This is a genomic window from Phaeodactylibacter sp. (assembly GCF_022763345.1).
In the GTDB taxonomy this organism is placed as follows: Bacteria; Bacteroidota; Bacteroidia; order Chitinophagales; family Saprospiraceae; genus Phaeodactylibacter.
Map to the genome: position 1 here is coordinate 1 of NZ_JALEGS010000104.1, position 57671 is coordinate 57671.

Here is a 57671-nt window from a genome sequence, read left to right on the forward strand (position 1 = left end):
CCAGCAGGATGTTGCCAATGACTTCCACCGTAACGGAGCCCACAAAGTCATCGCATACGCCATTGCTTGCCGTTAGGGTGTAGGTTGCGGTCTCCGTTGGGCTGACCACTGGTTGAGGATTATTGAAATCACTGAACAGTGGGTCCGTAGACGTCCAGGTGTAGGTCGTATTCTCATCTTCTGCGAAGTTGAGCTGCACGGACTCGCCCAAACAGATAGTGGTATCGTTGGCTAGTTCCACAGTTGGGGCGGGGGAGACCGTCAGGTCAAAAGTTTCCGTTAGGGTGCCACACTCCGCCGCACTAATGTAAATCAGGGTATAGGTACCGGATACGGTGGGCTCGAAAGTGCCACTTTGCCCGGTAGCCAGCTCGTTGCCGTTCGGGTCTAGCCATTCGTACCGGTCTTCAGCAATGGCATTGTCGATATCTACGCTGAAGGTCACTTCTTCGTTAGAGCAAAGGTCAGTAGGCGAAACATTGACTGCATTGATCTCTGCGGCCTGTACCACGCGCACCTGCACCTGATCTTCCACATCCGGGCAGATGCCATCGCCGGCCACAAGGAAGTAAGTGGTGGTGGTGTCCGGCGTTACAGTGAGTGCGCCATCTTCAATTGTGCCAAAGTCCGGGTCTGTAGCGGTCCAGGTGTAGTTGTAGCCCGGATCGGTATTGAAAATGAGTTGGATGCTTTCTCCTTCGCAGATGATGGGCGAAGCTTCCAGTTCGTAGGGTGGTGGCTGCAGCACGTTCACATTCGCACTCACCTCCGTTGGGCAATCGCCCACGGATGCTTCAAGTGTGAAGGTGGTACTTTGTGAGAGGTTACTGCTTGAGGGGTTCAGGCAGTCCGTACAGCTGAGTTGTTCAGTCCCGCCGGTCCACTCAAAGGAAGTGGCGTTATCGCTTATAGTAGCCTGGAAATCGACGCTGTTGCCATTGCAAATTGACGTGTCAGAGGGGGTGATGGTGATTGTCGGTGTTGCGTTTACATTGACTTGCGCAAAAGACGTATCCGTACAAACGCCATTTTGGGTTACTCTGAAATATTCTACGGTATCTACTCCTGTGATGACGAGGTTGTAAAGGGAATCGGGAGATTCCTGACCGGTTTCGGGCCCCCACTCGAAGGTTATTCCTGAGAAATCTGAGGGTTCATACAAGGGCGATTGCAGTACCAGTATTTCGCCTTCGCACACGGTCGTATCCAAAGGCATAATACCCAGGCCAGCAGCTGGCAGACTGTCCACAACCACATAAACAGAGTCTTTGCGGAAGCAGGTGCTGCCTACCGCTACTTCAGCGTAGTAGGTAGTGGCTGTTTGGGGGCTTACGGTTATTGCAGGCGCCACAAGGGTATCAAAACCAGGGGTGGAGGCCGTCCAAACCGGTGTTTCCGAAGTCGGTACGATGTTTGTCATGAATTCCAGCTCAACTTCCCCCCGGCAAATCCTAAGGGTGTCTTCTGCAAGAATATCAATACTAATTGGCGTAATCTCTACATCTGTTGAAGCGGTTTCTTCACAGGCACCACGCACCGCGGTCAGGGTGTAAGTCCCTTCGCTTTGCGGGAAGATAACCGTATTGAGATCAGTGGGGTCTTCAATACTCTCCGGACCTGCCCAGTTGTATACGACACCCGGCTCCGGTGCCAGGGTACTCAAAACCAGGGGGTCACCCTGACAAACAGCGGTGTCGTTGCTCAACAGAATTACCGGTGGAATGGAAACACTGACCGTTACGCTGTCTAGCGAAGGTACCGGGCACTCCTGGTTTTGTGCACTGACGAAATAAGTGGTGGTCGTATCTGGCGTGACTGATGGGTCTGCCTCCGTTGAGGTGAACCCTCCAGGCGTGGCATTCCAGGTATAGTCTACGCCCGGTGTGGCGGCTCCACCTACGGAAACGGTTTCTCCAAGGCAAATGTCCAGGTCAGGTGAAATAGCAATGACCGGAGCCTCCGCATCCAATACCGTAATGGTGACCGCATCTTCCAGGGTGCAATTGTCTGCAAACAAGGTTACAGGAAGGGTGTAGGTCCCGGCGGCCTCTGCTATGATAAACGGGTCGGGGCATTCGGTGCAGCTGAGGCTCAGCCCGGTGGGGGGCACCCACTCATAGGTGGCATTCAGAAAATTACTGCCCGCTACTATTTGAATTTCTTCATTTCGGCAAACGGTTACGTCAGGGCCAGCGTCAAGATCATAAACCTGCACCAGTACACTCACCGTGTCCTGATAGCAAACGGCATCCACCAGGCCCACATATTCTGTTGTCTCGGTAGGCGTGGCCAATGGGTCCGGGCAGTCATCACAGGACAGCGTAGTAGTGTCTTTAAGCCAGGTGATGTTGTTGACGGAGGTTTCCAGGAGTAACTGCACGCTCTCGCCCTGACAGATCGCGGTGTCGGTATTGAGCAGCTCCACAGGGGTTGGGGCAAGCACGTCCGGGTCAGAAGCAGACCAGTCTACTGAAATCGCCCCACTTTGGATATTGTCTCCCCAGTCATTAATGAGTACCGCGTATACTTCACCAGGCTGGCAGTTAATGACAGCAGCGAAGTCATCAACGTTGCCATTAGGGTCTGGCGCACAGTCCAATTCGTCAATTACTTCTATTCCAGTCACAGGGTGGATACTGGCCAGTCCGGTAGGATCGGCACCACCGGCATAGGAAGACCGGATGGGTTGATTGTTCTCTACGAATTCCACAATAGCCTGCGGGTCGCTGCATACTTCATCCTTGTCCAATGGGCCCCAGACCTGAAAGTCAATATCTGAGTCTTCCGCAGGCAAGTTGGCCGCTTCCACCGTGAAGCCAAAGGGACCTGCTGACTGCGCTTCTATCGTAAACCAATAATAATTAGGGTCAGCGGAGCCGGTATTGAACCAGCAACCGTCATTCAGGCCCGGGTTGAAGGCGATGTCTTCAAAACCCTGATTAAAAGTGAAGACAGAGGGGAGGTTATCCGGAGGAATACAGCCGTTGAGCGGATTGCACAATGCATTGAGCAGAGAGGGCTGCAAGTTGCACTCGGCCTCTGTGATGGAGAGGTCAAACTCCGTGCAACCTGTGCCATTGGCTACGATAATGTAGTAAGTGCCGGGCGATTCAAAATTAGTCCCGAAGGCACTGCCACCGCCACCAAGGCCTACGCATTCTGTAGCAGGATCAAGAGGAGGGCCATTCAAAATCAGGACACCGGTACCCGCGTCTGCACCACTGACGATCACATCTGCACAGAAGCCACCATCAGTAGTATAGGAAAACACAACGTCTGGCCCATTGAGGAATGGCGTGGGGCCACAGGGCGTTTCCGCAATAGTACCTGCCTCACCACAGGTCGTGAAGCCACTGCCTTCAAATGGTAAGCCACTGATCACAGTGGGATTGTCAACAGAAGAACCGCTACAGGCCAGGGGGCTACAGTTCCAGGTGAGCTCGAAACCGGGAGCTGTAGCCGATCCATCAGAAGTAAACTCTATAGTCACGGAAGGTTCTGAGGTTTGTATGGTAATGGGGTCCGTATTGCCGCCTGTATAGCTGCCCAGTAGCGTACCACCGGCATTAGGGCCGGCGTAAATATTCAGGAAGTCAAAAGTATTCTCGAGTTGGAAATCCTGTATCTGAATTTCCAGACATTCAAACAGCGTGGAAGGCGTAATCGTGAAAGTAGCGTTCTCGCCATTGCTGTAGTCCGCATCCGGTCCTCCGGAATCATAAAGCGTACCAAAACAGGCGGAGGTGAACGTCTCATCACCGATATTAATGGCGGGGACGTATTCTTCCACACAAAGACGGAAGTCTCCCGCATTCGGCGTACCGGTGGGAGAGTAGTCATTGACCCGTATAAAATAGGTCGTATTCGGGGTTAGCCCGATGATGTCTACCTGTGCTGTTGCTTCTCCATCCGCAGCGGAAGAACAAAAACTCAGGTCAGCTAGGCCATCAAACATACACTCGCCCCTGTAGATGTTGATCTGTGGGTTCAGGATACTGCCGTTTGGGCCATCTGTGGCTCCCTGCAAAGTCACCGTGACATCAATAATATCATCCGTTGTGGTAAAAGAGAACCAGACGTCGCGGTCGACACTGCCCCCATTGAAGCAGGAGGGGATATTTTCTGACCCTATGTTGGAAGGTGTCGCATTAATATTGTCATAAATATCATCATTACAGGCCGGAAGTGCGCCAAGTGCGATTAAACCATCACAGTCATCATTGACGGGTTGGGCAGAGAGGGCAAATTGCAATAACAGTAGTAGAGTGAGTGTGGAAAGTATTCTCATGCTTGCCAAGTTAATGTTTGTTTTTCGAGCCTAAATCAGGCTTGAACTTGGCTAAAAATAATCAAAATTTGAAACTACAGCCCTCCCATTTCTTTATCGGTCGGATGGTCAACATAAATCTGTGGTCAGGGGCGGGCATGAATGAAGTCAGCCACTTCGCGGATCAGGTCAGGATTCTTCATCAGCCGGTAGTGCCCGTAACCATTGGCAATGAGCAGACTGGCGTTGTCCCATGCCTCAAAAACGGAGCGGGCTTCCTCGATAGAAACAATAGCGTCTGTTTCATCATGGACAATCAGAACTTTACCTACGCTTTTGGAAATATTCGCATTGGAAGTGTCCGCATAGTGAAGAGGGAACTTCACTTTTTGCTCAATAAAGCGGATGAATTCCCGGGCAGCAGGGGGTGGGACATTTAGCGTTTCCATAGCGTTGTTCAGTACCTTTTCCATTTTGTCTGGTACGCCTATTAGTACCAGCTTTTCGACCCTGATGGAAGGATCGAGGTTGGAAAGGGCAAAAGCCGTGGAGGCACCTCCGAAGGAATGAGTGATGATGCCGTGTACCCCACCGATCTGATTGATAATGGCCCGTACGGCCCCTCCAAAGTGGGGGAGGTTGGTCCGCTTTCCATCAGAATTACCATGAGCAGGGCCATCGAATGCGACCACACGGTATCCTTTTTCGACCAGTGGAGGTACAAAAGTCCGCAGCGCTGTGCCCCGGGATTCCCAGCCATGTACCAGAAGTATGGTCCGGCCTCCGTAACCCCATTCGTACCCTTTGAGCAGTTGCCTGCCGTACATAAACTCAAACAAGCGGGCGCTTTCGAGCAGGGCATCACTGGTTTTGTGCCGGGCGCGGATCCGGGGCGTGGAGAAAAAACGGTACGCCAGCCTGGCCATGGCTTTGGGGAATATATACCCAAAAAGGCCAAACATAAACCGGATAACCTTTAAAACCGGCGGATAGCGGACCGGCTGTTCCGGCGAAGGGTCCTGATAGTCAGAGGAGAGGTAGCGAATATCTTTTGTGATGGGCATATATTCGAGGATTTAGGGTTGGAGTTGTTCAATCATTTGTAACAGCAACTGGGCTACCGGGTTGAAATACCGATCTTCCTTATGCAGTTGGGCCAGCATGATCCCGCCCTCCAGGGTGGCAATAAACTGGGTGGCGAAGTCTTCGGGAGATATGTCAGGATGGACCTGCTTCTTTTCCTGGCCGTTTTTCAGGGTGGTCACTATTCGGTCGTGCCAAATCCCTACAGCTTTAATGGCATGTTCCCTGAGGAGCAGATTGCCGTCATCTGCCTCAATGGCCGTGTTTTGGATCGGGCAACCGCCTGCAATAGGCGGCTGGGCGGCATGCTCTTTGTAAAAGTAGACAACAGCTTTAAGTTTGTCAATGGGGTGTTCTATGACGCGGGTCCGGGCACGGACTTGCTGGTGCACTTGGTCTACTGCATGCTGAAAAGCAGCCACAGCAATATCCTCCTTACTGGAAAAATTACCGTAAACGCCACCCTTAGACAATCCGGTCGCTTTTATGATGTCGCCCATTGAGGTGCCTGCGAACCCGCGCTGATTAAATAGTGCAGCGGCTTTTTCGATAATTTGCTGGCGTGTACGGTCTGATTTTGACATGAGTTTTAGTATAGTTGCCACAAAAATAAACCGATCGGTCTGTAAATGCAACTTGCGAGGGAGGTAATCCTTGGTATCAGAATAAAACTTTACCTTCGCACCCATATGAAACGGGTCTTTTTACATACCGGCAGCAATCAGGGCGACAGGCTCAGGAACCTCAAACAAGCGGCATCCGCGCTTGAGGAAACCGTGGGACCCCTCCTTCAGTCTTCCCGGATTTTCGAGACAGCCGCCTGGGGTGTCCGGGACCAACCGGATTTTCTCAATCAGGCGCTGGAACTGGAAACGGCCCTTGACCCTATTGGGTTGTTGAATACAGTCCTGGAGATCGAACTTGAAATGGGCCGGGTAAGGATTCAAAAATGGGGGCAACGGCTGATTGATATTGATATTTTGTACTACGATGACATCATTTGGGAGAGTGATCAGCTGACTCTTCCTCACCCACATTTGCAGGAGCGCAACTTCGTACTGGCCCCTCTGCTGGACATTGCCCCTGATCTCGTTCACCCCCGCCTGAAGAAAACAACCCGTGAGCTGAAGGGGCTTTGCAACGACGCTTTGCCAGCTTTGCCTTTCCAGTCGGAAGAATAGCGAACCTTCTGGTAGCTTCTCCGTTTGGTGAATATGAAACCTACCGTCGCTATTGCTGGAGCCACTGGTTTTATTGGTCGCTGGTTTATGGACCGATACCGGCATAAATACCGGTTTATCGCGCTAAGCCGCAAAACCATGTCCCCGGAAAAAGCGGACCCTAACGTAGAATGGCGGCAGGTTGACCTTTACTCCCTTTCTGCCAGCCGCGAAGCGCTCAAAGGTGCAAATTTTGCTTTGTATCTGGTGCATTCTATGCGCCCTTCCACCCGCCTCAACCAAGGCTCCTTCGACAATACGGATTTACTGCTGGCGGACAACTTCGTCCGGGCAGCGGAGCTCAATGCCGTACAGCAGATTGTTTTCCTGAGCGGTATACTGCCGGAGGGGGAATTGCCGGATGCGCGCCCGCTGAGAAGCCGTGCCGAAGTGGAAAGAACCCTGGAAAGTACATCTGTGCCCCTGACTACCCTGAGAGCGGGCATCATCGTGGGGCCGGGAGGGACTTCCTTCAAAATCCTGGACCGCCTTGTTGATCGATTGCCGTTAATGTTGTGCCCCAAGTGGACGTGCTCCCAAACACAGCCCATAGGATTGGACGACACCCTGAGGGTTATTGACGCCGTTTTGGGCAATTCCGACTATTTTAATGCAGAGTATGATATCGTAGGGAAAGGGGTGACCACTTATTATGATATGCTCAAACGGCTGGCGAAACTAAAGGGAAGGAAACGTTGGATTTACGCCCTGCCTTTCAATCTGCCGGGGCTTTCCCGCCTATGGGTGGCTTTATTTTCCGGACTGAGCCCGACCATGGTTTCTCCGCTGATCGCCACGTTGCGCTGGGACCTCAAAGGAAAGCCCAATCAGTTGATGGAAGAGGTGCCGCCCACCCAGCATTTCGAAGAGGCAGCGAGGCAAGCACTTCAACAGCAGAAACAAGTGCCTGCTTTACCCTTAGCAGACGAGCAGCAGCGCAGGGAAGAAAAAAATACGGTAAGAAGTGTTCAGCGCCTGCCCAATCCTGGCGATCATTCAGCCATCTGGGTGGCTAAACGTTATCAGACCTGGCTTCCCCGGCACTTTCGGTATCTTCTGAAAGCCGACCACCGGGGGCAGACTACGGTATTTCGCATTGGAGGGTTTGAGCTGCTGCACTTGAAGTTTATCCCGGACCGCAGCGATGCCAATCGGCAGCTATTTTATATTGTCGGCGGTCAATTGGTGAAGCGCCGGGACCATGGCTGGCTGGAGTTTCGCAGTGTGCTGGGTGGCCGGTACGTTATTGCGGCGATTCATGAGTTTGTGCCGCGCCTGCCCTGGCTGGTTTACAACCTGACGCAGGCACTCGCACATCTCTGGGTGATGTATCACTTTGGGCGTTATCTTAATTCCCAGCCTCTTGAGCGTCCTGACGGTCATAACGTTCCACTCTCCGACGGCTCTTAAGCGGCATGTACCGGTAGGGGCGGTCCTGGAAATCGGTAACCAGTGAATCCGCTTCGCGGGTGAGGTTGGAGAGGTTGCGGTACAAAGCCTCATCCTTCATGAGTTGCCCCAGCGTCCCTTCACCTTCTTTAATACCATCGACCAGGCCGGAAATGCCGGCGATGGCCTGGTTAGCATTCTCAAGCGTTCCTTTCAGCTCCTGAATAGAAGCATTGATCTCGTTGACGGTTTTCTGCAGGTCGGCAGCCACCAACTGGCTGCTCAGGCTATCTGCATTAGCGATGATTGCGGCGATTCTGGCATTGTTCTTTTCGAGGTTCCCGGTGATAGATTCGACATTCTTTAAAGAACTCGAGATATTGCCGGATGACCGCCGCATGAGTTGGTCGAGCTGAGCAGTGGAAGAGTTGAGGTTCGCCATGGTTGCGTCCAGGTTGCGCATGGTATTGGCAATGGGCGATTGGCTTTCTTCGCTGAGCAGGGCGTAGTTGAGCGTATCGATGACTTTTTGAAGGCTTTTTTGAAGGATGGCGGCGTAATCGCCAACGGCTTCTTCTCCGACCATTGAGTCCAGCAGACCTCGAAATTCCCCTTCCAGGGTATCGCCAGGTTCTGCGCAATCATCACCGGAGCAGGGTTTGTCGTACATCAGCTTGACAGCCTTGCCGCCCATAAATCCCGTCGCTACAATTACTGCACGGGTGTCTTTAGGGATCGTCATGCCAGGCTCCAGGTCCAGGACGACCTCCACGGTGCGGTCTACGTCGTTAAGCAGGCCCACTTTGGCTACGCTGCCCACTGGGACACCATTGATAAACACCTGCGTGCCTACCTGCATGCGGTCCACTTTAGGGTAATAGACTTTATAGGTGTTGGATTTAAGCAATACATTTTTGCCCATAATGAATTTGTAGCCCCAGTAAGAGACCGCAATGGCTACAATAGCAAGAAGACCTACCTTTACTTCGTTTGACATGGTCGTGTTAGTTTAAGCGTCGCAAAGGTATAGCCCTTTGGGTTAAAACGGTAATTTTCGGCCGTTTACTTCTTCAGGAGAGCAGGAGCGGTTAGTGTTTGCTCCAGCGGCTCCATCACTTGCCAGCCCTTACAAAGGTTAAGGTGTGCCCAAAGCCTGCCGTACGTCATCCATGGAAATGCGTGCGCCATTGCGGTAAGCCACAATAAATGCACCCGGGAACCCGCGGTTTTCCAGTGATAGTTTGGCCTGAGTGGCGTGGTAAATGGAGGTGAAGTTTTTGGCCTGATATTTAAAAAATTCCCCTTCGCGTACCACCTCGATCAGGTAACCGGTATTGTCCCACTTTGGGTGGGAGGTATCTAATGGGTCTTTAGAGGCGGCCAATTGAACATGCAGGCTAATCCCCAGGTCGTCCAGTGTGACTTCCCGGAGCCCTGTGTGCTTTTCAGTAGTATGTTGTGGCTGAGGGGTCAGAGGTTGTATGGCAGGCTCGGGGCGAACCTCAACGCTTTCCCCCTTCCGTTGATAGGCAGAAGGGGTGGGCTCGGCTGGCGGCGTGTAAGAATTGGGTGCCGCTTCTGGTGAACGAGCAACGAGATAGCGGCCCTTAGACAGGGGCGGCGGGTTGGGGTCAGGCTTTTGATCAGGTTGGAACTGTTCTTCCTGCTGTAAGACACGTGCCGGGACGGCAACCGGCGCGGCTGCCAAAGGCTGAGCTTCCGGGCTGTTTTCTACGTGCCGACGGTAATCTTCAAAGGCGGCGATCATCGCTCCGGCCACCACCGCCTGGCCCTGTGGCGTCATCAGATAAGCTTCCTCAGAACGGTTGCTAAGAAAACCGGTTTCCACCAGCACACTCGGCATCGTAGTTTCCTTAAGGACTACGAAGCCGGCCTGCTTGACACCCCGGCTCTTGCGGTTGGCTTTTGCAAAATGTCCCTCCACCTTTTCTGCAAACAGAATACTTTGCTCGAGGTAGGCACTCTGGAACATATTGAGCATAATATGCCCTTCCGGAGAGTTGGGGTCATAATCGTAGTTGGCCTCATAATTTTCTTCCAGCAGGATCGCAGCGTTCTCCCGCTTGGCCACCTTAAGATTATGCTCTGCGGTATGCAGGCCCATTACGTAAGTCTCGCTCCCGTGGGTAGCCGAGGAGCCGGGCATATAATTGCAATGGATGGAGATGAATAAGTCTGCATCGTTGCGGTTGGCAATCGCAGCGCGCTCATGGAGTGGGATGAAAACATCGGAGTCGCGGGTCAGAATCACATTGAGGTCCGGATAATGGATCCGCATCTCCTGAGCCAGTTTCAGCCCAATGGCCAGTGCCAGGTGTTTCTCCCGGGAGTGCCCGCCCAGGCAGCCGGGGTCGTGCCCGCCATGACCGGGGTCAATGACTACGGTTTTGATCCGATAATCGGGCGGTAAGCCCAGGGCTTTTTGAAAAGCCGGAAAGGGAAGTGGTATCCCTTGTGAGAAATCCTCCGATAATCTGGCAGGTTTTATAACTTTGCCGCGCCTGTGCACCGGGCAACCCGAATGATCGGAGCCCGAATGGCAGGCAGCCTCAGCCATAGCTGGTGCCGGAAAGGATAATGAAAAGTTAAACCCGGTACCGGTAAACGGCAAAGCGAGTAGAAACAGCGTTGGTAGAAAAGTTACCGCTTTCGTCATAAGCACAACTTAGAATTGTATCCTTGAAGACAAAGTTATTAATAATTATTGTATTCCTGCTGTGCAGCCTTCCTTATCTACAGGCGCAGGAGCCTGTAAATGAGCGGGATAAACGGCCGCCATCGGCTCAGATGCAGGTGGACAGCGCAGCCCGTGCCATGCCCGGGGATACCTTGCCGTTCAGTACCGACCGGGTAAGGACCTCTTTAGATACGCTACCAAAGGATACCTTGTTGCCCCGCCAGCGTGAAACCCGCGAAATTTCTTTCTCCAAGGATTCTCTAGATGCTCCGGTACAATACTCAGCTGTCGATTCAATGGTCTATGATATTGCCAATCAGCGGGTGCACTTGTACGGGGAAGCGGAAGTGACTTATACCACCATTAACCTGAAAGCGGACCATATCATTTTTGACTGGAAGACGAACATCGTGACCGCTTCGGGTATGCCCGACAGCCTGGGGCGGCCGGCGGGTTTGCCGGAGTTCTCGGATGCCAGCCAGAGCTTTACGGCAGATAGTATGCGCTACAATTTTTCGACAAAAAAAGGGGTGGTCTACGATGTGGTCACCACGCAGAATGATGTGGTGGTCCGCGGGCAAAAGTCGAAGTTCGTCACGCAGGAAGCACAGGACAGCACAGCGGAGGACCAAAACGTGGTGTACAGCTCCAATGCGATTTTTACCACCTGTACGCATGAGGAGCCTCACTTTGGCATCCGCAGCCGCAAGCAGAAAGTCATTCCCAATAAACTCGTTGTGGTGGGCCCTTCCAATCTGGAAATTATGAACGTGCCTACGCCGGTTTGGCTGCCCTTCGGTTTTTTCCCGATACCGCAGGGGCGGTCAACGGGCTTGCTGTTCCCGCGTGATTACCAGTACTCCCCGCAGTGGGGCTTTGGTTTGGAAGGCATCGGCTGGTACTTCCCCCTGGGCGACCACTTCAATCTGTCCCTCACAGGAAATATTTACCTTAAAGGGACTTGGGGGGTCAATGCGCTTTCCAACTACAACAAGCGCTATAAGTACAACGGTAATTTCAATATCGGCTACGACGTACGAAGAAGCGAGGATTTAGAGGGTAACATTTCCCAGCCCAAGTCCTTCATCTTTCAATGGAGCCATCAGCAGGCACAGTCCGCTCACCCGACGATCAACTTTGGTGGTTCTATCAATATTCAAAGCAACAACTATCAGCAGCGGGTCTTCAACGATCAGCGGGTACTGGAAAACCAGCTTCGGTCCAACCTAAACTTTAGAAAAAACTGGCGGGACAAGCCTATCAACCTGACGGCTTCCTTCAACCACAACCAAAACTCTAATACGGGCGACGTTACAGTCAGCTTCCCCAATGTAAGGTTTCAGACACAGGCTATTAACCCGTTCAAGCGCAAAAACAGGACCGGGCCTGAGAAGTGGTATGAAGCCATTACTTTCCGTTACGATGCAGAGGCCCGCAACCGGTTTCAGGCTAAAGACTCCACGCTTTTTACGCAGGAAACAATTGAAAATGCCCAGTTTGGTGTCCAACAGCGGGCGAACCTCGGTACTTCCTTTAAAGTCCTTAAGTACTTCAACCTCAACCCTTCGGTCAACTACGATGAGGTCTGGTACCTGCGCACCTTGCGCCGGGATTTTGACCCTACGGCTTTGGAGCTGGACACGATTTCAGATAGGGGCATAGATTTTGTAGACACGCTTTCCTACGGTGAAATCACTGAGCGGCAGGTGGGCGGCTTTGAAGCTTACCGGCAGTTTAACGCAAGTGTGAGCCTGAATACACAGATTTTTGGGACCATGCGCTTCGGGCAGGGCTGGCTGCGGGGCATCCGCCATGTGATGAAGCCCAGCATTTCCTTTGGCTACACGCCTGATTACACCAACCCGGACCTGGGCTATTTCCGGGAGGTGAGAGACCCCGATACCCGGGATGAATTCGATACCTACTCTATCTTCCAGGGTGGCATTTTTGGCAGCCCCTCCACTGCCGGGCAGCAGATGAGTATTGGCTACAGCCTCAACAATATTTTTGAAGCGAAGTACTTCTCCAAAAAGGACTCCACGGAGGAGAAACTAAAGCTCTTTGACAACATCATCGTTTCCGGTAACTATAACTTTGCAGCAGACTCTCTCAAGTGGAGCCCGGTCAATATTTCGGGGACCACGCGGATGTTTAAAGGGATGACTACGGTAGGCCTGCGCGCCACTTTCGATCCCTACCGGGTCAACGAGAATGGCCGGCGGGTAGACGACCTGCTTTGGGAAACCGAAAACCGCTTATTGCGTTTCGATCAGGCCACAGCCCGTTTCAATACCAACCTGACCGTTGGGAAGATCAGAGCCTTATTCCAGGGCGAGAAAGAAGAAGAAATTTACGATGCAGAAGCAGAACTGGAAAGGCAGGAAAGAGGTTTGCAGCGGGTAGAGGAAAAGGACTTCCTAAGCCTGTTCGAGAATTTCCGCATCAGCCACAACCTTTCCCTCAACTGGGAGGGGATGCCGGACGGGCGGGATACCTTTTTCATCGCCACAAACACCATCAACTGCAGCGGCAGCATACAGTTGACGCCCAACTGGTTTATCAATATCGGTAACTTTGGGTACGATTTTGTAAGAAAAGGGATTACTTATCCATCGGTAGGCTTCCAGCGTGACCTCCACTGCTGGGAAGCAGGCGCCAACTGGCAGCCGCTCCGGGGCACCTACAGCTTTTACATCCGTGTGAAGCCTGGCTCACTGGACTTCCTGAACATTCCCTACAATCGAACGAACGGGGATGGTCGAGGGCAGTTTTAGACTGTGTTGGGATATCACCTTTTGGGCTGCATTTGCCAAATTTTATCCTGCACTTCGTTGCTCTTCAGTCGCTTAGCTCAGGCTAAGCTCCTTCATCGTGCCCCCGACGATGAATGTCGGGATCAAAGACTTGTTCAGAATAAAATTTGACTACATTCGCTCCAAAAGCGAATTCCCAACACCGTCTTAAAAAAAGCGGGCGGAAGCTGGACCACTTGCCAACTTCCGCCCGCTTAACCGTCGTGCGGTTCTTTGTTTAAGCTACCTGCCGACGTTGCTGCATCCGCACCAACATGCTCATAAACAGCCCAATCATCATCATCGTTGAGCCCAGCCAAAACAGGTTGATGCCCGGGAATTCGATAGCCTCCAGCACAATATAATCGGCACGCAGGGAGTCTGTCGCCACCTCGAATGGGATCGGGTGCTCGCCTCCGGTTTCCGCCTGCCCAATCATAACCTCCACGGTTTCCTCCTGTGGGTTGATACCGGTGAAGCGGAAGTGCAGCCCCAGCTCGGAGATCTCGTCTTTCAGGTTGAGGGGGCGGCTGCCGCGGATGAGGTATAGCGGTTGTGCCATATAGGATTCCCCATCCTGTCCCTGTACACTGATCATTGCGCTTACGGCAATGTCTTCTTCTTGGGGCTCGTAGGCTTCATGTTCCGGATTCTTGTTGAAACCTGCAAACTGAATGGTGTGCCCATTGTACGTAATCTGGTCTCCCTCCTTAAAGGTGAACGGCTGGTACTCCATATTGACCTCCCGGCCAAATACGGCATCAAAAATACCTTCGCTCAGCCGCACCTTGGAGCTAATATCATTGATCTGTACCGGATAGCTATAGAGCATTTGACCCCGCAGGACCAGCACCGGCTGAACAGTGAATACGCTGTCTTCATCCAGGCGCTGAATACGGATGGTGGCCCCGATAGGCAGGTCTCCTTCTTCCTTAGTGTAATCAGGATGGGAAGGGTCGCGGTCAATGCTGACCAGCTCTGCACGGAAGCGCTTCACAAAGAAGGTGTCCTGATCGCGGATGGGCACGGTGTCCTGAAAGGCGATTGTCTCTCCGATCAGCGCTTCGTACACCTTGTAGTTCAGGCTGTCTTCCCGGTTTTTGCGGTATTCCATATCGATTTCCACCCGTGGCAGGGAAGCTATATGGGTGAAAATATCTCGATTCAGATAACGCTTAGTCGACGGATTGGAGGCTGCTACCTTGGTGAAGGATTTATCGTAAAGAATATTTGGATAAAGGTTGAACTCCTCTACCACATCCCCGGAAGCATCCCGCCGCTTGTAGTTCACTTTGAAGGTACGGGAGAACTGGCTTACGGTATCAGAAACATAGGTCACTTCGTAATCGCCCATGATCAAAGGTGAATCCTTGAAGAGTATGACGTTTTTGCGCAGCTGATCTTCGGTAGCCCCTTCGATGAGCCCCTCCATTACAAAGGTATTATTGGAAATCACCTCCTGATTAAGCCCGGAGGCCAGGATACCGATGATCATCAGTCCGAAACCAATGTGAGAAACCGCAGAGCCTGCCATCTTAAGCCGGGCTTTAGCTACAGTAAACAGGTAATCCACATTAGCGACGATGGTAAACCAACCGAAGAACAGCATAACGGTGTACTGCCAGGCATTCATGGCGATCCAAAGTGTCGTCAGGTAAGTCAGCAAGGCAGAAATGCCGATGGCTGCACCCGTATGAATGCTAAATTTCTTAAGCTGCTTGCTAAAGTTAGGCTCCCGGAAGCGCAGGTACTGGCTAATGCCGGAAAGCAAACTGATGAAGACGGCAATCCAGATTTGGTATTTGTTGTAGTGAGGCACCGGATCAGTGATGACTCGGCCGATGTAATCCGGGTTAAAGTACGTCATGATCTTGTTGTACACCGGCAGGGAAGTGGAAGCCGAAATGATGAGGCCTGAGAACAGCAATACCAGCGAACCGATAAACATCCAAAACTCCCGGGAGGCAGTGGCTTCCTCTTTCTGAGGCGCAGGTATGCTGTTATATCGCTTGCCAATCAGTACTGCTGACAGCGCGATGTAAAAACCAATTAGCAAAATCAGCTGGGTTTCCAGCCCCATTTCCGTAAAGGCATGCACCGAGGTATCGCCCAGTACCCCACTCCGGGTCAGGAAGGTGGAGTACAGAATGAAGATAAAGGTCAAGGCATAAAAAATATGCGTACTGCGGATGGAGTGTCCGGTTGCATTGGCAATCAGGTTGGTATGAATGCCGGCAATGAGGAAAAGCCAGGGCACCAGCGACATGTTTTCCACCGGGTCCCAGGCCCAGTATCCACCAAAGCTAAGGGCTTCATAGGCCCATGCACCGCCCATCAGGATGCCGATACCCAGAATGGCACCGCTAAACAAGCTCCAGCGCAGGGCAGGCTTCAGCCAGGCTTTGTGGTCGTTGGTCCAGAGAGCTGCTATGGCGTAGGCAAAGGGGATGGTGGTAGAGGCAAAACCGAGGAACAAAGTCGGCGGGTGGATGGTCATCCAGTAGTTTTGCAGCAGCGGATTGAGCCCGGTGCCGGTAATCTGTGATACGTAGTCGGCACTCTGGAAAATCGGCGCATCGACCATATCCCGGAGCAGCATCATAGGATTGCTGCCCAGCCGCATAGGGTCGTCTCCAAACCCGATGTAAATACCGAGGATCATAGAACCCAAAAAGACCTGTACGGAAGATAACAGTGAGAGGGTAGGGGCTTCCCAGCGCTTACCAGTAGCCATGAGGACACCGCCGAGCACGATGTGCCAGAACATCCAGAGCAGAAAGCTGCCTTCCTGCCCTTCCCAGAAGGCTGAGAAGATGTATTTCATAGGCAGATCTTCAGAGACGTGCGCCTGAACATACTGATACTCATAATACTGATTGACCATCACGTAAAACATGGTGCCAATCAGCGTGAAAACGGCAATGCCATGAATAAGGAAGGAAAACCTCCCGATACGGAGCCAGTTAGCTGCCTCAGCGGGCTGTTCGCGGCGCTGTGTCGCAAAAAAGTAAGCAATGGTGGAGAGCAATGCCGTAGAGAATCCTAGCATGATCGCCATTTGACCAATATGCCCCGGAATAAGATGTTCACCTACGTACTGAATGTCTTGCATGGAGTGTTATCGTTGATCGAAAATTTAGGTGGTGCAGCGCTATGGGCTGCCTGTTTTGTTATCGGCTGAGTGTAGCAAACCCCGAAGACTGCGGGAGGCTTCGGGGTTTACAATTGAAGTGAGGAAAAACAAAAGCTACCCTGCCTCACTCTTGATGTAAACCTCTTCCTCTTTATATTTGGAAGGGCACTTCATGAGCATGTCAGTGGCCACAAACTCGTCGCCTTTCATAGAGCCGGTCAGTACGATCTGCTCAGAAAGCTCAAAGTCCTGTGGTTTCTCCGAAAGTAGGACTACCTTGCGCTCATCTCCTTCCGCATCCTTGATGTAGAAACTGAAATAGTTAGGGTCTGTCTCGGGGTCGTAGTGCATTTCCTTATCTTTGGAAAGCTGCCCGGCAATTTTGACCCGCTCCCCGCTTTGTTCTGCGTCAGCGAAAGTGGCATAAGTGCTCATGTCATCCGCTGCGCTCGTTAGCATAGCGATGGCAACCCCTACCATAATAATCGCGATGATATATATTTTCTTCATGACGTTAGCTGTTTGTCTACAGTTTTAAGCCGAATGCTCCGCTATGGTTACTTTGGCGAAGCTGTAATGAATACAAACATACGTTTAGTTTGTTCCTCATGTGGGCTTCGGCATGGTCAAATCGTTGTCAATTCTGCAAAGGTAGGCAAGGGGTGGCTTTTGGGGGATGATTTTTGTCAGAAAATGCGGGAGAGACTGGCTGATCCCCTTACAATGCCTATATTTGGCTACCTAAAAAAATGCCCCTGCCTATGAATGAACGGATTATCGTCAACTTAAAGAACCTGGCCATTGAGCAAATGGACCATCAGGTGCTGAGCGGTGTTTCTTTGAACATCACCAGAGGCGAGTTCGTCTATCTCATCGGGCGGACCGGCAGTGGCAAGTCAAGCCTGCTCAAAACCCTATATGGTGCTCTGCCTCCGGGGCCGGGTAAAGGAGAAGTGGCTGGATTTGACCTCTCTAAGCTCAACCGTAAAACCATCCCGTTGCTGCGTCGTAAGCTGGGCATTGTTTTTCAGGACTTCAACCTGCTTTCCGATCGTACCGTTGAGGACAACCTTCGTTTTGTGCTCGAAGCAACCAATTGGAAGGACGAGCAAAAAATGCGTAGCCGCATGTCTGATGTGCTCGAGCAGGTCGGGCTGAAGGGCAAAGAAAAAAAGCGGCCGCACCAGCTCTCCGGTGGTGAACAGCAACGCGTGGTCATTGCCCGCGCCCTGCTCAACAAGCCTGAACTCCTCATTGCCGACGAACCCACCGGCAACCTCGACCCCGAAACCTCAGATGATATTCTCTTGCTGCTCCGCCGCCTCGCTCAGCATAACGATACCGCTGTTCTACTCGCCACCCACGATTACCGAATCATCGAGAACTTCCCGGCCCGTATCATCCGCTGCATCAATGGCAGAGTCATGGACGAGGAGGGGTTTGAGGTCTGAGGGCTTACTGCATTTGACGAACAGCTGCCTCCGCCTCCTGCACCGGTAGCTGGCAGACTTTATTCTGGCAAACGTAAATAAAGGTTTCTCCTTCCTGTAGTTTCCCTTTCAGTAATTCCAGGCTGCCTTCATCGGCCCCGCCCAGAAATAAAGCATTGGGCAGGTAATGCTGTTGCAGGGCCTGCCGCCTTTCAGCGAAAGCTTCCCCTACGATAGCCACTTCGTATAGCGGGTAAGTCAGCTCGCTGTACAGGTTCATCCAGTTGGAAAAGTAGGAAGGCGCAGTGGTCTCTTCAATTTCCCCGGTCATGCGTTGCAGCATCTGACGGGCCCGCTGGGTGTAGGTGGTGTCGTACAGGTACGTGCCCAGGTGCAGCAGGGCGCGGCCCATTGAGGAGTTGCCGGACGGGATGACATTATCTTCGGTTTTTGCGGTCCGTGCTATAAGTGCCGGGTCTAGGTCGGAGGTGTAGTAGAGCATTGGGCTGTCTTCAGCGGAGAAATGCTTAAGGGCATATTTGGCAAGGGCCTCCGCGCGTTCCAGCCACTTTTCCTCAAAGGTAATCGCGTACAGGTCTAAAAAGGCTTCAATCGTGAAGGCGTAATCATCCAGAAAGCCGTTGATCTTGGCTTGACCATCCTTGTAGGTGCGAAGCATGCGCCCTTCGTCCTGCACCAGCTTTTCCTGAAGCAGTTCGCCTGCACGGACAGCAGCATCACGGTAGTCCGGCATTTGCAGCGCCTGAAAGGCATGGGCATAGCCGCTGATCATCATCGCATTCCAGCTAGTCACCTGCTTGTCGTCCAGTCCGGGGCGGGGGCGTTCGGCGCGGGCGGTAAAGAGTTTTGACCCGGCATCGGCGATGATTTGACTTAACTCAGACGAAGACAATTTGTACTCATCCAAAATTTTCTGCTCGTTTTTTTCTCGTATCAAAATGTTGCGCCCTTCCCAATTACCACCGGGGCGAAAGCTGTAATAATCCATGAAAACCTGAGCCATCTGGCCTTCACCGAGCACAGCGGTCACTTCTTCGGCCGTCCAGGTGTAAAAGCGGCCTTCTTCCCCTTCACTGTCTGCATCAAGGCTGGAGTAAAAACCGCCTTCAGGGCTGGTCATTTCCCGGGCGATGAATTCAAGGGTTTTTTCCAGCACCGTTTTATAGGCTTCCTCACCGGTAAGCTGATAGGCTTCGCTGTAGAGGCTGACGAGCTGTGCGTTGTCGTAGAGCATTTTTTCAAAGTGGGGCACCTCCCATCGGGTATCGGTGGAATAGCGGGCAAAACCTCCGCCGAGGTGGTCGTACAGCCCACCGCTCATCATGGCATCAAGGGTGGTTGTGGCAAAGCTGAGCAGGCTGTCCTGACCGGTGAGCGCATGCTGTCGCAGCAAAAACCGGAAGACAGCGGGCAGGGGGAACTTGGGCGCACCTTTTAGTCCCCCGAATTGCAAGTCCGCTTGTTCAAGGATGGCTGAGGTGGCTGTCTGTAGAGCATCAGGTGAAAGTTCAGAGGATTCCTCCAGTGGTTTGGGGCGGCTTACCGATTGGATGCCTTCTGTCAGCAGTTGCCCGTACTCCTCCAGCTTATCGCGGTCGGTTTGGTATAAATCAGCGAAGTATTTCAGCACCTCCAGCCATTCTTTTTTCGGGAAGTAAGTACCCGCCCAAACCGGCTGCCCGTTGGGCAGCGCAAAAGCATTCAGGGGCCAGCCGCATCCGCCTTCAGCCGCGAGCTGACAGGCCGTCATGTAAATATTGTCGACGTCCGGGCGCTCTTCCCGGTCCACTTTAATCGCTACGAAGTTTTCATTCATAATGCGGGCTACTGTCGAGTCTTCAAAGGATTCGTGCTCCATCACGTGGCACCAGTGACAGGCCGCATAGCCCACGCTGATGACGATGAGCTTGTCTTCTTCCTTTGCTTTTTGAAGGGCTTCCGCTCCCCAGGGGTACCAATTGACCGGATTATGGGCGTGCTGCAGCAGATAGGGGCTGCTTTCATGGACCAGGGCGTTCGTGTGTTTGTGAGCTTGGTTGGAGCCGCCACAGCTGGCCAGAAGCACGAGCAGCCCAAACAGGCTGAACCGGGGCCATTCAGAAATACGCATTTTGAGGTAGTTTAGTCTGTTCATCAAAGATGATAATAATGGTGAATAGGGGGGAGGTATGTCCGTGATACCAAATGTGCGGAAAAATGGGGAAGAAGGAGGCACTCGCTACCCATTTTTTATTGGAGCAATGACAAATCGCATCTGACAATTGGAAGCCCCTCTTTATTTTTCGACCATTAATACGCAAGAGCCATGCCTTTTTTTCAACTCAGCGAAACCGATACAGGCTTCCCACCGGCACACTTTGCCGACGAACAGGGGATGATAGCTGTAGGGGGAGACCTCTCCGCAGAACGGCTGTTGAATGCCTATCAGAGCGGCATCTACTTTTGGTTCGGCCCCATGGATTTTATCAAATGGTGGTCGCCTGACCCTCGTTTAATTTTGAAGCCGGAGGAGGCGGACCCGCCAGAACAGCTTCCTGGTTACCGCCCGGATTTAGAAGTCACTTTCGATCAGTATTTTGAGCCACTGCTCCGGCAAATACAGGAAGCCCAAAACACTCCGCCCATGGGCGAAAACTGGGTGACAGCGCAAATGGCAGCAGTCTACCAGTCACTGTTTGAGCAGGGCTATGCACACTCCCTGGAGGTCCGGCAAGGGGCCACCTGGATAGGGGGCATCTTTGGAGTGGCCATCGGCAAGGCCTTTTTCGCAGAATATACCTACAGTGGCAGGGAAGGGGGCGCAGCTTTAGCGCTATGCTTGCTGGCTAAGCAACTTCAGGCTCAGGGCTACCACTTTATTGACGTTCAAAAACCAACTATTGATACGCCTGATCTGGGGTTCACCGAAATGTCGCGCATGGCTTACCTGGATTTGGTCAAAGTGGCTTGTGCTTAAATCAGAAAAGAAATGGAAAATACAATCGACGACTTATTGCAGGAAGCGCAGGTTTACTATCAAAGTAGTGCCTGGAAGCAAGCTGTAGACAGCTATGAATCTGTGTTGAACCAATGCACCGACCCGCTGCTCAGCGGGCAGGTTTACAGTGCCATAGGCGCCATTTATCAGGAACAGGGAGCGCCTGAAATAGCAATCCGAAATTACGAGCAAGCCTTTGAAGCGTACCAAAAAGCCGAGCCGGTAATGAATGCCGAGGAAAGGCACCAAATGGCAGGTTTGAGCAATAACCTTGGCAATTTGCTGGCTGCCCTGCGGCAGTACAAAGCAGCGGATGCCTATTTCCGGGCTGCCGTTAAGCGGTATGAGGCTTTGGCAGAGACCGACGAGGCTACTTTCCAACCCTATCTCGCACTCACTGTTTTCAACCGCGCACAGGCAGCAGCCCGGGGCGGCGATCATTACAACTGGCGCAAAAGCATCAAGCAGGCTGTGGCACTTTACGAGGGCTTGGTCAAACAAAGGGCCATCTTTCAGCCCTATTTGGGCAACGCCCTGACCTCTCTGGCCGACAGTTACACCGATGAGGACCCTCTGATGGCAGAGCTTTACTGGAAGCAAGGCATCCGTGCCTACGAAGCAGCTTTGTCGAATGACCCCTCGGTACTGCCCTTAATTGCTGCGGGCTACAACAACCTTGCTTTCGCTCAAAAACAGGAGCGGGCCTACAGCAAAGCGGTCCTGTCTTATACACAGGCGCTGGAGGCGTACGCCGACCTTTCGGAACAACGCCCGGAAGACTTTCAGCCATTTGTGGCCAATACCTACAATAACCTCGGCGTGCTCTTTACAGAAATGGGAGAGCGGGAGGAAGCTATCCTCAACTATGAGCGGGCGCTGGAACAATACAATGTGCTGGAAACTCAGCAGCCAGGCTTATTCCTGCCGTATCAGGCCACCCTTTACCACAACCTCGGCGTACTTCACGACGAAAAGCAGGCTTACGAAGAGGCACTGTCTTACTACCGAATGGCCCTGGAGCAACGGCAAGTGCTGGCTATAGACCATCCTGAAGGCTTTATGCCTGACGTGGCAGTGACGGCGCTGAATATGGCAACGCTTTTCCAGTCTCTGCTGGAGCTTACTGCCGATATGCAATACCAGGCTGAAGGATTGGCGATGCTGCCGGTTATTGAATCAGCATTGAGCCAGATAGAGCAGGAATCGCCGGCGCTGGCTAGTATGCAAAGCGACTTAGCGTATTTCCGGGATTTCTTTTCCAATGTCCAATACCCCACGCTGGAAGCCGCCCGGCTGATGCGGGAAATCGCGCTTTGGCAGGAAGAACAGCTCTCCACGCTGGAGCACAATGAGAAACTCAGCTGGCAGCACAAAATAGTCGATGCGTTGGCCACTTACCACCAGCAACATCCAGGCCATCGAAGTATGGAGGAGGAGCTTGCACAGGCTTATGCTTTTCAGGCCTGGCTACTTTTGCTGGCCGGACAAACCAGCGAGGCCCTAATTCCAGCTCAAAAGGCAGTTGCCCTCAATCCTACAGACCCTCAGCCCTTCGTCAACCACGGGCACGTACAGCTGATGCTTGGAAACCTTGGGGAAGCCCTAAAGTCTTACAATCACGTCAAAACACAAATCACGGCCGACAAAAAACGTGTGGTGGACCTGGTGCTGGATGATTTGAAGGTGCTAAGAGATTGTGGGCTGGATGAGGGATTGGCTGAAAAAGTGGGTAGTGCACTGCAAACTCAGCAGGCAATCGCGTAGGAGCTGCCCCAAAACCGGCAGATGAGGTCCAACAGCCATGCATTCTTGAAGTACCGGCCAGACAGTAAAATACTATCGGCCTGCTGTGCTTCAGCTTGCCGCCCTGCGTAATCTGCAAGGGAGAGATGAAGCCGGGCAGCGATCAGTGCTGATTCGTGCCCTTGCGAATGGGCTTCCGTAACCGCCTTCAGCAGGTAGTCTGGTATAGCCGTTCTTCCATCCCAGTCTTGCAGGAAAGATAAGGTAAGTTTCGGGAAGTTGTGCCGGAAGTAAGTGTGGGCAGCGGATTCCAAACGCATCACGGCTTCATATGGATAGTGCACTTCGGACAGGCCCAGCAAGATCGCTGCGGCATTTTTAAATAATCCTCCCCAATTACCTTCAATTAGCAGCGGTGTGGAATGCCTCCCGGTAATCCTGTATTGCAGGCAACCCCGCTCATCCCAGAATAGGCCCAGGCTATTGACGGTTTCCAGTTTTGTCCTCTGTCGGATCACCATCAGCTCATCCAAAGGAGCCTGGCTTTCGGTTCCAGTCCTAAAGCGTATTTCGGTGCGGTTCATAGGGCTGTGGAGGAGGATTGGTGGTTGCGGCACTGGGGCTTCGTAAGGCGGGAGCTGGAAGAGCATGGCATCAGCTAGCGCTGCCAATTGAGTCCGGTCCCGCTGTGGGTGGGTAGCCGGTGGAGCGCCATGCCGGTTGGCGCTGCTCATAACGGCTGGCTTTTGCCAATGCGTCATCAGGTGTCGGAGCAGCGGAGTACCGGGCAGGGCTGCCCCAACTCTGGACAAACCGGGTGCAAGGGTATCAAAAGCCAGAGTCGACAAGGGATCGGCATTGCGGGTGAGCAGTACAATGGGATTTTCCGGAGATTGAAGGGCCAGCATATCAGCGGCATCAACTTCCAGGTCTTCGGCGAGGATGAAAAGCTCATGATAGAGTAGGGGAAGTGGCAGGGGCGTGCCCTTGCGCTGCCGGAGCCGCTGTATGGCTTTTGGATGGGCAGCATCCGCCAGGAGTTGAAACCCGGATGGGTGCTGTATGGCTAGGATTCCGCCCTCGTTTAGGCACTCAACCGCAGCTTCAATCGCAGGTGTGCCCCCGAGAGGCGCCACCGGGGAGCCGAATCTGGTAAACTGGTAAGGGGTCATACCGTTTCGGGTGTCGCTAATTGTTGAATAAGCTGGCCCACTTCCCTGGCTAAAACCGGAATACTGTTTTCTACAGCCGGGCTGAGGGCCACGGTCATAGGCTGTATCTCTTCAATAGAGATGGTAAACAGGTAAAGCTCCGGGACCCTTCCCAGCAGGTACATGGATTCGACCATATCCTTAAGCCCAAAGTCGTGTGCGGTGAGCCCTTTCGGGAAATCAGAGGAAAAGCGGGGCTTGATCAGGGAGACCGTTCCCAGCGGCTTTTGGTCCATAGTCGCATCCACAAAGATGACCTTGTCGTAGGCATCAAAATGCCCCATGAGCGTAAAACCGCCCACCCCGCCATCAAGGATGTCTGTATCAGGCAGTTGTATATTGTTTTCCGCCAGCCATTGGATAAACTGCACACCAATACCCTCATCGCCCATGAGATAATTACCAATGCCAATCAAGAGTATCGACGGGCGCTGAGCGGTGGCATCGGGCGCAGCTATCCGCTGACTGAGTTTTGCTTCGAGTTCTCGCATGTTGATTTAGTGTGCTTCTGCTGCCGGTGTTTTTTCTTCTTCGCTCCAGGGCTCTTCTTCCTGAGCCGGTGGGGTTTCCCCTTCCAGCGTATCTTCCGGCTTGATCCGGTCAGACAGTACAAATTTGTAACCGCTGAACATAGAGGACACTTCGCCCCGGCCTTCCAGCCAGTCGTGATAGAATACCAGGTAGACGTGGATGATAATGAAGAGAATCATCAGCCACGTCACCCCGTGGTGGATAAACCGTACGGTGAAGTCGCTTCCAAACAAGGGGATGACCCATCCAAATAAGTCTGCCACAAAGAAGGCAGACATAGGCTCATACAGCCCAAATCCTGTAGCTACCTGCACCAGGGCTAACAAAAACAGGACCACATAAGAGGCACCAGCAACAGCATTATGCCCAATCGCAATATTGCCCAGGCGGTGCTCTTTATCCACACCAAGCAGAATGTCAATCTGCAGTACGTGTCTAATGTTCAGGAGGGCCTTTTGGGTCAGGGGCAGAAAAGACCGCCAGTTGGCATAACGGTTGCCGACAAATGCCCAGTAAATCCTGAGTAGCATAACCCCAAGGAAAATGTAGGCGGTGGCAAAATGGATGTAGCGCACTGTCCCAAACCAAAATTGCCCGCTGGCTTCTGTACTGGACATGATTGCCGGCGGATTGGCAATCACAAAGCCTGTTGCGGCCAAAACGGTGATGCAAAGCGCATTGGCCCAATGGAAAATCCGGACGGGTAGCTCCCAGACGTATACGCGTTTAAAGGTCAGGTCTTTTTTTGTAGAGGCCATGGTCTCAGGTTTTTCCGGTTAAATTTCGCAGGAAGACAAATGCCGCACCTGTGAAATATGCCTGCCTTCCTCATCGTACAAATGCACTGAGCAGGCAATGCAGGGGTCAAAGGAGTGGATCGTCCTCAGAATCTCCAGCGGTTGTTTTTCATCTGCCACGGGGGTGCCGATAAGGGTAGACTCATAGGAAGAGCGTTGCCCTTTAGGGTCTCGCGGAGAGGCATTCCATGTAGATGGCACAACCTGCTGGTAATTTTCGGTTTTACCGTCCTTAATTTTGATCCAGTGGCCTAGTGCCCCGCGCGGTGCTTCCATATAGCCCACGCCTTTGGCTTCAGCCGGCCAGGTCTCCGGTTCCCAGCGTTCCGTGTTGGCCATCCGGGTATCCCCGTTTTTGATGTTGTTGATCATCTGATCGTAGAACTCCAGCCCCCAGTTGGCGGTCAGCTTTGCGCAAATGCCGCGGGCAGCCGTGCGGCCCAGGGTAGAGAACAGGGCTTCAGCCGGTACATCCAGATGCTTTAAAACTGCATCTACCTCCGCTTTGATCTCTTCATTGCCACGGGCGTAACCGACCAGGACACGGGATAGCGGGCCGACCTCCATAGGCAGCCCTTTCCAGCGTGGGGTCTTAATGAAACTGTATTTCTTGTCGATATCCAGATAATCATACGGTGGTTTGGGCCCGGAATAGTTGATCTCGGTCTCGCCCTCCCAGGGGTGGAGGCTTTCCTCGTCCCCTTTGGTGTAGTCGTACCAGGAATTGTTGACAAATTCCCGGATTTCATCATTATCACGGTGGTTGACATCGTGTACTTTGGACAAGTCGTTGTTCAGGATGACGCCTTGCGGAAATTTGAAAGAGGAAACGTCCCGGTATCCATTGGTTGGAAATTCACCGTAGGACATGTAGTTACCGAAGCCTTTGCCGATGCTGCCCCAGTCTTTGTAGAAGGAGGCGATGGCGAGCAGGTCGGGAATGTAGACCTCATCTACAAACTTTTTGCCTTCTTCCAGCAATTGCCGGACATAAGCCAGGCGTTCGGCATTTAGGCCGCCGGGGTCTTCCGTATCGATCGCGCAAGCCATTCCACCTACGAGGTAGTTGGGGTGTGGGTTTTTGCCACCGAAGATGGTATGCACTTTGACAATTTCTTTTTGCCATTCCAGGGCTTCCAGGTAGTGAGCGACGGCCATCAGATTAGCCTCCGGTGGCAGTTTCATGCCCGGGTGGCCCCAGTAGCCGTTGGCAAAGATGCCCAGCTGACCGCTTTCCACGAAACGGGTAATCCGTTTTTTGATGTCTGCAAAATAGCCCGGTGAGCTCTTGGGCCAGGGCGAAATACGCTGTGCAAGTTCGGAAGTCGCCTTAGGGTCAGCCTTCAGCGCATTGACCACATCCACCCAGTCCAGAGCATGAAGGTGGTAAAAGTGTACAACATGGTCGTGCATGTACAGTGCCGTAGCCATCATATTGCGGACCATTTCCGCGTTAGGCGGCACCACAATATCCAGGGCGTCCTCTACGGAGCGCACGGAAGCCAGGGCGTGCACCGTTGTACATACCCCGCAGGTGCGCTGTACGAATGCCCATACATCACGTGGGTCCCGGCCACAAACTATTTTTTCGATGCCCCTCACCATACTGGAAGAGCTCCAGGCATCAGAAATGACGCCGTCTTTTACTTCAACTTCGATACGAAGGTGGCCCTCAATACGTGTGATAGGGTCTACGACAATTCTCTTTGACATGGTTTCGTGATTGGTTAACCGGGAATATTAATCTTCTCTGACTTGTTTCTCGTTGCGGGTGCCTTCGGCAATGCTGTTTTTTAGCTCATTGCGCTTGGCGACATTTGCCGCGATGGCGTGGGCTGTGACACCGACACCAAGGGCGGCAGCGGTTGCTTTGCCCACCTGATCGGCTGAAGCTTCAATACCAAACCCGTTGAGGCTGGAAATGCGCTCGTAGAAAGGCCCGTTGTCCCAGAAGTTATCTTCGCTACAGCCTATACAGCCGTGGCCGGATTGGATGGGGAAGCTTACCCCGTTGTTCCATTTGATGGTGCCACAGGAGTTGTAGGTCATCGGCCCGCGGCAGCCTACCTTATAGAGACAGTAGCCTTTTTTGGCGTTTTCGTCATCAAACGACTCGGCAAACAGGCCGGCATCGTAGTATGGCCGGCGGTAGCAGCTGTCATGTATACGCTTGGCATAGAATGCTTTAGGCCGGTTAAGCCGGTCGAGCTCGGGCAGGGTGCCGAAGGTGACGTAGTGCACGATCACACCAGCCATGACCTCGCCAATTGGTGGGCAGCCCGGTACGCGTACAATCGGCTTGTTTTTGATGATTTTGTGGATGGGCACAGCTTCGGTTGGGTTAGGGTAGGCGGCCTGAACGCAGCCATTCGAGGCACAGCTGCCCCAGGCAATAATCACCGCTGCACCCTCTGCTGCCTCTTTCAGGTGGTCGATCGCGGTACGCCCGGCAATACAGCAGTAGTTGCCATCGTCGCCCAGTGGCACGGACCCTTCAACACAAAGGATGTATTCGCCGTGGTATTTCTCCATCGTGGCATGCTTGGCGGCTTCCGCCTGATGCCCGGATGCTGCCATAAGGGTTAAGGTGTAATCCAGGGAGATCTTGTCGAGGATGATATCCGATACAATAGGATGGTCTGAGCGGATGAAGGATTCGCTGCAACAAGTGCACTCCTGATAATGCTCCCAAATGACCGGGATGCGGGGGGTGTTTTCCAGCTGTCTGGCAACCTGGCCTACCACGCTGGTTTCCAGCCCCATGTAAGCAGCCATGTAAGTCGCGAACTTCATAAAGTCGCGGCGGGAGTACCCCTGCTTGAGCACACTCTGCAGGTAGGTCTCCCTTTTGTTTTTGGTGGATTTCATCTTGGCAGCATTTTTTGTTTGCTTATAGTCGTGCTGCAAAATAAAATAGTGTACAATGACAAAATTATGACGCTTATCAGCATCTGTGGTGATAAAAGTCACTATTTTCACATCCGACCTTTTTTATCATTGCATTTATCTAAAATCTATTACAACTATGAAAAAGCCTATCGCAATCGCTGCGGCACTTCTGCCCGTTACCCTTTTTGCTCATAGTGGGCACGGAGTAGGCCACGGCGGCCAGTTTTTCCACTATCTGGCATCACCAGATCATTTCATTCCCATGGTACTGGCTTCTGTAGCCGTCATCGGGTTTTTCGTGTACCGAAAAGCGCAGCGGAATAATGCATGAAATGTCGATCGCTCTGGGTGTTGTTGATATAGCAGAAAAAGCTTTCCGGGAGTCGGGCGCTTCCCGCATTGAGTCCATCACGCTCCAAATCGGAGCATTGGCGGGCGTGCAGCTGGAGTCCCTGTATTTCGTATGGCCATCTGCTGTAGCCGGCACCGCCCTTGAAGGGGCTGATCGGATCATTGAAAGTACAGATGGGCAGGCGGTATGCCTGGAGTGTGAACAACCTTTTGCGCTGAAGCATCATTTTGATGCCTGCCCTCACTGCAACAGCTATTTTAAAAAGATTACTGCCGGCAAAGAGCTGAACGTGAAGTCCCTCGCTTTCATAGTGGATGAATCCCCTCAGCCGGCACCTTCCAATAATTAAACTACTATGTGCGGAGTTTGCGGATGCGGCAGCGATGCCAAAGGGCCAAAAGTAGCCTTGCCTTCTGAGAAAGGGCACGACCACCATCACCATCATGAGCACGCCCATGGCCATGATCACCACCATCATGGGTATGACCATCCTCACGACCACGGTCATCACCATCCTCACGGGCACGATCACCACCACCACCACCACCACGGGCATGACCACAGCCATGACCACGGCAGGCAGGCGGTGGTGGAACTGGAGCAGAACATCCTGCATCGCAATCAGCTGCTGGCTGAGCGCAACCGGGGCTATTTTGCAGCCAAAAATATGCTGGCCATTAATCTGGTGAGTTCTCCCGGCTCAGGGAAGACCTCCGTGCTGGAGCGTACCCTGCGCGAGATGAAAGACCGTACCGATTTTTATGTCATTGAGGGGGATCAGCAAACCTTCAATGATGCGGACCGCATTGACGCGGTGGGCGTGCCGGTCGTACAAGTCAATACCGGTCAGGGCTGCCACCTCGAAAGTGATATGGTACAGCAGGCGCTGCAAAAGCTGAAGCCGCGGGACGGTGGCTTGCTGTTCATTGAGAATGTGGGCAATCTGGTCTGCCCGGCTATGTTCGATCTTGGCGAAAACTACCGGGTGGTTATCATCAGTACAACAGAAGGCGACGATAAACCGATCAAATACCCGGATATGTTCCACTCGGCTCAGTTGTGCCTGATTAATAAAATCGACTTGCTGCCTTACGTGAATTTTGAAGTGGAAAAGGCGATGGACTACGCCCGCCGGGTCAATCCACACATTGAATTTCTGGAAGTTTCTGCCACCAATGGCGAGGGTATGGATGCCTGGTACGCATGGCTGGAAGCTCGTCAGACTGAAAACTCCTGATTATGTGCCTGGCGATTCCTGGAAAACTCGTAGCCATTACTGAAGAACTCGATGAAACTTTCCGCATAGGGAAGGTTTCCTTCGATGGCATAATGAAAAAGGTGAACCTAACGATGGTGCCGGAAGCCAAAGCTGGCGATTATGTGCTCGTGCATGTAGGCGCTGCCATTCAGGTGGTAGATGAGGCCGAGGCAAAGGAGACCTTCGACCTGCTCAAAAAAATGGGCGAGCTTGATGAGCTCACGCCCGGATCAGCGGAGCAGGGGCTGCCTTAAACCTTTGCCGTACGCTGCCGCAACAGATGATCGGCTAGTGTCAGAGCAGCCATGGCTTCCACGATAGGGACTGCCCGGGGCACTACGCATGGGTCGTGCCGCCCTTTGCCTTCTACCGTTACTTTTTCTCCGGCTTCGTTTACTGAATCCTGTGCGGGGACAATCGTGGCCACCGGCTTGAAAGCCAGGCGGAAGTAAATATCCATACCGTTGGAAATGCCTCCCTGCACGCCTCCGGAGTGATTCGTGTCGGTGACGATACGGTCGCCTTCTGTACGGAATACGTCGTTGTGCTCACTACCGCGCATGCTCACGCCGTCGAATCCTGAACCATACTCAAACCCTTTGCAGGCATTGATGCTGAGCATGGCTTTCGCCAAATCGGCGTGAAGTTTGTCGAATGCAGGTTCGCCCAATCCTGGCGGGCAACCCGTAATCACAGCACTCACGACACCGCCTACCGTATCCCCGTCTTTGCGGACTTCCTTGATGTAAGCTTCCATCTGACTGGCCATCTCCGCGTCCGGGCAGCGTACCGGATTAGACTCGGTTTGTTGCAGGTCCAGCTCCTGATAACCTTTATCCAACTTCAGGTGGCCGACCTGACTGACGTAAGCTTTGATGTCAATTCCGTGTTGTTGCAGCAGTAGTTTGGCAATGGCACCACCGGCCACGCGCGCCGCTGTTTCCCGTGCAGAAGAGCGCCCGCCGCCCCGGTAATCCCGCCGCCCCCATTTGGCGTGGTAGGTAAAGTCGGCATGAGAAGGCCGGAACTTATCAGCAATATGGCTGTAGTCTTTGGAACGGGCATCGGCATTATAGATCACCATAGCGATTGGCGTGCCGGTGGTAGCCCCTTCGAAAACGCCGGAAAGAAATTCCACTTTGTCAGCCTCTTTGCGCTGAGTGACGATTTTGGACTGTCCGGGCCTTCTCCGCGACAGTTCTTCCTGCACAAATGCTTCGTCAATCTGCAGCCCGGCCGGGCAGCCGTCTAAAATCAGCCCGATGGCCCGCCCGTGGGATTCCCCAAAAGTTGTTATCCTGAATAGCTGTCCGTAGGTATTGCCCGCCACAATTGGTCGATTTAAATTCGAAAAGCCCCAAATTTAGGTTGGGGGAAGGGAAAAAGTTAATTTAGCCGCCCAAAATTTCAGTTGGGCAAATAAATAAACCTAGCGGGAACTCGGCTGTTTAGAATTACTGTTTGAGCATTGCCTAAATGAAGAAGATGCAACTGTTACCGAAAGATCTGTTCGAGAAATTAGAGTTTGATAAAGTACTGCACCTGCTGGAGCAGGAGTGCATGGGCGAGCCGGGCCGGGCCTTGGTGCGTGAATTGGTGCCCTCTGACCGGAAGTCGCAAATCGAGGTGGCCCTGAGTGAAGCACAGGAGTTTACGCGTTCAATAGAGCACAATGACCACTTCCCGGTGCGGGCTTACGAGTCGGTGGATGAGGAGCTGGAAATGCTAAAAGTAGAAGGTTATGTCCTGCCCATAAAGGGCTTGCAAAATCTAAACCTTATCCTGCTGTTCACCCGGGATGTTTTCCGCTTTTTCAATGCGAGGCGGCGGGAAACCTACCCTGCGCTCTACAAGGTCATCCGGGAGGTGTCTTTCAACGAAGACCTGATCAAGGCCATTGAGGGCGTAATTGATGAGGAGGGGAATATCCGCCCGGATGCTTCCCCGGAACTGATGCGTATTCGCCGCCAACTGGGCTCCAAACAAAAAGAGCTGGAGCAAAAATTCCGCGTCATCATCAATCAGTACCGCTCTAAGGGCTGGCTGACGGATAATGTGGAGAGCTTTCGTAACGGGCGCCGGGTGCTCAGTGTTCCTTCTGAGCATAAGCGTAGCATCCGAGGTATCATTCACGATGAGTCGACGACCGGTAAGACGGCCTTTATCGAACCGGAAGGTATTATCGAGATCAACAATGACATTTTTGATCTGGAAACGGACGAAAAGCGGGAAATTTACCGCATTCTCCGGGAGCTCAGCGCGGAGCTTCGTCCCTACCGGGAGGACATCCACGTCTATCAGGAGATTCTCATCCACTTTGATTTTGTGCAGGCGAAGGCCCGCCTGGCCCGGCAAATGAATGCCGTAATGCCAAAGACGCTGTTTAGCCGGCCTCACTTTGGGATTAAGCAGGGGCGGCATCCGCTCTTGTACCTGAAAAATAAACGGCTGGATAAGGTCACGGTCCCTTTCGACTTTATTCTCTTCAAAGGCAACCGCATCCTTATGCTCAGTGGGCCCAATGCCGGTGGTAAGTCTATCACCCTGAAGTCAATCGGCCTCATGCAGCTGATGTTGCAGGCCGGGCTGCTGGTGCCGGTGGATGAAGATTCGGAAATGGGTATTTTCAAAGCGCTTTTTGCCGATATTGGCGATCAGCAGTCGATAGAAGATGACCTGAGTACGTATAGTTCCCGCCTGGAAAATATGCGGAACTTCCTGGAACGTTCCGACCAGGAGTCGCTTGTCCTGATTGATGAATTTGGATCCGGGACCGACCCGAAAATTGGCGGGGCTATCGCGGAGTCCATTCTCAAGCAGCTAAACGAGCAACGAATTTACGGCGTAATCACGACACACTATTCCAACCTCAAAATCTATGCGTTTAAAACAAAAGGCATTGTCAATGCTTCCATGAATTTTGACAAGGATACACTTTCACCCACTTACGAATTGCAGGTGGGGCGGCCGGGCAGTTCCTACGCTTTTGAAATCGCTGAGAAGAGCGGGCTGAGCAGGAAAATCCTCAATTACGCCAAGCACCGGACCGGTAAAAACGAGAAGGCGGTGGACCAGCTTTTGGTGGAATTGCAGCAGGAAAAGCAGGAGGCGGAGGAGAAGCTGGCTGAGCTGACCGACAAGCAGAAAAAGCTGGACGCGCTCATCAAGAACTACGAGCAACTTCATAAAGAACTGGAATACCGCCGCAAAAAGGTCAAACTGGAAGCCAAGGAGTGGGCGCTTCAGCAAACCTCAAGGGATAACCGCGAGATGGAAAACCTCATCCGGGAGATCAAAGAACAGCAGAACCTGGAAAAGGCGAAGCGTATTTCTCAACAGGTGAAACAGCAGCGAGGCAAACTGGCGGAACAAGTCACAGACTTGCGCGAAAAAATCTACTACGAGCCCACAGAAAAGGACAAAAAGAAGGAAGCTATCAAAGCCGGCGACTTCGTGAAAATGAAAACGGGCGGAGCAACGGGCACGGTAGAGTCAATTGAGAAAAACCGGGCGGTGGTCCGAATGGGGGAAATGCGCATGACAATCAAGCTACGGGATTTGCAGCATGCCAATGCACCCCTTGAGGTACAGAGTGGCAAAAGTGTACAGTCTCAGACCTCTACGGATACGGCGAGCTTTCAGCCCAAGCTGGATATCCGGGGCATGCGTTATGAAGAAGCCCTTAAAGTGGTGGAAGACTTTGTAGATCAGGCGCTGATTGCTAATGCAGCCCACCTTGAGATTGTGCATGGCAAAGGTAGTGGCGCGTTGCGGGAAGCGGTACGCCGGAAACTGCGGGAGTATAATGTGCCGATGGATATTACGCACCCGCCTCAGGAGCGTGGGGGCGATGGGGTGACTTTGGTGGAGATGTAGTTTTGGGTTTTCACGCGGAGGCCGCAGAGTGGGGCATGAAGAAGGGCTGCCTGGGTTCCTCAAACCCGGGCAGCCCTTTTAGATAGTTTCGGTGGATGTTTTAGAGGGAGCAGGGCTTACTGGCCACCACCTCCACTGTTGTTTCGCTTTTTGAAGGGATTGAACTTGTCCAGGTTGTCTTTGATTTTGTCGGTCGCATCGCCACCCACTTTGTCCAAAACGTCGTCAACCTTTTTCTGAGTGGTGGAGTCAAGTTGTTCTCCAAGTTTGTCTTTCAGGGTTTCCTTCGCCTGATCTTTCAGGTCTTCGGCGGCTTTTTCTGCCTCCTGTTTGGCCAGGTTTCTTAGTGAGTCGGCTGCTTTTTTGGCAGCGGCTTCGGCTGCTTTCTTACTTTCTTCCACTTGCTGATTAACCTGGTCCCTTACCTGGTCTTTGGCTTGGTCAACCAAACCTTTGTCTTCGCCTGATGCTCCATCCAAGCCAAGTAGCTTAACGCCAATTTTAGGGTCTTCAATGGCGCCTTTCAGGTCGATGCCAACGTTAATGAATTCGCTCTGTCCGATATTCAGCCCCAGTTTAGAGGCTTGAGATTCCAGCAATTTGAGGCCACTGTTGGCTGCTGCACCGAGTGCGTTTTGGGACATTTTATCGCGGGGGATTTGCGCTTTGATATCGAGGTTCATCAGGTCAGTAACGCTGTAGGTGCCACCGATTTTCATGTCAATGCCGGCGATTTTCGCATCGTAGGTTTTTAGCTCAAGCGTACCGTTGTTGATTTCAAACCAGTTCTTAGTATTTTTAATACTGATATTTTCCTTAAGCTCCTGTACTTGTAGCTTATTGCCGATGGATTGCAGTGGCTTAAATTGCTGGAGAACAGCATCCATCGTTTGCAGAAAGCCCTCAGCGTTAAGGGTGCTTAGCTTGGGGTAGAGGTCCTGCCCCAGTTTGCCATCAAGGATCAGGGTACTGTTAAAGCGTCCCTTGATGTACTTTCCGATAGGCGCCAGTTTTTCAAAGGTATTGAGGGTGCTAAAGGCATCCTGGAATTGCAGGCCGCTAAGATCATACTTAAAGCTGAACCCAGGCTCTTCCGGATTGGTAGTTTCGTAGCTACCGCTCATGGCGAGTTCACCACCCAGTCCATTAGCGCGCACGTTGTCCAGAATAATGGCTTCATCCGCTATGACCAGGTGGCCTCTGACATTTTTAAGGTCAATATTGGTGTAGGTCAGGTGGCCGATAGTCGCCATCATTTCCATGTCAATATTAGGAGGTACGGGAATGACGCCGTAGCTTTCTTCCGTAGTTGTTTCGCCGGCTGTCGCTTCCGACTCTGGCATCAACTCATTGAGGTTGAGGCGGTTGGAATTTACCTGTAGGTTGCCGCCCAGTATGCCATCTTCAAAGAGATAGTCGAAAATACCAGTAATTACCCCCCTGCCGGTAAAGTCACTTTCCCCAATTTGAGCCCCAATATCGGTGACGCGAAGGGTGTTCGGCCGAATGTCGCCCACCGCCAGTGCATTTTTAATGGTATAGCTGTCGTAGACAATTTCCTTAGCCTGTGCATTCAGCTGGAAGTCGAAGCGGTCAAATATCTCTCCGGTGGTTGCTGCAGTGGTGGTGTCCGGCACCCCAGCCGTTGCTGTTACCTCACTTTCGGGCATCCATTCGCCGATATCAAAATATTCTGAGCGGACTTTTAACTGTCCGGTCATGGTTTTCTCCGGAGAAAAGTAGGCCAGAAGATTATCGATACGGCCCGAAGCCTGCAGGTCGCTTTTGCCCAATTGAGCCTTGAAATTGCGCAAGTCAACGAATTGTGGGGAAAAGGCCATTGCTGCATCTTGTATCTGAACCGTGGGCAGCCCAGTGGCGGCATACTTGAGCCCCTGTACCTGCAGGTCGCCATTCATATTGACTTGTTCGTAGTCTTCCCGCTCAATGACAGAAAGGCGGGTGTCGATATTAAGGTCTGCAATAATAAGCCCCGCCATTTCCTCTATCCCTTCTACAGGAAAAGCCTGGCTAAGCGCAGCCAGATCGATGCGGCCATTGGCGGAAGCTTGTAGGTCAGGGTCGCTGATTGGTGTGCGCAACCGGAAGCTGGCTTCAAAGGGGTTGTCGCCCAGGGTCATGGAAAACCTGGGCACATCCACCACCAGGTCATTAAAATCGCTGCTGGGGCTGTTGACGTTAGCTCTGGTATTGATGTTGTCGATGCTCAGGGGGAGGTCAGGGTACTTCACCCGCCCGTCACTCACGGAAGTGCTGATCGCGAAAGCAGGATAAGTTTCTGTGGTGCCGTTGTAGGCTCCGGACACACTGCCCTCCAAGGTGAACTTGCCGGTCACATCCACGTCCTCGTACCCCTCGATGTAAGCATTCGGGATGAGGGAGAGAAGGTGGCGGAATTCGTTCTGGGGGCTGTTGAAAGCCAGTTCCATGTTGATGTCATCACCTGCGAGTTGGACAAAGCCATCGGCATTGAGCTGCAGGGCATTGATGGTGAGCTGATTGTCTTTCAGTGTGTATTTGCTGTTAGGGCTGTCGATGTTGAAAATGGCATCCAGTTCTGCTTTAGCGCTATTGAGGTAGGTGATGCCACTTTGTGCCACCGTCAGTTCTGCGATGTCGGTATGCGTGTCGAGGTCATACACATCGATGGTGAAGTTGCCGGAGCCGGAATGGTTGAGCCCTTTGATTTCAAGGTAGGTGTCCAGGCTGTGGTCATCGTAGAGCAGGCTGCCATTGGCGATACTGTAGGAAGCGAGCTGAATGACCAGGTTGCTGTAGTCGCCTGTGGCAGCGGAGGTATCGGCAGGGGCATCGGAAGGGAGGGTGATGTCATAGTTGGCCGTCCCGTTTTTGAGCACGATGATGTTAAGTTCGGGTTGTTCGAGGTGAATAGACTTTAGCGCTACCGGCTCGCTGGACCGAATGACGGACATAAGGTCAAGGGTAAGGGCAGCGTAGGCTCCTTTGGCCAGCGGTACCCCTTCAAAAGCGTCTTTGCCGATCACGGAAAACGAGTCAATCCGCAAGCTAAAATCAGGAAAGCTGCGCAGTAGGGAAAGGCTGACATCCGAGAAGTCGACCTCCGCATTTACTGCTTTGTTGGCTTCCTCACGGGCCATCGTCACCAGTTCGTCTTTGAAGAAGTAAGGAATAGCGATGGCCGCTCCAAGGAAAAGGGCTATGAGCAGGAAGAAGGCGATCAGTAGGCGTTTGGCAATTTTCATGTTCAGGCGTTTGCTTTTCAATACAACGCATGAGTTTTGGGAATGGTGCTGTGGGGATCAAAAAAAATAGGAGGGCGGCACAGGTCATTTACGGAACGGCAGCGCTTTAAGCAAGATTAAAGCACGAAAGCCCCCCGGTAATACGTTTGGGAATAAAAATCAATCAGACACCATGAATCGACTCTTTTTCTTATTCTTCTGTTGTTTTCTTTGGGGCGGCAACTTGCTTGCGCAGCCCGACAGTGTGGCTTATAAAAGCACAGAGGCTGTCGCCTTTGGTGTGACGGACGCAGATTGGATTGACCGCCTGATGCCCGTAGTTTCGGGCGTGGCTATTGATCCTAACGATAACCTGGTACAGCAGAGCGTCAAGCCTTACATGATGCCCGTGCGTAAAATCGGCGCCAAGGGCTCTGCCCTAAGTTATGCGTTGGCGACCTGCCTGGAGTTTTACGTCAACCTGGAAAATAACTATAAGGATAATCTGAGCCCGGATTATATTTCAGTCAATCTCGAAAATTCCGGAAAGCCGGTAAACCTGGAGGAAGCCTGCCGTTTCCTGGCGGGAGAAGGCACGGTGAGCGCCGCCATTATGCCCTATGATGCGCCCTCAGTGCCCAATGCGATTTATGCGGCCCAGAAATACCAGATTAATAATTACCTGCACTTGTTTCGGGAGACGACCAAAGGCCGGCAGCGGGTTTTTGAAACCAAAAAGGCATTGATGCGCGGCAATCCTGTATTGATCGAACTGCATGCCAGCCCGGAACTCAAGAAAATGGTACGGGTACAAACCTGGAAAGCGCCCCGCGATCCGGACACCGTTTACCCTTTGCTGGTGGTCGGCTATGATGAGGTAGATCAGGTGTTTGAAGTCATGAGCAGTTATGGCAGCACCTGGGGAAAAAGCGGTTATTTGCAAATTCGTTACGATGACTTTGGGGAGTATGCAAAAAATGGGTATGTTTTGGTGCCAAAACCAACCTATTAAAATTTGAATATGAAAGCCATCGTATTGGAAGAAAAAGGGCAGCCTATTGGTTACCGTGATTTTGAAGCCCCTGTGCCTGCTGCCGGCGAGGTTGTAGTCCACCTGAAAGCCGCAGCGCTCAATCACCGGGATGTGTGGATCACCAAGGGCATGTACCCGGGCATCAAAACGCCTGGCATATTGGGTTCTGATGGTGCCGGAGTAGCTGATGGGCGGGAAGTCATACTCAACCCAAATATAGGTTGGGGAGACAGACAGGAGCACCAAAGGCCTGACTATACCATCCTGGGCATGCCTACGTTTGGCACAATGGCTGAACAAATTAGTGTGCCGGAAGACCGCCTGGTGGATAAACCTGCTCACCTGAGCTGGGCAGAAGCAGCCGCTCTGCCTTTGGGAGGCCTGACAGCTTACCGGGCTGTTTTCACCAAAGGCAACTGCCAGCCGGGGGACAAAGTCCTGATTTCCGGTATTGGAGGGGGCGTAGCGCTGTTTGCTTTTCAGTTTGCCCTGGCAGCCGGGGCTGAAGTTTTTGTGACCTCCGGAAACCCCGATAAATTGTCGCGGGCCATGGAAATGGGCGCTAAGGGCGGTGCCAATTACAAGGAAGAAGACTGGCACAAAGCTTTGGGTAAGGCATCCGGAGGTTTTGACCTCATCATTGACAGTGCCGGAGGGCCCGGTTTCGCCCGCTTCCCCAAGATTTGTAATTTCGGAGCCCGCATCGTGACCTATGGGGGCACACAGGGCAAGGTGCCTGACTTTTCCCCACAGCTTATATTTTGGAAGCAAATTGCCATTCTGGGGACTTCAATGGGCAGTGATCAGGAATTTGAGGATATGGCCGCTTTCGTCAGTAAGCATAAAGTAAAGCCGGTAGTCGACCAGGTATACCCCATAGCGAAAGCCGCGCAGGCCTTCGAGCGGATGGACCAGGGCAAGCAGTTTGGAAAGATTGTCCTCGAAATATGAAGCGCATCGGACTGATTTCGGACACGCACAGCCATCTGGAGGAAAGTGTTTTTAAGTATTTTGAGCCCTGCGATGAAATCTGGCATGCCGGAGATATTGGTGATGCAAGTGTGGTCGATCAGCTAGAGGCATTTCGGCCGCTGAGAGCAGTATACGGCAATATTGACGACGGGCCTCTGCGGCGGCGTTTCCCGGAAGACCTCAGGTTTTCGGTGGAGGGCGTTGAAGTGTTTATGACCCACATTGGAGGTTATCCGGGCCGCTACAACCGCCGGGTCCGGGCTATACTCCAAACAGAGCCGCCAGACCTGTATATCTGCGGGCATTCCCATATTTTGAAGGTGATGCCGGATAAGAAGCTTGGTTTTTTGCATGTCAATCCCGGTGCGGCGGGCAATCATGGTTTTCACAAGGTTAAGACTATTGTCAGATTTTCTGTCGACCAGGGTCATATCAAGGATTTCGAAGTTATTGAGCTTGGCCTGCGTGGTGCACTGCCTAAAGCGGGGCCATTATAGGCATGTATAATTTGGAGTTACGGAAAAAAAATAGGTCCGAAAGCGTAGGGCTTCCGGACCTATATTGGCTTAGCTAACTAGTTTTTCCAACCCAAGGCTTTGTTACCGTACATCAAAATCCTTGGTATACACATTGGCTTCTGTTTCTACCTGAATGGTATAACGGCCCCATGGCAAGGTTTCCAGGTCGTACCGCTTCTCCACCAATAATACGTTGTCCAGGCGTTCTCTGTAGACGGTAGAACCGTTATTGTTGAAGATGGTTACTATTACATCATCGAGTTTGCCAGCGAAGTAAGATACGTCTACATATTGGTTGTCGTGCACTTTGAAGATGGGCGCGTAAAACTTTCTAACCTTATTAGGGTCTGCTTCGACACCATACTTGGTCAGTGTAATAGGCTGCACGACCTCCTGCATTGAGGTTTTTACGCTCACGTAGTACATGCCTGTTTCGAGGTTATCGAGATTGAAGACTTTTGCGAAAGTCTTTTTGGCAGCTGCTTCTTCTGAGGCGAGCAGCGCACCCGTCGCTCCATCGCGCAGGCTTATTTCCGCACTTTCTTTAAGATTGGTAATGGTGAGCGCAAATTTCTTTTCAGATGGAATGGCAGAAACCTTTATGAAGGGCATATAGTCGGTGGCAAGCACAGCAGTAGCTGAACTCATCATAAAGATGATCGCCATCGTAAGGGTTGCTAACTTTTTCATAGTCATTGTTGGTCTTGAGTGATTAAATAGCACATTATCAAATACAGGTACAAATGTAGAGGGTATCAGCAGGGGATTCCACTATTGGATTGATGAAGAATGATACTATTTTAACGCCCGAAAAGGCAGCAATTATTCGCATGAAATCTACAATGTTTACGCTGAAAGAAGTATGTTGGGTGAAGCTTATAGCCCTCCGCATTTTATTGTTCATACTTAGTTTGTAATTTAAAATAATTCGGATTTTGAGTTCAGTTGAGCTTCCGGAGCGGGGAGAAGAGGTATCGGGAAGGGTTAGTGAAACAGCGTTTTTTCTTGAACCCGTTTTCAAGGCTGGCATCCACCTGACACAGCCTAAGCAACTCAGGATGAGGCTTGAGGGCTACTTATTGCTTAAGAAAAAATTAACGTGAAGAAACTAAATAGACACAATTGTTTCCTTCTAAAATCCGTTAAACAAACAAATTCTGACGATTGAAACAAAAGTTTTTGTCAGCTGTTTAAAACAGCGCTGTACTTCAAGGCAAAAGGTGCAACACTATTTTGATGTCACACTTTTTTTGTTTACGGTAAGCAATGTTTGATTTTGAAGATTACCTTTCTGCGGATTCTATTTTTGGCATTTTGCTCCCTTTTCCTACGATTAGATTTCAAAAATACCTAAACAAGAAATCTAATTGTGTAAATAAGGTCAAAAATAATACATCTATTTTACTTTAATTTCATGGAAAAAGTTATCTTAGCGGGCAAAACAAATCGTTTAAGTTTAATAACTTATGCGAAGGTGATCTACCCCATATAACCCGCTTGAGCTGAGGTTCCCGATGCTCAGGTAACCCTAAAAATACCATCTGCCTTAAGCTTGGTTTAGCTTAACCTCCACTTGCTGCCTCTGACCTAGGGCTCTTTTTGGATGGCTCAAAAACAATTGTTTTAATTTTAATTAGGATTTCCCTCCCTGAAAAACCACATTGTTAGCTTTTGAAAAAACAGGGAAATAAAGATAATATCAACTGAGTGTTACATTATGCAAAAATCAAATTCATCCACCTCTGAAGCCACGCTTCAAAAAGGTGACGATGTTCCTAAGGTCAAATCCTTTTGGAACGAAAAATGGGCACCCGTAGAATTCGGGCGCGAAACCAAAACATGCGACTACCAAATTTCCAGTTTTGGCCGTATTAAGAGTGTTGAAAAGACGACCGGCAGGGAAAGGCTGCTCAAAGGAGCCAAAGCCCGGGGCGGATTAGTCATGCTCAACCAAAAGCTTAAAGACGGCAGCACGGGCATTGTCTATGTGCACCGGTTTGTTGCAGAAAATTTTGTAGATCGGGAATCTGACGAGCAGGAGTATATCCTGCATCAGGATTACGATAAAAGCAATAACAACTGGACGAACCTCTCCTGGGCTACTGAAGAGGAGTGGAAAGCTTATCAAAAGAAGAATCCAAACCACAAAGGTAGGCCAGCCCGGACCAAAAACTATAAACTTACTGAAACACAGGTCCGAATGATGAAAAAATTGCTGAAAAGGGGCAAGACTAAGCGGAAAATTATCGCTAAACAGTTCGGTGTTTCAGAAAATTGTGCTTACAAGATTGAAAAGGGAATCCGTTGGAGTCATGTCGAAGTCGATGACGACGATGATGATGATATGCCAATGGAAGAACAGTCCTGAGTAGGCACTTTTTAACAAGATAATATAGAATTTTCTATTGCTGTTTTGCTTTAGATAGGGCAAGCTATGTCTGTATTTTAGTAAATAATACGGGCATAGCTTGTATTATTCTATAATTTACTTGCTAAAAGTCTGATTTTCTCAGAAATTTCTGAAATTTAAATTTTTAAAATTGTTATATATTATAGACTGGTTTATAGGCGTTTCTGCAATAAATAGCCTTGTCTGGATTTATTTGAATTTTAGTTTTGACCAAATCGCCTCTGAATATTAATTAATATACAGTGAAAAAGTAAAATAAATTAACCTCACTGTAAATAGTATAAAATAAACCAAGTTAGCCTGAGTATTGGCCCCGGTAAATGCTACCTCAGAATATCACCCAGCTGAGATTCCGACCCAATCGCCCAAAGCGCAATCACCTATTTGCAAAAAGAAAAGTCAAGGCTAAATTTTTGACCGGGGATTAATCATTGTTTCCTTATTTTGTTTCCTTTACCTTGTGATTGTATACTTCATCTAAGCAAAGAAAATGAGTCAGCAAGCTTTTGATAAATTATGGAAGATGATTGGGCTGCGGTACACTTCGCATCCATGGCACGGTATTTCCATTGGAGAAGAGGCCCCTCAGGTGGTGACCTCATTCATTGAGGTTATCCCATCAGATACGGTCAAATACGAAATCGATAAAAAAACTGGTTACCTTAAAATTGACCGTCCCCAGAAGTTTTCCAATATCGTACCGGCGCTGTACGGGTTTATTCCGCAAACTTACTGCAAAGATGAGGTTGCTGAGTATTGTCAGGAGAAGACTGGCCGGAAAAATATCGTGGGCGATGATGATCCGCTCGATATTTGTGTCCTCACCGAAAGAGAAATCACCCACGGTAATGTCATTGTACGGGCTATACCCATCGGGGGATTCCGGATGATAGACGGAGGCGAGGCCGACGATAAAATCATTGCGGTTTTACGGGAAGATGAAGTTTACGGTGCCTGGCGTGATATCACCGATATTCCGGAAACGGTGGTGAACCGGCTGAAGCACTACTTTCTAACCTATAAGCAGTTGCCCGGTGAAGAGCCCAAGTGCGAAATCACCCACACCTATGGCCGTTCGGAAGCCATAGAGGTGATCGAGGCAAGTATGCGTGATTATAACAAGGTATACGGTAATTTGGAGGAGGCCCTGTCCCTTACCCTCTTTGAGGCATTCAATTTCAGTAACCGGCAGCAGAATATGCTGAACGATCTGGATTAAGTTGGGTAGGAGTCTTGCTATCCTTGTTGCGATTTTGATTGGGCTATGCGTGCCTTCAGCGGAGTATTTTACATTCGTCATCCGCTACAACCTAATGGTGATGCTGTTCTTTGCCTTTCTGGAGGTGAAGCTTTCATTCCGGCTGTTCCATAGGCTACATATTTTTGTGGCAGGGCTTAACCTCGTGTTGCCACTGCTTCTTTATTTTGGCCTCCATCAATGGCAACCAGCTACGGCAGAGGCCGTATTCGCAATAGCTTCTGCCCCAACTGCGGCTGCAGGTCCGGTCATTGCTGGTTTTCTGGGGGCAGAGGTGGGGTTTGTGACCACCGCCGTGCTGCTCACCAGCCCTATCGTTGCGCTGGTATTGCCTATTACCGCCAGTACCATTCTGGGAGGAGGAGCTGCTGTGTTTTCTTTTTGGGACATTGCGCTGCCCATAGCTTCCCTGATATTTATCCCCCTCCTGGGAAGCCTTCTGCTGCGTAAGCTTTGGATAAAGGGGGCAGATGTCATTAGGAAATACCAGTTTTTATCCTTCCGGTTGTTCCTGATTAATGTTTTTATTGCCGCCGCCGCAGCCTCTGCTTACTTCCGGGGGCAGCAGTCAGAAAGTGTAGAAGTTGTTGCAGGCATTGGCGTGGCGATTACTGCCCTGTGCTTGTTTCAATTCAAATTAGGAGAGTGGCTCGGTCATGGGCACCTGCCACTGGAGACCGGGCTGGCGCTAGGGCGTAAGAATACGATGTTCAGCCTATGGCTGGCCCTCACGTATTTCAGCCCTGTAGCAGCCCTTGGCCCCATATTTTACATTCTGGCCCAAAATCTTTACAATTCCTGGCAGATTTACCACTATCGCCGGTCCGCTGCGGGCTCAAACCCCTGATGAATGCCGCGCTCCAGAGGAGGGACTCCTTTGTCCATCCAATTAGGCATAGGGGCGTTCAGCAGGTAGTAATCAAAATACTGCTGCATCCGGCGCATAAAATCTCTCCGGTTTTCCTTGCCCATAACCCAGTGAGGGTTGTCGTTATAATTGAGCAGCCATGCCGGTCTGCCCAGGCGGCGTAGGGCGACAAAAAACTCAATACCCTGATACCAGGGCACCGCACCATCATCATCATTGTGCAGGATGAGCAAGGGGGTATTGATCTTATCGGTATAGAATAGCGGAGAGTTCTCAATATAACGGAGCGGTTTTTCCCAAAGCGTGCCACCAATCCGGCTTTGGCTCTTCTCATACTGGAACATCCGGCTCAGCCCGCTGCCCCATCGGATGCCGCCGTAGGCAGAAGTCATATTCACAACCGGTGCTCCGGATTCCGCACAAGCGAATAAGTCAGTTTGGGTGATCAGGTAAGCTACCTGATAGCCGCCCCAGCTGTGGCCTTGTACGCCCAGCCGTTCTTTGTCGATAAATCCCTGGTCTAGCAAGGAAGTGACGCCGGTAGTGATAGCATCCAAAGCGCTTTCGCCAGGATAACCAATCCGGTAATGGACATCCGGAATGAAAATAACATAACCCCGGCTGGCATAGAAGGGGAAATTGATGATCGACCGTGGGTAGGTGGGGGTCCAGTGCCGGTGCAGGCGGTCGGCGTAGCGCTCATAGAAATAGGTCATCATAGGGTACTGAAGCCCGGGGTCAAAGCCCTCTGGCTTGATAAGAATCCCTTCCATTCTCTGCCCGTCCGCTCCGGTCCAACTGTAGGGCTCAGCCGTACCCCAGCGAAAATCCTGCTGCTGAGGATTAGCCTCACTGATCTTTTTGAAATTCGATAAATGGTCATTGCTGATCAGTAAGTCAGGAAAGACTTCAAAACTTTCCCGTGTAAAAAGATAAGCATCTGCAATACGTGCTTTTTGAATCCGCCGTTCATAACTATATGCCCCATACTGCACGCGATCTTTAACGCCCGTGTGGATATTGAACCAGGTATAGCCGGAAGACTTATCCGCCTCACTAAAGGTGTAGAACAGCATCGGTTTAACTTCCTCTATAGACCGCTCTTCAGGGTCAAGCTTAATGTAGCGGTATTGAGTTCGGGAAGCCCGCCCTTTGGTCAGATTGTTGGAAGCCAGGCTGCCACTGGGGTCAACCAGCCAGACATCATACCGGTCATACACCAAAAGAAAATCATCATCGGTGGTCCATCCGGCTGTTCCATGCGGATAAGGGTGCATAGGGTGGTCATCCAGTTCATCATATAGCGGAACCGGTATATCCCGGGCAATTTCCCGGGTTTGCTGGGCTGCAATATCGTAAACTGCCCAAGAGGTGTCCGCGACGTTATACCAATAGGCATACTCGCCCATGGGCGACAGCTCAGCATTGCCGGGCAGGTTTTTCACAATAGGCTGACGTTTGCCGTTTTCTACATCTACCAGATAGAGGTCATGCCTTTGCGGAAAGCCTTCCCAGCTGAGCAGTTGGAGGTAAGGTGAGCCGTCTTTGCCCAGGGCATAGCGGGCATTGCCTTCGTTGCCAAGGACCAGCTCAGGCATTTGCTCATCTGCCAGCTGCAACAGCCGGCGGGTATCGGTATGAAAAACAGCGCGGTAGCTTTGCTTTTTCCTTTCCTCCAGCAGCTCCTCTTCGTGGGTGTAGAGACGGGCATCCTGACTGGTCCAAACTTCCACATTAACAATCTCTTCTTCAAGGAGGGCCGTATCCTGAAGGACCGGGGGCGGGCAGGTGCCAAAGAATAACCGGCTGCCATCTTCTGAAAACTCCAGTTGCCCGTGTTCGCTAATCAGCCATTGGTCCGGGAGGAAGGCAGCGCTGCTGTCCGCAATAGTGACTGCTTCATCCTGCTGGCTCTTCCAGTGCCAAAGCTGGTAGGGGACCACCCTGAAGTCGGTTGTATCCTGAATAGCGAGGAAACCGGCCTGCCTGCCGTCTCGGCTCAGGCTCAGTTGGGTATAGTACCCTTTGCCAGTGAGCAGGGGGCTGAGTTTGGCATCCGGCCCATCGTAGAGATAAATGCCTTCCTGAAATGTAGAATCATCGCCGGTTGAATAAATCAAAAACCTGGGGGATTCTTCAGCTGCAATAAAGTCCTTTACGAATGGTACAGAGTCTTGCTGCCCGGTACGAAGGTTGCGGATGACCAGCAGGCTGCCATTCTCCTTATTTTCGGGCTTGACTTTAATGCTGTCGGGCAGGGCGGTGTCCCTGGGAGCAGGCAGGAGCTGATAAGCCATCCAGCCTTCCCATTTTTCAGGCATGATGAAGCGCTTGAGGCGTGGGATTTTTTCCTGGCGGCCACTGCCCAATTCTAAAATAGAGAGGGTGTCTTTGGGCAGGTCTTTGTCTTTGACCTTTGCGCGCTTTTTAGCTTTCAACGTATCCTCTGCCGGGCTGATATGAAAGGCCGCAAACCGGCTGTCCGCGCTAAACGCAGCTTTGTGGCTCCGCTCAAAGGACAGGGATTCTGCCTGGCTATGGTTGTAGAGCATTAAGGTAGGATCGCCCTGATTGGGTGTGAGTTCGTAACTGACCCAGTTGCCATTGGGCGCGATTGCCTCTTTCTCTATGGTTTTCCAACGGTCAATAACTTCAATGGAGAGCGCAGGTTTTTGGGCAAAAACACTTACAGTAAGGCTTAGCAGGAGCAGGGTAGGCAAAGGCTTTAATTGCATGGCTTCAGGTTTGAATCGTTTTTCGTTGATCTTTCTCAAAAATAATGTTCACAAATGACTCCTCCTATTTTTTGCGGAGGCTTAAAGGAGGCAATTGGCCATACTCGGGTAAAGAGCTATTGCTGGCGGCGTAGTTTTTGAGGTGGGCAGAAGGCTTAATCTCTGGGAGTTTGGCTCGCGCGAGCGTTTGGACACAACGGTATAGCGATAGCGGTACCTTAAGCTGTAAAAAAAATTATTGCAATTGCGGGTTTTTGAAACTTTTGCCCCCTAGTAGTTTGGCTATATTCCGATCTTCCAATGTGGCCCTGAGATTTTCAGCATGCCGGTCGTGGTGCAGGTCCGTGCCCAAATAATCGATCAGGCCGGCTTTTAGCAGAGCTAAAGCATTTTCCCGGGTGGGCTTGCCATAGTATCCGGTCAGGGAAAGCAGGTTGAGTTGGAATTCGCAGCCCCGTTCCTTAAGCTCAGCATACCGCTTAAAGTCTTCTCGGAAGAATAGGTAGCGCTCAGGATGGGCCAGCAACGGGCGGTAGCCTTTGGTTTGCAACCGGAATAGGTATTGTTCCAATTTTGGTGGAGCGGATATAAAACTCATTTCCACCAGGACACGATTCCCGGGCAAGGTAAGTAGGTCACCTTTTTCAAGCAGAGGCTCAAAGCCTTCGTCCATAAGGTACTCGGCGGCAGCATCAAGGGTAACATTCAGCCCGGCCGCTTTTATTGCGGTTTGTACCTCCGCAAGTTTCCCCCGTATGATTTCCGGTGTGTTGGGGTAAAGGTCCGCCATAATGTGCGGCGTGGTGATGAGATGGCGATAGCCCATCTCCTGTAGTTGAGCGATAAGGGAGAGGCTGTCCTCTATATCTTTGGCACCATCATCAATACCGGGCAGCAGGTGAGAATGCATATCTGTTTCCAGAAATGCGAAATCGCCAAGAGGGGGCGTCTTTTTGAACAGGTTGAACATAGAGGATTATTGCGTTTTTTCAATAACCTCGCAAAGGTAGGGAAAATTGCCGGGGGCTTTCCCCCCGGCAGCAACGTTAAACTTTTACGACTTCCTTGAAGTATTCCATTGTGATTTTCAGGCCTTCTTCCCGGCTAACCGTAGGTTCCCAACCCAGGATTTCACGGGCTTTGGTAATATCCGGCTGCCGCACTTTCGGATCGTCTTTGGGTAGTGGCTTGTAAGTGATTTTGGCATCGGGATTGCCCACGAGCTTCACTACTTCTTCGGCTACTTCTTTGATGGTTATCTCATCCGGATTGCCAATGTTTACTGGTAAGTGGTGGTCACTCATTAGCAGGCGGTAGATGCCTTCTACCAAATCGGCTACGTAGCAGAAAGATCGGGTCTGTGAGCCATCACCAAAGACGGTAATCCCTTCTCCGCGGATGGCCTGTGAGAAGAAAGCAGGCAGCGCCCGGCCGTCGTTCACCCGCATGCGCGGGCCGTAGGTGTTGAAAATGCGGATGATCCGGGTTTCCACACCGTGGAAGTTGTGATAAGCCATGGTAATGGCTTCCAGGAAGCGCTTGGCTTCGTCGTATACCCCGCGTGGTCCTACTGGATTGACATTGCCCCAGTAGTCTTCTTTTTGCGGGTGGATGAGCGGGTCGCCGTACACTTCCGAAGTGGAGGCAACAAGGATACGGGCGTTTTTGGCTTTGGCAAGGCCGAGGAGGTTGTGCGTACCCAAAGCTCCGACCTTCAGGGTTTGGATCGGCATTTTCAGGTAGTCAATGGGGCTGGCAGGGGAAGCAAAGTGCAAGATGTAATCCAGGTCTCCCGGTACATGCACAAACTTCGAAACATCGTGGTGGTAGTATTCAAATTCCTTGAGCGGGAACAGATGCTTGATGTTATCGAGGCTGCCCGTCAGGAGGTTGTCCATCCCGATTACATGGCACCCTTCCTTGATGAAACGGTCGCATAAGTGGGACCCCAAAAAGCCGGCAGCACCGGTAATAAGTATTCTTTTCATGGCTGAGATTTAAAGCTTTCGTCTTGTTGAATAAAATACCCTCCGCGGCAGGCGCCGGGGAGGGTAGTGGGTTTAAGCCTCTGCTTTTTGCACGACCTTGTTCCGGCCGATGCTATCGTAGTAAAACCCTTCAGCTTCCATAACCCTGGGGTCATAGATATTGCGGCCATCAAAAACAACCGGCTCGCTGAGGAGCTCCCGGAGCACCTTGTAACTGGGCGCACGGAATACCGGCCATTCAGTAATTACTGCCAGGCTGTCCGAGCCAATTAGCGTTTCGTATTGCTCCTCTGCAAATTGTATCCGGTCGCCAAATACCTGCTTGACGTTGTCCATCGCTTCGGGGTCAAAGGCTTTGATGGAAGCGCCCGCATTCAGCAGTTCTTCAATGATGGTAAGTGCGGGGGCTTCACGAATGTCATCGGTATTCGGCTTGAAAGCCAGTCCCCAAACGGCGATGGTCTTGCCACTAAGGTTGCCACCGTAGTAGTCGATGATTTTTTTGCTGAGAATATGTTTTTGTTTGTCATTAACGCCCATCACAGAATTCAGGATCCTAAAGTCATAGCCATTTTCGGCTGCTGTTTTCGCCAATGCCTGAACATCCTTAGGGAAGCAGGAGCCTCCGTAGCCCACTCCGGGGAAGAGGAACCGCTTGCCAATACGGGAGTCGCTGCCCATTCCGAGGCGGACCATATCTACATTCGCGCCTACCTTTTCGCAGAGGTTGGCGATTTCATTCATAAAGGAAATGCGGGTGGCCAGGTAAGAGTTGGCAGCGTACTTGGTCATTTCCGCTGAGCGCTCATCCATAAAGTAAACGGGGTTGCCCTGACGCACGAAAGGCTCATAAAGCCGGGACATGACTTCCTTTGCGCGTTCCGAAGACGTGCCAATTACCACCCGGTCCGGGCGCATGAAATCGTCAACTGCGACACCCTCCCGGAGAAATTCCGGATTGGATACCACGTCAAACAGGTCTTCAGAAAGCTTGTCGGAAAGTATTGCATGGACTTTCTCAGCCGTACCTACGGGTACTGTACTTTTATCGATTACCACAGTGTAGGTGTCTATAATCTCCGATAGATCAGCCGCTACACCCATCACGTAAGAAAGGTCGGCGGAGCCATCTTCGCCCGGAGGTGTAGGCAGGGCCAGGAAAATAACCTCGGCACCCTGAATCCCTTCGTTCAGATTGGTGGTAAACTTCAGGCGCCCTTGTCTGGTATTGCGGTCAAAAAGGATATCGAGCCCGGGCTCGTATATCGGGATTTCGCCCTGCTTTAAGCGTTCTACCTTTTTTTCGTCAATGTCTACGCAAATGACATGATTGCCGGTTTCTGCAAAGCAAGTGCCGGTGACAAGCCCTACGTAGCCCGTTCCAATTACTGCAATATTCATGGTGTTAAGTTATGTTGTAAAGATGAAGAATGCATATTTGTCTAATGTCTGATACCAGCCGTATATTGCCCTGCTCCCAAACCTGTGGGGCACGGGCTATTTTACAGTCAGTAAGTCTTGACGAACGGTACGTCCTCTATATTCTCGATTGGGTGTGCAAACGATTTTGATGGCAAGTCAATACCTTGACCAAAGCTACAAATGCTCCGAAGCCGAACCAGGCAGTAAAGAAACTGATCCTGCTTTATGCTTCATCGTTCACAGAGCAATAGTGTTGTTCGAAAAGGTGTGGTATCGTAGCTTTTCTAAGGTTTGAAGTAGTGACATGCAATTTAGGGTATTAAATTTTCTCATGCAAACCCACCAAAGAGAATTTGCATATGCTGCACCCCAATAATCAGTACGCTACAGTTTAAAGGAATGTTACAAATAATCCTTAAAACGGCCACCTTTGGGCTCGTTATCGGTCCGTGCACTTCCGGATTTGATTTTCCGGAGCAGGCTCGGGTCAATATCCATGATAAGGGAGTAGCCCATATTTTCCAGTTCGATCACGAAGTTCTTTTCGTTCTTTTGGTTGAGGAGAATGCCCTTCATTCCGGTAAGGCTTCCACCCAGGATTTCTACTTCGTCACCGTTGCAGAGGCTCAAGCTTCTGCTTTCCTGAGCTTCCACCTCAATGTTTTCTCCTACGACAAGACGCAAAACATCAATCTCGGTCTCCGGTATGGAAATCAGGTTTTTTGACAAACGGACAAAATTGAGCACATCCTGCGTCTCTACCACCCGGATGTACTCGCTCTTTTTGATCTTGACGAACAGGTAGCAGTTGATCAGCGGGAGCTCCAGGTGTTTTACCTTTCGGGTATACCTGCGGGTGACTTTCTGAAGCGGTAGAAAGTGTTCAACGCCTTTCTTCTTCAGCCGGTCCGCTACCATTTTCTCGCGCTTGTAGTTGGTATAAATGGCAAACCATCTGCTTTCGATGTTGCTCAGGTGGTTTTCGGGTTGTTGTTGAATCGCAGTCTTCATTGGAGGTCTTTTTGTTTTACGAAATACCAGATTTCAGGACTATGATTTTATGGGGAAAGCCTAACAAAAGGCTAGAGCCGCCAGTAAGTCAGTCCGGCATCTGCACCGGGCTTTTCATAAATGGCTTTGATGTCCATAACAATGGGGTCTTCTTTGCAAATGGACTTGAAGTATTCAAAATCCAGCGATTGATAGGCCTTGTGGTTGACCGCTACGATAATTGCATCATAATCGTCTGAGGCATTGTCCACGAGCGTCAGCTTGTACTCTTTCGCTACCTCATTCGGAGAAGCGAAGGGGTCAGTGATGTGCACGTTAATGGAGTACTGCATGATTTCCCTTGCCAGGTCCGCCACTTTGGAGTTGCGAATGTCCGCTACATTTTCCTTAAAGGTGATGCCCATGATAAGCACCTTGGTCTGACTTGGGTTTTTGCCCCGCTGAATCAACATTTGCGTCAGCCGTTTGGCAATAAAACCAGGCATGCCGTCATTAATACGGCGTCCACTCAGGATGACCTGAGGGTCATACCCCAATTGTTTGGCTTTGTGCGTGAGGTAGTAAGGGTCCACACCAATGCAGTGCCCGCCCACAAGGCCAGGGGAGAACTTTAGGAAGTTCCACTTGGTACCAGCTGCCTCAAGCACTTCATTCGTGTCGATTCCCATCATGTCAAAGATGATGGACAGCTCATTCACAAATGAAATATTGAGGTCGCGCTGCGTATTCTCAATGACCTTGGCTGCCTCTGCTACTTTGATGGAAGGCGCTTCGTATATTCCCGCCTTGATGATGGCGCCATACGTTTTTGAAATTTCTTTCAGGGCTTCCTCATCGCTTCCGGAAACAATCTTCAGAATTTTCTCGATAGTCCGTTCCTTGTCACCCGGATTGATGCGTTCAGGAGAGTAACCGATTTTGAAGTCTTTGCCGAGTTTTAGTCCCGATAGTTCCTCCAGAATGGGAAGGCAGTCCTCCTCGGTACAACCTGGGTAAACGGTGGACTCGAAAATGACATAGTCGCCTTTCTTCAGCACCTTACCCACCGTTTCAGAGGCAGAGAGGACAGGCTTGAGGTTAGGGACTTTGCTTTCGCTCACTGGCGTAGGGACCGCTATGATGTGAAAGTGGGCCTCTTTAAGCATAGCCGGGTCGGCTGTGAAGGTGATCCGCTTATTGTCAAAAGCGCTGCCTTCCAGTTCTTCAGAAGGGTCCTCGCCGTTTTTCATCATTTGGATACGGTCTTCGTTGATATCGAAGCCAATCACTTCAAAGTCGCGTGCAAATTCCAGAGCGAGTGGGAGGCCAACGTAACCAAGGCCAATAACGGAGATTTTTTTCTCGCGGTTTTTTAGTGCATCAAACATAAGTAGGGAGTCTTAAGCTTTTTTGTATTGGAGAATCTACGGTAGACGGCAGAGGTTATATCCTCTGCCGCTTGTCCTCTATTTTTGAAAAAAGGCTTTCACCTTTTCGGTGATGTAGGCTAATGTAGCCTCATCCAGTTCCGTATGCATAGGCAAAGAGATCACCGAATTACACAGGTCTTCCGTAACGGGAAGGGGATCAATCTGCTGGTCCATAGCTTGCTGATAGGCTTTTTGCTCGTACAGGGGCACCGGATAGTAAATCATATTGGGGATACCGGCTTCCTGTAGGTGCTTTTGCAGAGCGTCGCGCTTTCCGTTAGCCACCTTTAAGGTGTACTGATGAAAAACATGAGTGGACTTGGGGTCCCGTACCGGCGTCTGCAGCCCTTCGATACCTGCAAAGGCCTGGTCATAGTAGTCTGCCGCAGACCGCCGTGCCGCTGCGTACGCATCAAGGTGCCCCAGCTTGATGTCCAAAATGGCAGCCTGAATGCTATCAAGACGGGAGTTGACGCCCACCATGTCGTGGTAGTAGCGCTTTACCTGGCCATGATTGGCGATCATCTGCAGCTTTTGCCCCAGCGCTTCATCGTTGGTATACAGCGCGCCGCCATCGCCGTAGGCGCCCAGGTTTTTAGAAGGGTAGAAGGAGGTGCACCCGATGTGGCCGATGGTACCTGTTTTTTGAGTATGCCCGTCTTTGAAAGTGTAGTCAGCACCAATGGCCTGCGCATTGTCCTCAATGACCCATAGCCCATGGGATTTGGCAACTTCCATGATAGGCTCGAGGTCGCAGCTCTGCCCAAACAGGTTGACCGGGACTACCGCTTTGGTCTTGGGCGTAATCGCCGCTTCCACCAAGTCAGCTGTAACGTTAAAAGTGTCCGGGTCCACATCCACCATGACTGGCTTAAGGTTGAGGAGCGCAATGACTTCGGCTGTAGATACATAAGTGAATGCAGGCACAATGACCTCGTCGCCCGGCTGTAGGCCAACGCCCATGAGCGCGATCTGAAGGGCGTCTGTGCCATTGGCGCAGGGGATGACATGACGGGCGTCCAGGTAAGATTCCATGTGCGCCTTAAAAGACTTTACAGCCGGGCCGTTGATGTAGGCACAGGACTGCAGGACTTCCTGAACAGCAGCATCGATCTCCGGCTTCAGCCGCTCGTACTGTGTTTTGAGGTCCACCATTTGTATGTTCATTTTGACATCAGACATATAATGAAATTGTTATTTTCGTTAGTTAAGGTTTAAATGGCGGAGGGCTTTCTGCGCTACTGTCTCTCCAATCGCAAGGGACGCTGTGGCAGCCGGGCTTGGGGCGTTGCAAACGTTGATGACACCAGGCTTTTCCAAAAACAGGAAATCGTCAATCAGCGTGCCATCCGGACCGCAGGCCATTGCCCGCACTCCCGCGCCGCCTCTGACCAGGTCAGCTGTGGTGATTTCCGGTATCAAATGCTGCAGGGCGCGCACAAAAGCCGATTTGGAATACGACCGGTAGAGCTCGTTCAGCCCATCCCGCCAGTACTTCCGAGCTATTTGCTGAAAGCCGGGGTAGGAGAGGGTTTCCCAAAGTTCGCTCGAGTTGATATCGTAGCGGCTATAGCCCTCCCGCTTAAAGGCAAGCACAGCATTGGGCCCAGCCTCAATACCTCCGCCAATCATACGGGTAAAGTGTACGCCCAGGAACGGGAAGTTGGGGTTGGGGACCGGGTAGATCAGGTTGTTGACCAGATAGCGTTTCTCCGGGCGCAGTTCGTAGTATTCGCCCCTGAAGGGCAGAATCTGCAGGTCAATCTCCGGCATGGTAAGTTGGGCAATTTTATCAGAATACAGCCCTGCACAGTTGATGACCAGCCGGCAGGTGATGTCCCCCTTGTCCGTAATAACGGTCCCCTGCCCGGGGCGCAGGTCAATGTCCAGGACCTTATGCCCCAGCAGCGCCTCACCTTCCCGGTTTTGGGCCAGTTCCATATACTTTTCTGCCACTGCACGATAGCTGATAATGCCGGATTGGGGTACCCATATGGCTTTTAGGGCATTCACGTGAGGCTCTATCTCCCGGCATTCCTCCCGGCTGATCATCCGGATACCGTCCAGCCCGTTTGCCCGCCCGGTCTTCAGTATTTTCTCAAGGCGGGAGGCTTCATCAGGGCGGGTGGCGACAATGACTTTGCCGCAAACGTCATGCGGAATGCCATGAGCCCGGGCAAAATCAAGCAGGTAACGGTAACCACGGGCACAGTTGAGCGCCTTGGAGCCGCCGGGCGTATAGTAAATGCCAGAATGGATAACGCCGCTGTTATTGCCGGTCTGATGCCGCGCCACGCCAGGAGCTTTGTCGATCACGGCAATACGGAGGCCCGGCTGCTTCTCAGTCAATTGATAAGCAGTAGCAAGGCCTACAATGCCGGCACCGATTATAGCGACATCATACTGCATCTAGTTCGGTTCCATTTTATTGAAATAAAGCAGCAGCGGCTCAGGGGTGAAACGGTCGAGCATGCTTTCTGAAAACTCCTCCGCCTCATAAAGCAGATATCGTATTTTCCGGTTGACGACCTTCTCTGCTTTCTCTACAAGCCCCAGCAGGTAGCCCCGGTCTATGCTGCCGATGATCAGCAGGTCGATGATGGTACTGTCTATGCCTTTGGAAAAATCACCGATCAGGTAAACCCGCTCCACATTGCCCAGGCGTTCTATAACCTGCTCCACGACCCGGTCTACTCCAATTTGCTTCAAAAGGATATTATGAATCTCACTGAAAAGGGGGTGTTGGTCGTTGGCCCGGAACATTTTTTTGTTGCCAACCGTTTCTGAGCGCAGCATTCCCGCTTCCTCGAGGCGGTTGAGTTCCACCCGAATGGCATTAGAAGACTCTCCAAACTCCTGCTGCAAACCCCGCAGGTAGCTCGTGGTCTTGCTGTTGATGAAAAACTTCATCAGCAGCTTGATACGTGTCTTGGAGGATATTAAGGTTTCTATCATGATTGAGTAATAAAATTACTCAAGCTTGGTAAATAAGCAAGCTAAAGCGGTTAAAAAAAGCTGTATTTACTTATTGCCGACCTTTTCGATAGGGAATACTAAGAAAAGAACGAGCAAAAATGTTGCTCATTTTAATTTGTGTTTGCTGGTGCAATTTTAGTGAATAATCTGCTGATGTCCAGTGATTTTTTGTAAAAAGTGCCAAAAATAATGAACCTTTTTCGGAGCGTCTTCCGGGAGTCTAGTAATGGCAAGGGCTTTCATGCCGCTATTGCATTGTAGTGAACGCGGCAGATGTCACCCATTTTGCGTATCTATGCCGCTAAAATGCAATTCTGGAGCAAACAGAGCCCCGCGCAAATCCATCAGCGGGTATTCGAGGCACTGGGCAAAAATGTGGATTACAAAGACCGTTCCCCTCTTGGTTTGCCGGCCTCTCACCTGGACGAGAAAGTGTTCACCCCGCAGCCCGCCATGCTGCGCGAAGCCCCTTTTCTGGCTACCCTGGTACAAAACCCCAATCACATCGGATGCCATACTCTAGGCGATTCAGAAAGCTTCTTTGCTGGGACACAGGAGATTGAGCGGGAGCTGATTGCCCTGTGTGCAGTAGACATTTTCAACGGAGCAGAAGCAGGGCAGTTTGATGGCTACGTAGCCAGTGGCGGTACAGAAGCGAATATCCAGGCTATGTGGATCTACCGGAACTACTTCATGCGGGAGCAGGAGGCTACTGCCACTGAAATTGCCATCCTGTGCTCGGCTGACGCCCATTACTCTATGCATAAAGCAGCCAATTTGCTTGGGGTACGTGGCTTTGCCGTGGCAACGAGCCCGGAAGACCGCTGCATCACCGCCTCCGCTATCCGGGAAACCGTTGCCGAAGCGCAGACCTCCGGGGCTAAGTATTTTATTGTGGTTTGCAATATGATGACCACCATGTTTGGGTCGGTAGACCACCCGGAGCCTTACATTGAGGTGCTGGAGGAAGCTGGAATGCCTTACAAATTGCATGTAGACGGCGCGTACGGCGGTTTCTTTTTCCCCTTTTCAAAGATTGAGCACGCCCTGGATTTTTCCAACCCTAAGGTGGCCTCAATCACCCTTGATGCCCACAAGATGGTACAAGCGCCCTACGGTACCGGTATTTTCCTGATCCGAAAAGGGTGGATGAAATATGCCTATACTGAGGAAGCCCAATATGTGCAGGGACTTGACGCCACACTAAGCGGAAGCCGCTCGGGGGCAAATGCCATTTCCGTTTGGATGATTTTGATGACCTACGGCCCGCATGGCTGGTTTGAGAAAATCCACATTCTGAACTACCGGACGGAGTGGCTGTGCCAGCAACTCAGGGACCGGGCTATCCGGTTCTACCGGCACCCAGGGTCTAATATTGTCACCATTCACAAAAGCGGTATCTCCAGAGAAGTGGCAGAACAGTTTGGGCTTGTACCCGATAGCCACACTCATCCGGAGTGGTATAAGGTGGTGGTGATGGACCACGTAACGATAGATGCGCTGAGTGAACTGGTGGAAACGCTCTAGCCTCTGCTCCCCGGCAAGAGCAAGCTGCTGTCTCCATAGCTAAGAAAGCGGAAATCTTCGCTCAGGGCAAAGTCATAGACTTTTTTCCAGTCCTCTCCAATCAGTGCGGCAATCAGAAGCAACAGGGTGCTCTGAGGTTGATGGAAGTTGGTGATGATGCCATTGCAAACCCGGAAGGTATAGCCCGGGGCGATGATCAACTGTGTGTAGCCCTGTACGGTTTCCTGCTGTTGGGCTTCCAGGGCTTGCCGCACTGCCAGGAAGCTCTTCAGCGTGGAGGGGCGTATGCCTTCTTCGTAGGGTGTCCACTGTTGCACATCAATAAAGGAAGCCTGGTGGCCGGAGCAAAGGCTTTGGCCATGCCAGTACAGGCTTTCCAACAGCCGCATACTCGTGGTGCCGACCGGAATGATCGGCTTGCCTTGCTCTAAATGGGCAATCAGTGTATTCAGAGTGGCAAGGTTGATGTAAATGCTCTCCTCGTGCATATGGTGGTCAGCCAGGGCTTCGGCTGATACCGGCTTAAATGTTCCGGCGCCCACGTGTAAGGTGACTTCCAGTGTTGAGATGCCTTTTTCTTTCAGGTCGTCAAATACCCGGTCCGTGAAGTGGAGCCCGGCGGTAGGCGCTGCCACAGAGCCTTTAGTCTTAGC

Annotated in this window: 44 protein-coding genes (1 of these 44 running past the window's edge); 18 read left to right on the plus strand and 26 right to left on the minus strand. The window is 51.4% G+C overall.

Translation table 11 applies throughout. From position 1 onward, the window contains the following. The 3 genes from MRY86_RS25115 to MRY86_RS25125 form a co-directional block, all read right to left on the minus strand. Nucleotides 1-4288, minus strand: a 4288-nt coding sequence (locus MRY86_RS25115) for a CUB domain-containing protein (protein WP_293567061.1), incomplete at its 3' end; no start/stop codon positions are given. A gap of 125 nt (nucleotides 4289-4413) precedes the next feature. Further along, entirely contained in the window at nucleotides 4414-5331 is a 918-nt protein-coding gene (locus MRY86_RS25120) for an alpha/beta hydrolase (protein WP_293572017.1), read from the minus strand. A 12-nt stretch (nucleotides 5332-5343) separates the two neighbouring features. Beyond that, entirely contained in the window at nucleotides 5344-5934 is a 591-nt protein-coding gene (locus MRY86_RS25125; protein ID WP_293572018.1) for a TetR/AcrR family transcriptional regulator, read from the minus strand. 105 nt (nucleotides 5935-6039) lie between these two features. Between MRY86_RS25125 and folK the strand changes: the two genes are divergently transcribed. Next, nucleotides 6040-6531: a 2-amino-4-hydroxy-6-hydroxymethyldihydropteridine diphosphokinase gene (gene folK, locus MRY86_RS25130; RefSeq protein ID WP_293572020.1), complete on the plus strand. Its 492-nt coding sequence runs from the start codon at nucleotides 6040-6042 to the stop codon at nucleotides 6529-6531. Between the two features lie 33 nt (nucleotides 6532-6564). Further along, nucleotides 6565-7980, plus strand: coding sequence for an NAD(P)H-binding protein (locus MRY86_RS25135; protein WP_293562697.1), 1416 nt, complete (start codon nucleotides 6565-6567; stop codon nucleotides 7978-7980). Here the strand turns inward: MRY86_RS25135 and MRY86_RS25140 are convergent. Then, nucleotides 7919-8956: an MlaD family protein gene (locus MRY86_RS25140; RefSeq protein WP_293562698.1), complete on the minus strand. Its 1038-nt coding sequence runs from the start codon at nucleotides 8954-8956 to the stop codon at nucleotides 7919-7921. The genes MRY86_RS25135 and MRY86_RS25140 overlap by 62 nt on opposite strands. Nucleotides 8957-9094: 138 nt before the next feature. Beyond that, a complete protein-coding gene (locus MRY86_RS25145) occupies nucleotides 9095-10636 on the minus strand; it encodes an N-acetylmuramoyl-L-alanine amidase (protein WP_293562699.1) in 1542 nt (513 codons plus the stop codon). 23 nt (nucleotides 10637-10659) lie between these two features. On the opposite strand from MRY86_RS25145, the gene MRY86_RS25150 reads away from it, so the two are divergent. Continuing rightward, the gene (locus MRY86_RS25150; protein ID WP_293572022.1) at nucleotides 10660-13431 is read left to right on the plus strand and encodes a putative LPS assembly protein LptD; all 2772 of its coding nucleotides are present in this window, start codon (nucleotides 10660-10662) and stop codon (nucleotides 13429-13431) included. Between the two features lie 256 nt (nucleotides 13432-13687). Here the strand turns inward: MRY86_RS25150 and ccsA are convergent, their stop codons facing one another. Continuing rightward, nucleotides 13688-16561 (minus strand): cytochrome c biogenesis protein CcsA, encoded by a 2874-nt coding sequence (gene ccsA / locus MRY86_RS25155; RefSeq protein WP_293572024.1) that lies wholly within the window; start codon nucleotides 16559-16561, stop codon nucleotides 13688-13690. A 135-nt stretch (nucleotides 16562-16696) separates the two neighbouring features. Next, a complete protein-coding gene (locus MRY86_RS25160; protein WP_044227724.1) occupies nucleotides 16697-17092 on the minus strand; it encodes a cytochrome c maturation protein CcmE in 396 nt (131 codons plus the stop codon). 239 nt (nucleotides 17093-17331) lie between these two features. Between MRY86_RS25160 and MRY86_RS25165 the strand changes: the two genes are divergently transcribed. Continuing rightward, nucleotides 17332-18033 (plus strand): ATP-binding cassette domain-containing protein, encoded by a 702-nt coding sequence (locus MRY86_RS25165; protein ID WP_363325374.1) that lies wholly within the window; start codon nucleotides 17332-17334, stop codon nucleotides 18031-18033. Between the two features lie 4 nt (nucleotides 18034-18037). On the opposite strand, the gene MRY86_RS25170 is transcribed toward MRY86_RS25165, so the two are convergent. Continuing rightward, a complete protein-coding gene (locus tag MRY86_RS25170) occupies nucleotides 18038-20143 on the minus strand; it encodes a thioredoxin domain-containing protein (protein WP_293564123.1) in 2106 nt (701 codons plus the stop codon). A 195-nt stretch (nucleotides 20144-20338) separates the two neighbouring features. Between MRY86_RS25170 and MRY86_RS25175 the strand changes: the two genes are divergently transcribed. Together MRY86_RS25175 and MRY86_RS25180 are read left to right on the plus strand one after the other, a co-directional pair. Next, entirely contained in the window at nucleotides 20339-20989 is a 651-nt protein-coding gene (locus MRY86_RS25175; protein ID WP_293564125.1) for a leucyl/phenylalanyl-tRNA--protein transferase, read from the plus strand. Between the two features lie 12 nt (nucleotides 20990-21001). After that, a complete protein-coding gene (locus MRY86_RS25180; protein ID WP_293572026.1) occupies nucleotides 21002-22774 on the plus strand; it encodes a tetratricopeptide repeat protein in 1773 nt (590 codons plus the stop codon). On the opposite strand, the gene MRY86_RS25185 is transcribed toward MRY86_RS25180, so the two are convergent. From MRY86_RS25185 to MRY86_RS25205, 5 genes are read right to left on the minus strand one after another with little or no spacing between them, the layout of a single operon-like run. Next, a complete protein-coding gene (locus MRY86_RS25185) occupies nucleotides 22756-23925 on the minus strand; it encodes a Sua5/YciO/YrdC/YwlC family protein (RefSeq protein ID WP_293567656.1) in 1170 nt (389 codons plus the stop codon). The genes MRY86_RS25180 and MRY86_RS25185 overlap by 19 nt on opposite strands. Further along, a complete protein-coding gene (locus tag MRY86_RS25190; RefSeq protein WP_293567658.1) occupies nucleotides 23922-24455 on the minus strand; it encodes a hydrogenase maturation protease in 534 nt (177 codons plus the stop codon). The genes MRY86_RS25185 and MRY86_RS25190 overlap by 4 nt, the downstream gene beginning before the upstream one ends. A gap of 6 nt (nucleotides 24456-24461) precedes the next feature. Further along, entirely contained in the window at nucleotides 24462-25253 is a 792-nt protein-coding gene (gene cybH / locus MRY86_RS25195) for a Ni/Fe-hydrogenase, b-type cytochrome subunit (RefSeq protein ID WP_293567660.1), read from the minus strand. An 18-nt stretch (nucleotides 25254-25271) separates the two neighbouring features. After that, the gene (locus MRY86_RS25200; protein ID WP_293567662.1) at nucleotides 25272-27005 is read right to left on the minus strand and encodes a nickel-dependent hydrogenase large subunit; all 1734 of its coding nucleotides are present in this window, start codon (nucleotides 27003-27005) and stop codon (nucleotides 25272-25274) included. Nucleotides 27006-27032: 27 nt separating this feature from the next. After that, entirely contained in the window at nucleotides 27033-28160 is a 1128-nt protein-coding gene (locus MRY86_RS25205) for a hydrogenase small subunit (RefSeq protein WP_293572028.1), read from the minus strand. Nucleotides 28161-28317: 157 nt separating this feature from the next. Between MRY86_RS25205 and MRY86_RS25210 the strand changes: the two genes are divergently transcribed. Genes MRY86_RS25210 through MRY86_RS25225 form a run of 4 tightly spaced genes read left to right on the plus strand, consistent with a single transcriptional unit; the run spans nucleotide 28318 to nucleotide 30045 of the window. Further along, nucleotides 28318-28512, plus strand: a complete 195-nt coding sequence (locus MRY86_RS25210) for a hypothetical protein (RefSeq protein ID WP_282780052.1) — start codon at nucleotides 28318-28320, stop codon at nucleotides 28510-28512. Nucleotide 28513: 1 nt separating this feature from the next. After that, a complete protein-coding gene (locus MRY86_RS25215) occupies nucleotides 28514-28882 on the plus strand; it encodes a hydrogenase maturation nickel metallochaperone HypA (protein ID WP_293572030.1) in 369 nt (122 codons plus the stop codon). Between the two features lie 6 nt (nucleotides 28883-28888). After that, nucleotides 28889-29770, plus strand: coding sequence for a hydrogenase nickel incorporation protein HypB (gene hypB / locus MRY86_RS25220; protein WP_293572032.1), 882 nt, complete (start codon nucleotides 28889-28891; stop codon nucleotides 29768-29770). Nucleotides 29771-29772: 2 nt separating this feature from the next. Next, nucleotides 29773-30045 carry a HypC/HybG/HupF family hydrogenase formation chaperone gene (locus MRY86_RS25225; RefSeq protein ID WP_293563175.1) on the plus strand — a complete coding sequence of 91 codons (273 nt, stop codon included), beginning with the start codon at nucleotides 29773-29775 and terminating at the stop codon, nucleotides 30043-30045. Here MRY86_RS25225 and aroC read toward each other — a convergent pair. Continuing rightward, nucleotides 30042-31121, minus strand: a complete 1080-nt coding sequence (gene aroC / locus MRY86_RS25230) for a chorismate synthase (RefSeq protein ID WP_293563176.1) — start codon at nucleotides 31119-31121, stop codon at nucleotides 30042-30044. The two genes, MRY86_RS25225 and aroC, sit on opposite strands and share 4 nt — an antisense overlap. Nucleotides 31122-31276: 155 nt before the next feature. Between aroC and MRY86_RS25235 the strand changes: the two genes are divergently transcribed. After that, on the plus strand, nucleotides 31277-33667 hold the full coding sequence (locus MRY86_RS25235; protein WP_293563177.1) for an endonuclease MutS2: 2391 nt from the start codon (nucleotides 31277-31279) through the stop codon (nucleotides 33665-33667). Between the two features lie 116 nt (nucleotides 33668-33783). On the opposite strand, the gene MRY86_RS25240 is transcribed toward MRY86_RS25235, so the two are convergent. Further along, nucleotides 33784-36912: an AsmA-like C-terminal region-containing protein gene (locus MRY86_RS25240; protein ID WP_293563178.1), complete on the minus strand. Its 3129-nt coding sequence runs from the start codon at nucleotides 36910-36912 to the stop codon at nucleotides 33784-33786. A 172-nt stretch (nucleotides 36913-37084) separates the two neighbouring features. Between MRY86_RS25240 and MRY86_RS25245 the strand changes: the two genes are divergently transcribed. From MRY86_RS25245 to MRY86_RS25255, 3 genes are read left to right on the plus strand one after another with little or no spacing between them, the layout of a single operon-like run. Next, nucleotides 37085-37903: a C1 family peptidase gene (locus MRY86_RS25245; RefSeq protein WP_293563179.1), complete on the plus strand. Its 819-nt coding sequence runs from the start codon at nucleotides 37085-37087 to the stop codon at nucleotides 37901-37903. 9 nt (nucleotides 37904-37912) lie between these two features. Further along, nucleotides 37913-38875, plus strand: coding sequence for a zinc-binding dehydrogenase (locus MRY86_RS25250; RefSeq protein ID WP_293563180.1), 963 nt, complete (start codon nucleotides 37913-37915; stop codon nucleotides 38873-38875). After that, nucleotides 38872-39393: a metallophosphoesterase family protein gene (locus MRY86_RS25255; protein ID WP_293563181.1), complete on the plus strand. Its 522-nt coding sequence runs from the start codon at nucleotides 38872-38874 to the stop codon at nucleotides 39391-39393. The genes MRY86_RS25250 and MRY86_RS25255 overlap by 4 nt, the downstream gene beginning before the upstream one ends. Before the next feature lie 102 nt (nucleotides 39394-39495). Here MRY86_RS25255 and MRY86_RS25260 read toward each other — a convergent pair whose 3' ends face one another. Then, nucleotides 39496-40104: a hypothetical protein gene (locus tag MRY86_RS25260; protein ID WP_293563182.1), complete on the minus strand. Its 609-nt coding sequence runs from the start codon at nucleotides 40102-40104 to the stop codon at nucleotides 39496-39498. Between the two features lie 1027 nt (nucleotides 40105-41131). On the opposite strand from MRY86_RS25260, the gene MRY86_RS25265 reads away from it, so the two are divergent. The 3 genes from MRY86_RS25265 to MRY86_RS25275 all read left to right on the plus strand — a co-directional run bounded on the left by MRY86_RS25265 (nucleotide 41132) and on the right by MRY86_RS25275 (nucleotide 43929). Continuing rightward, nucleotides 41132-41782, plus strand: coding sequence for an NUMOD4 domain-containing protein (locus MRY86_RS25265; protein ID WP_293563183.1), 651 nt, complete (start codon nucleotides 41132-41134; stop codon nucleotides 41780-41782). A gap of 532 nt (nucleotides 41783-42314) precedes the next feature. Further along, the gene (locus tag MRY86_RS25270) at nucleotides 42315-43043 is read left to right on the plus strand and encodes an inorganic pyrophosphatase (RefSeq protein ID WP_293563184.1); all 729 of its coding nucleotides are present in this window, start codon (nucleotides 42315-42317) and stop codon (nucleotides 43041-43043) included. 1 nt (nucleotide 43044) lies between these two features. Further along, entirely contained in the window at nucleotides 43045-43929 is an 885-nt protein-coding gene (locus tag MRY86_RS25275; RefSeq protein ID WP_293572033.1) for a hypothetical protein, read from the plus strand. On the opposite strand, the gene MRY86_RS25280 is transcribed toward MRY86_RS25275, so the two are convergent. The 9 genes from MRY86_RS25280 to MRY86_RS25320 all read right to left on the minus strand — a co-directional run bounded on the left by MRY86_RS25280 (nucleotide 43896) and on the right by MRY86_RS25320 (nucleotide 55470). Next, complete coding sequence (locus MRY86_RS25280; RefSeq protein ID WP_293563186.1) at nucleotides 43896-46685, minus strand: prolyl oligopeptidase family serine peptidase; 2790 nt, start codon at nucleotides 46683-46685, stop codon at nucleotides 43896-43898. The genes MRY86_RS25275 and MRY86_RS25280 overlap by 34 nt on opposite strands. Nucleotides 46686-46920: 235 nt before the next feature. Beyond that, a complete protein-coding gene (locus tag MRY86_RS25285; protein WP_293563187.1) occupies nucleotides 46921-47655 on the minus strand; it encodes a CpsB/CapC family capsule biosynthesis tyrosine phosphatase in 735 nt (244 codons plus the stop codon). Between the two features lie 76 nt (nucleotides 47656-47731). Further along, entirely contained in the window at nucleotides 47732-48673 is a 942-nt protein-coding gene (locus MRY86_RS25290; protein ID WP_293563188.1) for a UDP-glucuronic acid decarboxylase family protein, read from the minus strand. 72 nt (nucleotides 48674-48745) lie between these two features. After that, complete coding sequence (locus tag MRY86_RS25295) at nucleotides 48746-50074, minus strand: UDP-glucose/GDP-mannose dehydrogenase family protein (RefSeq protein WP_293572034.1); 1329 nt, start codon at nucleotides 50072-50074, stop codon at nucleotides 48746-48748. 423 nt (nucleotides 50075-50497) lie between these two features. Beyond that, nucleotides 50498-51106, minus strand: coding sequence for a UpxY family transcription antiterminator (locus tag MRY86_RS25300; RefSeq protein ID WP_293572036.1), 609 nt, complete (start codon nucleotides 51104-51106; stop codon nucleotides 50498-50500). Nucleotides 51107-51177: 71 nt separating this feature from the next. Beyond that, entirely contained in the window at nucleotides 51178-52473 is a 1296-nt protein-coding gene (locus MRY86_RS25305; RefSeq protein WP_293563466.1) for a nucleotide sugar dehydrogenase, read from the minus strand. Nucleotides 52474-52551: 78 nt separating this feature from the next. Further along, the gene (locus MRY86_RS25310; RefSeq protein WP_293563467.1) at nucleotides 52552-53697 is read right to left on the minus strand and encodes a DegT/DnrJ/EryC1/StrS family aminotransferase; all 1146 of its coding nucleotides are present in this window, start codon (nucleotides 53695-53697) and stop codon (nucleotides 52552-52554) included. Nucleotides 53698-53718: 21 nt separating this feature from the next. Next, on the minus strand, nucleotides 53719-54924 hold the full coding sequence (gene lhgO / locus MRY86_RS25315) for an L-2-hydroxyglutarate oxidase (RefSeq protein WP_293563468.1): 1206 nt from the start codon (nucleotides 54922-54924) through the stop codon (nucleotides 53719-53721). Then, a complete protein-coding gene (locus MRY86_RS25320; protein WP_293563469.1) occupies nucleotides 54925-55470 on the minus strand; it encodes a winged helix-turn-helix domain-containing protein in 546 nt (181 codons plus the stop codon). It abuts the gene before it with no gap. Between the two features lie 294 nt (nucleotides 55471-55764). Here MRY86_RS25320 and MRY86_RS25325 point away from each other — a divergent pair, with 294 nt between their 5' ends. Then, the gene (locus tag MRY86_RS25325) at nucleotides 55765-57018 is read left to right on the plus strand and encodes a pyridoxal-dependent decarboxylase (protein WP_293563470.1); all 1254 of its coding nucleotides are present in this window, start codon (nucleotides 55765-55767) and stop codon (nucleotides 57016-57018) included. On the opposite strand, the gene MRY86_RS25330 is transcribed toward MRY86_RS25325, so the two are convergent. Beyond that, a protein-coding gene (locus tag MRY86_RS25330) for an S-adenosylmethionine:tRNA ribosyltransferase-isomerase (RefSeq protein ID WP_293563471.1) crosses the window boundary here: on the minus strand, nucleotides 57015-57671 show its 3' portion. Its footprint extends 573 nt past the window's final position; the window shows 657 of its 1230 coding nt (coding positions 574-1230); its start codon lies off the right edge, out of view; its stop codon occupies nucleotides 57015-57017. The genes MRY86_RS25325 and MRY86_RS25330 overlap by 4 nt on opposite strands.

Bases quoted from the DNA above. Each gene is read 5' to 3' on its own strand.
- MRY86_RS25120 (WP_293572017.1), bottom strand. From the start codon at position 5,331: ATGCCCATCACAAAAGATATTCGCTACCTCTCCTCTGACTATCAGGAC.
- MRY86_RS25235 (WP_293563177.1), top strand. From the start codon at position 31,277: ATGCAACTGTTACCGAAAGATCTGTTCGAGAAATTAGAGTTTGATAAA.
- MRY86_RS25145 (WP_293562699.1), bottom strand. From the start codon at position 10,636: ATGACGAAAGCGGTAACTTTTCTACCAACGCTGTTTCTACTCGCTTTG.
- MRY86_RS25240 (WP_293563178.1), bottom strand. From the start codon at position 36,912: ATGAAAATTGCCAAACGCCTACTGATCGCCTTCTTCCTGCTCATAGCC.
- MRY86_RS25140 (WP_293562698.1), bottom strand. From the start codon at position 8,956: ATGTCAAACGAAGTAAAGGTAGGTCTTCTTGCTATTGTAGCCATTGCG.
- MRY86_RS25225 (WP_293563175.1), top strand. From the start codon at position 29,773: ATGTGCCTGGCGATTCCTGGAAAACTCGTAGCCATTACTGAAGAACTC.
- MRY86_RS25200 (WP_293567662.1), bottom strand. From the start codon at position 27,005: ATGTCAAAGAGAATTGTCGTAGACCCTATCACACGTATTGAGGGCCAC.
- MRY86_RS25310 (WP_293563467.1), bottom strand. From the start codon at position 53,697: ATGTCTGATGTCAAAATGAACATACAAATGGTGGACCTCAAAACACAG.
- MRY86_RS25260 (WP_293563182.1), bottom strand. From the start codon at position 40,104: ATGAAAAAGTTAGCAACCCTTACGATGGCGATCATCTTTATGATGAGT.
- folK (WP_293572020.1), top strand. From the start codon at position 6,040: ATGAAACGGGTCTTTTTACATACCGGCAGCAATCAGGGCGACAGGCTC.
- MRY86_RS25205 (WP_293572028.1), bottom strand. From the start codon at position 28,160: ATGAAATCCACCAAAAACAAAAGGGAGACCTACCTGCAGAGTGTGCTC.
- MRY86_RS25325 (WP_293563470.1), top strand. From the start codon at position 55,765: ATGTCACCCATTTTGCGTATCTATGCCGCTAAAATGCAATTCTGGAGC.
- MRY86_RS25270 (WP_293563184.1), top strand. From the start codon at position 42,315: ATGAGTCAGCAAGCTTTTGATAAATTATGGAAGATGATTGGGCTGCGG.
- MRY86_RS25245 (WP_293563179.1), top strand. From the start codon at position 37,085: ATGAATCGACTCTTTTTCTTATTCTTCTGTTGTTTTCTTTGGGGCGGC.
- MRY86_RS25165 (WP_363325374.1), top strand. From the start codon at position 17,332: ATGCCCCTGCCTATGAATGAACGGATTATCGTCAACTTAAAGAACCTG.
- MRY86_RS25175 (WP_293564125.1), top strand. From the start codon at position 20,339: ATGCCTTTTTTTCAACTCAGCGAAACCGATACAGGCTTCCCACCGGCA.
- MRY86_RS25180 (WP_293572026.1), top strand. From the start codon at position 21,002: ATGGAAAATACAATCGACGACTTATTGCAGGAAGCGCAGGTTTACTAT.
- MRY86_RS25265 (WP_293563183.1), top strand. From the start codon at position 41,132: ATGCAAAAATCAAATTCATCCACCTCTGAAGCCACGCTTCAAAAAGGT.
- MRY86_RS25285 (WP_293563187.1), bottom strand. From the start codon at position 47,655: ATGTTCAACCTGTTCAAAAAGACGCCCCCTCTTGGCGATTTCGCATTT.
- MRY86_RS25320 (WP_293563469.1), bottom strand. From the start codon at position 55,470: ATGATAGAAACCTTAATATCCTCCAAGACACGTATCAAGCTGCTGATG.
- MRY86_RS25305 (WP_293563466.1), bottom strand. From the start codon at position 52,473: ATGTTTGATGCACTAAAAAACCGCGAGAAAAAAATCTCCGTTATTGGC.
- MRY86_RS25295 (WP_293572034.1), bottom strand. From the start codon at position 50,074: ATGAATATTGCAGTAATTGGAACGGGCTACGTAGGGCTTGTCACCGGC.
- MRY86_RS25255 (WP_293563181.1), top strand. From the start codon at position 38,872: ATGAAGCGCATCGGACTGATTTCGGACACGCACAGCCATCTGGAGGAA.
- MRY86_RS25160 (WP_044227724.1), bottom strand. From the start codon at position 17,092: ATGAAGAAAATATATATCATCGCGATTATTATGGTAGGGGTTGCCATC.
- MRY86_RS25215 (WP_293572030.1), top strand. From the start codon at position 28,514: ATGTCGATCGCTCTGGGTGTTGTTGATATAGCAGAAAAAGCTTTCCGG.
- ccsA (WP_293572024.1), bottom strand. From the start codon at position 16,561: ATGCAAGACATTCAGTACGTAGGTGAACATCTTATTCCGGGGCATATT.
- MRY86_RS25135 (WP_293562697.1), top strand. From the start codon at position 6,565: ATGAAACCTACCGTCGCTATTGCTGGAGCCACTGGTTTTATTGGTCGC.
- hypB (WP_293572032.1), top strand. From the start codon at position 28,889: ATGTGCGGAGTTTGCGGATGCGGCAGCGATGCCAAAGGGCCAAAAGTA.
- MRY86_RS25300 (WP_293572036.1), bottom strand. From the start codon at position 51,106: ATGAAGACTGCGATTCAACAACAACCCGAAAACCACCTGAGCAACATC.
- MRY86_RS25210 (WP_282780052.1), top strand. From the start codon at position 28,318: ATGAAAAAGCCTATCGCAATCGCTGCGGCACTTCTGCCCGTTACCCTT.
- MRY86_RS25250 (WP_293563180.1), top strand. From the start codon at position 37,913: ATGAAAGCCATCGTATTGGAAGAAAAAGGGCAGCCTATTGGTTACCGT.
- MRY86_RS25125 (WP_293572018.1), bottom strand. From the start codon at position 5,934: ATGTCAAAATCAGACCGTACACGCCAGCAAATTATCGAAAAAGCCGCT.
- MRY86_RS25290 (WP_293563188.1), bottom strand. From the start codon at position 48,673: ATGAAAAGAATACTTATTACCGGTGCTGCCGGCTTTTTGGGGTCCCAC.
- MRY86_RS25170 (WP_293564123.1), bottom strand. From the start codon at position 20,143: ATGCGTATTTCTGAATGGCCCCGGTTCAGCCTGTTTGGGCTGCTCGTG.
- MRY86_RS25190 (WP_293567658.1), bottom strand. From the start codon at position 24,455: ATGCGAGAACTCGAAGCAAAACTCAGTCAGCGGATAGCTGCGCCCGAT.
- MRY86_RS25280 (WP_293563186.1), bottom strand. From the start codon at position 46,685: ATGCAATTAAAGCCTTTGCCTACCCTGCTCCTGCTAAGCCTTACTGTA.
- lhgO (WP_293563468.1), bottom strand. From the start codon at position 54,924: ATGCAGTATGATGTCGCTATAATCGGTGCCGGCATTGTAGGCCTTGCT.
- MRY86_RS25185 (WP_293567656.1), bottom strand. From the start codon at position 23,925: ATGACCCCTTACCAGTTTACCAGATTCGGCTCCCCGGTGGCGCCTCTC.
- cybH (WP_293567660.1), bottom strand. From the start codon at position 25,253: ATGGCCTCTACAAAAAAAGACCTGACCTTTAAACGCGTATACGTCTGG.